The sequence below is a fragment of the Streptomyces sp. Q2 genome (genome assembly GCF_056820935.1).
The window spans coordinates 3,771-45,261 of sequence record NZ_JBXEJE010000067.1 but is presented as its reverse complement, the minus strand read 5'-3'; the positions used below and the strand labels follow the sequence as shown (position 1 = coordinate 45,261).

General features: G+C 70.0%; 34 protein-coding genes, 1 other RNA gene and 1 pseudogene. 8 read left to right on the top strand and 28 right to left on the bottom strand.

What is annotated here, in order from left to right; all coding sequences use genetic code 11:
* The 8 genes and pseudogenes from ACWBNA_RS44305 to ACWBNA_RS44270 all read right to left on the bottom strand — a co-directional run.
* Nucleotides 1–564 (bottom strand): annotated as a pseudogene (locus ACWBNA_RS44305) ((2Fe-2S)-binding protein); the annotation flags it as partial.
* Nucleotides 561–1,454 carry an FAD binding domain-containing protein gene (locus ACWBNA_RS44300; RefSeq protein ID WP_482710287.1) on the bottom strand — a complete coding sequence of 298 codons (894 nt, stop codon included), beginning with the start codon at nt 1,452–1,454 and terminating at the stop codon, nt 561–563. The gene ACWBNA_RS44300 and the pseudogene ACWBNA_RS44305, both read right to left, overlap by 4 nt.
* Before the next feature lie 225 nt (nt 1,455–1,679).
* The gene (locus ACWBNA_RS44295; protein WP_482710286.1) at nt 1,680–3,308 is read right to left on the bottom strand and encodes a beta-N-acetylhexosaminidase; all 1,629 of its coding nucleotides are present in this window, start codon (nt 3,306–3,308) and stop codon (nt 1,680–1,682) included.
* A 4-nt stretch (nt 3,309–3,312) separates the two neighbouring features.
* Complete coding sequence (locus ACWBNA_RS44290; protein ID WP_482710285.1) at nt 3,313–4,158, bottom strand: carbohydrate ABC transporter permease; 846 nt, start codon at nt 4,156–4,158, stop codon at nt 3,313–3,315.
* Nucleotides 4,155–5,099, bottom strand: a complete 945-nt coding sequence (locus tag ACWBNA_RS44285) for a carbohydrate ABC transporter permease (protein ID WP_482710284.1) — start codon at nt 5,097–5,099, stop codon at nt 4,155–4,157. The genes ACWBNA_RS44290 and ACWBNA_RS44285 overlap by 4 nt, the downstream gene beginning before the upstream one ends.
* Nucleotides 5,100–5,137: 38 nt before the next feature.
* Complete coding sequence (locus ACWBNA_RS44280) at nt 5,138–6,433, bottom strand: extracellular solute-binding protein (RefSeq protein WP_482710283.1); 1,296 nt, start codon at nt 6,431–6,433, stop codon at nt 5,138–5,140.
* A 218-nt stretch (nt 6,434–6,651) separates the two neighbouring features.
* Nucleotides 6,652–6,951, bottom strand: coding sequence for a DUF3039 domain-containing protein (locus ACWBNA_RS44275; protein ID WP_482710282.1), 300 nt, complete (start codon nt 6,949–6,951; stop codon nt 6,652–6,654).
* A 30-nt stretch (nt 6,952–6,981) separates the two neighbouring features.
* Complete coding sequence (locus ACWBNA_RS44270; protein WP_482710281.1) at nt 6,982–7,554, bottom strand: YqgE/AlgH family protein; 573 nt, start codon at nt 7,552–7,554, stop codon at nt 6,982–6,984.
* A gap of 252 nt (nt 7,555–7,806) precedes the next feature.
* Here ACWBNA_RS44270 and murA point away from each other — a divergent pair, with 252 nt between their 5' ends.
* Entirely contained in the window at nt 7,807–9,153 is a 1,347-nt protein-coding gene (murA, locus tag ACWBNA_RS44265; protein ID WP_053749314.1) for a UDP-N-acetylglucosamine 1-carboxyvinyltransferase, read from the top strand.
* Between the two features lie 334 nt (nt 9,154–9,487).
* Here the strand turns inward: murA and ACWBNA_RS44260 are convergent, their stop codons facing one another.
* From ACWBNA_RS44260 to ACWBNA_RS44205, 12 genes are all read right to left on the bottom strand, one after another.
* Nucleotides 9,488–9,769 (bottom strand): HU family DNA-binding protein, encoded by a 282-nt coding sequence (locus tag ACWBNA_RS44260; protein WP_007382399.1) that lies wholly within the window; start codon nt 9,767–9,769, stop codon nt 9,488–9,490.
* Nucleotides 9,770–10,115: 346 nt separating this feature from the next.
* A complete protein-coding gene (locus ACWBNA_RS44255; protein ID WP_482710280.1) occupies nt 10,116–11,531 on the bottom strand; it encodes an NAD-dependent malic enzyme in 1,416 nt (471 codons plus the stop codon).
* A 321-nt stretch (nt 11,532–11,852) separates the two neighbouring features.
* A complete protein-coding gene (locus ACWBNA_RS44250) occupies nt 11,853–14,243 on the bottom strand; it encodes a HelD family protein (protein ID WP_482710279.1) in 2,391 nt (796 codons plus the stop codon).
* 80 nt (nt 14,244–14,323) lie between these two features.
* Entirely contained in the window at nt 14,324–15,157 is an 834-nt protein-coding gene (locus ACWBNA_RS44245) for an anti-sigma factor family protein (protein WP_482710278.1), read from the bottom strand.
* Nucleotides 15,157–15,678: a sigma-70 family RNA polymerase sigma factor gene (locus ACWBNA_RS44240; protein ID WP_010039908.1), complete on the bottom strand. Its 522-nt coding sequence runs from the start codon at nt 15,676–15,678 to the stop codon at nt 15,157–15,159. The genes ACWBNA_RS44245 and ACWBNA_RS44240 overlap by 1 nt, the downstream gene beginning before the upstream one ends.
* 319 nt (nt 15,679–15,997) lie before the next feature.
* Entirely contained in the window at nt 15,998–16,591 is a 594-nt protein-coding gene (locus ACWBNA_RS44235) for a CGNR zinc finger domain-containing protein (RefSeq protein ID WP_482710277.1), read from the bottom strand.
* 155 nt (nt 16,592–16,746) lie between these two features.
* The gene (locus tag ACWBNA_RS44230) at nt 16,747–17,898 is read right to left on the bottom strand and encodes a uroporphyrinogen-III synthase (RefSeq protein ID WP_482710276.1); all 1,152 of its coding nucleotides are present in this window, start codon (nt 17,896–17,898) and stop codon (nt 16,747–16,749) included.
* 121 nt (nt 17,899–18,019) lie between these two features.
* Nucleotides 18,020–19,405: a nitrate/nitrite transporter gene (locus tag ACWBNA_RS44225; RefSeq protein ID WP_482710275.1), complete on the bottom strand. Its 1,386-nt coding sequence runs from the start codon at nt 19,403–19,405 to the stop codon at nt 18,020–18,022.
* A gap of 203 nt (nt 19,406–19,608) precedes the next feature.
* The gene (locus tag ACWBNA_RS44220) at nt 19,609–20,808 is read right to left on the bottom strand and encodes an acyltransferase family protein (protein WP_482710274.1); all 1,200 of its coding nucleotides are present in this window, start codon (nt 20,806–20,808) and stop codon (nt 19,609–19,611) included.
* 38 nt (nt 20,809–20,846) lie between these two features.
* A complete protein-coding gene (locus ACWBNA_RS44215; RefSeq protein WP_482710273.1) occupies nt 20,847–23,039 on the bottom strand; it encodes a bifunctional polysaccharide deacetylase/glycosyltransferase family 2 protein in 2,193 nt (730 codons plus the stop codon).
* 149 nt (nt 23,040–23,188) lie between these two features.
* Nucleotides 23,189–23,938 (bottom strand): hypothetical protein, encoded by a 750-nt coding sequence (locus tag ACWBNA_RS44210; protein WP_482710272.1) that lies wholly within the window; start codon nt 23,936–23,938, stop codon nt 23,189–23,191.
* 542 nt (nt 23,939–24,480) lie between these two features.
* Nucleotides 24,481–25,455, bottom strand: a complete 975-nt coding sequence (locus ACWBNA_RS44205; protein WP_482710271.1) for a LysR family transcriptional regulator — start codon at nt 25,453–25,455, stop codon at nt 24,481–24,483.
* Nucleotides 25,456–25,673: 218 nt separating this feature from the next.
* Between ACWBNA_RS44205 and ACWBNA_RS44200 the strand changes: the two genes are divergently transcribed.
* From ACWBNA_RS44200 to ACWBNA_RS44175, 6 genes are all read left to right on the top strand, one after another.
* On the top strand, nt 25,674–26,978 hold the full coding sequence (locus tag ACWBNA_RS44200; RefSeq protein WP_482710270.1) for an MFS transporter: 1,305 nt from the start codon (nt 25,674–25,676) through the stop codon (nt 26,976–26,978).
* A gap of 118 nt (nt 26,979–27,096) precedes the next feature.
* Nucleotides 27,097–28,392, top strand: a complete 1,296-nt coding sequence (locus ACWBNA_RS44195; RefSeq protein WP_482710269.1) for an ABC transporter substrate-binding protein — start codon at nt 27,097–27,099, stop codon at nt 28,390–28,392.
* Nucleotides 28,389–29,357, top strand: a complete 969-nt coding sequence (locus ACWBNA_RS44190; protein ID WP_482710268.1) for a carbohydrate ABC transporter permease — start codon at nt 28,389–28,391, stop codon at nt 29,355–29,357. The genes ACWBNA_RS44195 and ACWBNA_RS44190 overlap by 4 nt, the downstream gene beginning before the upstream one ends.
* On the top strand, nt 29,354–30,178 hold the full coding sequence (locus tag ACWBNA_RS44185) for a carbohydrate ABC transporter permease (protein WP_482710267.1): 825 nt from the start codon (nt 29,354–29,356) through the stop codon (nt 30,176–30,178). The genes ACWBNA_RS44190 and ACWBNA_RS44185 overlap by 4 nt, the downstream gene beginning before the upstream one ends.
* Nucleotides 30,179–30,189: 11 nt before the next feature.
* On the top strand, nt 30,190–32,436 hold the full coding sequence (gene yicI / locus ACWBNA_RS44180; RefSeq protein WP_482710266.1) for an alpha-xylosidase: 2,247 nt from the start codon (nt 30,190–30,192) through the stop codon (nt 32,434–32,436).
* Entirely contained in the window at nt 32,436–33,446 is a 1,011-nt protein-coding gene (locus tag ACWBNA_RS44175) for a LacI family DNA-binding transcriptional regulator (RefSeq protein ID WP_482710265.1), read from the top strand. The genes yicI and ACWBNA_RS44175 overlap by 1 nt, the downstream gene beginning before the upstream one ends.
* 21 nt (nt 33,447–33,467) lie before the next feature.
* Here ACWBNA_RS44175 and ACWBNA_RS44170 read toward each other — a convergent pair whose 3' ends face one another.
* The 6 genes from ACWBNA_RS44170 to ftsE form a co-directional block, all read right to left on the bottom strand.
* A complete protein-coding gene (locus ACWBNA_RS44170; protein ID WP_482710264.1) occupies nt 33,468–34,460 on the bottom strand; it encodes an extracellular catalytic domain type 1 short-chain-length polyhydroxyalkanoate depolymerase in 993 nt (330 codons plus the stop codon).
* Nucleotides 34,461–34,634: 174 nt separating this feature from the next.
* Nucleotides 34,635–35,021: a transfer-messenger RNA gene (gene ssrA, locus ACWBNA_RS44165) on the bottom strand.
* Between the two features lie 115 nt (nt 35,022–35,136).
* Nucleotides 35,137–35,679: an SsrA-binding protein SmpB gene (gene smpB, locus ACWBNA_RS44160; protein WP_482710263.1), complete on the bottom strand. Its 543-nt coding sequence runs from the start codon at nt 35,677–35,679 to the stop codon at nt 35,137–35,139.
* Between the two features lie 66 nt (nt 35,680–35,745).
* Entirely contained in the window at nt 35,746–36,918 is a 1,173-nt protein-coding gene (locus ACWBNA_RS44155; RefSeq protein WP_482710262.1) for a S41 family peptidase, read from the bottom strand.
* A 67-nt stretch (nt 36,919–36,985) separates the two neighbouring features.
* Nucleotides 36,986–37,906, bottom strand: a complete 921-nt coding sequence (gene ftsX, locus ACWBNA_RS44150) for a permease-like cell division protein FtsX (protein ID WP_482710261.1) — start codon at nt 37,904–37,906, stop codon at nt 36,986–36,988.
* A 44-nt stretch (nt 37,907–37,950) separates the two neighbouring features.
* Nucleotides 37,951–38,640, bottom strand: a complete 690-nt coding sequence (ftsE, locus tag ACWBNA_RS44145; RefSeq protein WP_217238635.1) for a cell division ATP-binding protein FtsE — start codon at nt 38,638–38,640, stop codon at nt 37,951–37,953.
* 223 nt (nt 38,641–38,863) lie between these two features.
* Here ftsE and ACWBNA_RS44140 point away from each other — a divergent pair, with 223 nt between their 5' ends.
* Nucleotides 38,864–39,055 (top strand): hypothetical protein, encoded by a 192-nt coding sequence (locus tag ACWBNA_RS44140; protein ID WP_482710260.1) that lies wholly within the window; start codon nt 38,864–38,866, stop codon nt 39,053–39,055.
* 97 nt (nt 39,056–39,152) lie between these two features.
* Here the strand turns inward: ACWBNA_RS44140 and ACWBNA_RS44135 are convergent, their stop codons facing one another.
* Nucleotides 39,153–39,803, bottom strand: coding sequence for an LPXTG cell wall anchor domain-containing protein (locus tag ACWBNA_RS44135; protein WP_482710259.1), 651 nt, complete (start codon nt 39,801–39,803; stop codon nt 39,153–39,155).
* Between the two features lie 303 nt (nt 39,804–40,106).
* A complete protein-coding gene (gene prfB / locus ACWBNA_RS44130; protein WP_217238632.1) occupies nt 40,107–41,213 on the bottom strand; it encodes a peptide chain release factor 2 in 1,107 nt (368 codons plus the stop codon).
* Nucleotides 41,214–41,491 lie beyond the last annotated feature (278 nt).

Here is a 41,491-nt window from a genome sequence, read left to right as displayed (position 1 = left end):
GGGCGGCTGCTGGTCCCAGGGCTGCCCCGCGGCCTCGGTCGCCCAGGGCGCGGCCGCGCCGCCCGGCAGGGTGGCCGGCGGTGTACCGCCGCCCCACTGCTCGACCAGGGACGACGTGGTGAACTCGCCCGATTCGTCCGGGATATCCCCACCGGCGACGGGGATCGACCACTGCCCGGTCACGTCGTGACCGGGCGCCGGAGCGGCCGTCTCGTCGAAGTTCCACTGCCCCGTGGTGCCCGGCTCGTACGTGAACCGGTCGTTCCCGGCGTCCTGGGGCACCGCGTTCGGGTCCGGCCAGCGAACACCCTCGGCGGGCATCGCCCACGAGCCCGTCGACGCCGGGTCGGTGCCCGCGGTGGTGGCCGGCTGGACCGTTATCTGCGGCGGCACGAAGCCGTGACCGGGTGCGGCGAGCGGGTCGGCGGAGGCCAGCATGGCGTCGACGCCGCCTTCGGGCAGTTTCACGAAGGCGGTGGCGCTGTCGTCGTACTCACCCTGGGGCAGCGGGTCCCAGCGGCCCGCGCCCCGGGGCATGCCCTCCTGGTGCTGGTCGTCGGTCACGACAGTGCCCTCCCCAGTGCTCGTCGGGCCAGCGCGGCGACGGTGCGCCGCAGGTGCTGTACCGCGGGCGGAAGCTGTTGTGCGGAGCCGTCCTCGGCGGGACCCGGTTCGGGGATGCAGGCCGCGGCGACGTACTCGCCGAAGGCGCTGAGCGCCTCCGGGACGATCGCGCGGCTGTTGTCCCAGTCGATCAGCCGGGCGACCCACTGCTCGGCGTCCAGGGGCCTGAGCGGCATCGGCGCTATGGCGCCCACCGCGCACCTGACGCCGCGCCGGGCGGGGTCGAGGACCAGGGCGACGGACGCGAGGGCCCGGCCCGGGCCGGTGCGGCCGGTCGCCTTCAGGAAGACCTGCGGGGCGTGCAGCAGGGGGACGCGCACGTAGCCGATGAGTTCGCCGGCGCGCAGCATCTCCATGCCCGCCAGCAGGTGCGACACCGGCATCTCACGGCGGGCTCCGCCCGGGCCCGCAATAATGAGCGTCGCCTCCAGGGCGGCCAGTACCGGAAGGGCGTCCCCCGTGGGGGCCGCCGAGGCGATGTTGCCGCCCAGGGTGCCCGCGTTGCGGATCTGCGGCGGACCCGCGGCGCGGGCGGCTGCCGCGAGCGCCGGGATCAGGGCGGCGAAGTCGGGGCGGCCCATGCGGGCGTGCGTGAGGCCGGCGCCGAGCAGGGCGTGGCCGTCCTGGTACTGCCAGCCTCGGATCTCGCTGATCCGGCCGAGGCCCACCAGTGCGGCGGGCCTGAGCTGCCCGGAGTTGACGGCGGCCATCAGATCGGTGCCGCCCGCCACGGGCACGGCGGCGGGCATGGCGGCCAGGGCCGCCACGGCCTCGTCCAGCGTCGTGGGCAGCGTCACGGCCTGCGCCGCCTGCGGTGCGTGCGTGGTCAAAACCGGCTGCCCCTTCCCGCTGCCCCACCTGGTCCCACCTGTGTTGCCGTACGGTACGTGCTGACAGGGCGGACGTGGCAACTCTGGCACATCTTCGCAGGACCCGAACGCGGGGGTCCGCTAGGAGGCATTCGCCCACCTCACCAGGGAGATGGTCCGTTTTCATACGACATCACCGGTGCGTGCCGATTGACACTCTTCGGTGACTCTTGCGGGTTTCCTCCCTTACCTGTTCGGGGGCGGCCCCTCGATGGGCCGGCCGAGCACCCCGGGACGCCGCTGCCACGGCAGGGGCCCCGTCGGCGGCCGGTAAGCGACTCCCAGGGCGTCCAGGCGCCGGTAGTGGACGGCCATCCGACGCTCGAAGTCGGCGAAGTCCCGTTCCGCCGGGGCGGGCAGGGAGCTCCAGGCCACCTCGGCGAAGGCCGCGAGGCGGGGGAACGTCTGGTAGTCCACGCGCGCCTGGTCCTCCATCACCTCGGTCCACACGTTGGCCTGCGCGCCGAGCACGTGTCCGGCCTCCTCGGGCGTCAACTCCGGTGGAACGGGCTCGAACCGATAGACGTCCTCCAGGGTGCGGACGTAGGCGATGGGGACCGGCTCGTCCGGGCCCGCGTCCTGCCGGTAGTCCAGGTACACCTGCTGCTCGGGGCACATGACGACGTCGTGGCCCGCGCGGGCCGCCGCGATGCCGCCCTGGTAGCCGCGCCAGGACGAGACCGCCGCGCCCTCGGCCAGTCCGCCCTCCAGGATCTCGTCCCAGCCAATGAGCCTGCGCCCGCGTGCGGAGAGCCACGTGTCGAAGTGTCCGATGAACCAGGACTGCAGCCCGTCCTCGTCCGCGAGGCCGAGTTCCCCGATACGGGCCTGTGCGACGGGTGAGCGCCGCCACTGGTCCTTGAGGCATTCGTCGCCGCCGACGTGGACGAACTCGGACGGGAAGAGCTCGAGGAGTTCCTCGAACACCCCCTCGTAGAAGCGCAGGGTGTTGTCAGTGGGGGCGAGTACGTTCTCGGAGATGCCCCAGCTGTCCCAGACCGTGAGGGAGGTCGTGTCGATGACGTCGGTGTTGCCGAGTTCCGGGTACGCGGCGATGGCTGCCTGCGAGTGGCCAGGTACGTCGATTTCGGGGACGACGCGGATATGCCGCTCGGCGGCGTAGGCGACGATCTCCCGGATGTCGTCCTGGGTGTAGTAGCCACCGTGCGGCTTGTCCTCCCACAGCGGTGAGGCCCGGTGACCGAATTTCGTGCGCGCCCGCCAGGATCCGGTCTCGGTCAGCTTCGGGTACCGCTTGATCTCGACGCGCCATCCCTGGTCGTCCGTCAAGTGGAAGTGGAAGACGTTGAGTTTGTGCGCCGCCATCAGATCGAGGTAGCGCAGGACACCGTCCTTGGGCATGAAGTGCCGGGCCACGTCGAGCATGAGGCCGCGCCAACGGAAACGGGGGGCGTCCTCGATCACCACCGCCGGCACGAGCCACTCCCGGCGTGCCGGGTCGACCGGGGCCCGCCGGTGGGCGTCGGGGCCCATCAGCTGGCGGAAGGTCTGCGCGCCCCAGAAGACGCCGGCCGCGCTTCCGCCGTCGATGCGGATCGCGTATCCGTCGACGACGAGGCGGTACGCCTCCGGCGCCATCCGCGCATCCACGCGCAGCACGATGCCGTTGTCGCCCCGGCCCCCGGCGAACGGCAGGCCGGTGGCGGCACCCAGTGTGCCGCGCAGCCAGCGCGCGACCTGCTCGGTGCCGGGCTCCGCGTGCAGCACGGTCTCCTCGTCCAGGGGGAACGCCCCCTGCGTCGGCGGCACCCACCAGCCCTTGGCGGGAGCCGGAATCAGATCCTCGAAGCCCATGTCGTCAGTCCTTAACCGCTCCGCCCAGCCCGGAGACCAGTCGTCGCTGTACGAGTACGAAGAAGATCAGTACCGGAATGGTCATCACCGTGGAGGCGGCCATCACACCACCCCAGTCGGGGTCGTCCGGCTTGTAGAAGACGAGCAACGCCATCGGCAGCGTCGACTGCGAGGTGTCGCTGATGATGAAGGACTTGGCGAACAGGAAGTCGTTCCAGGCGGAGATGAAGGAAAACACGCTCGTGGCCACGAGACCGGGGAAGACCAGCGGGAAAAGGATCTGCCACAGAAACCGCGCGCGGCTCGCCCCGTCGATGTACGCGGCCTCCTCCAGCGCCTCCGGTACGGCTTTCACGAAACCACGCAGCATCCAGATCGCGAAGGGCAGCGAGAAGGCGATGTGCGGCAGGATCAGCGAACCCAGCGTGTTCAGCTGCCCGAAGTCCCGCATGAGGAAGAACAAGGGGATCGTCAGGGCCTCCACGGGCACCATCTGGGCCACCAGAAACATGATCAGCAAGGTGGTCCGGAAGCGGAACCGGAATCGCGTCACGGCGGTCGCCGCGAGAAACGCGATCAGCGCCGAGATGATCACGACACTGCACGCCACGATCAGACTGTTGAGGAAGTAACGGCCGAATTCCTGCTGTTCGAAGACGCGCCGGAAGGAGTCGAGGGAGGGCGCGAGCGTCCAGGGCCTGGGCTCGGTCGACTCGATCTCCCCGGCCGGTTTGAAGGCGCTGAGCACCATCCAGTAGAGGGGGAAGGCGACGACGACCGCGATCAGCAACGCCGACGCCTCGGCGGCCAGCCGCCACGGGCGCCGCACCCGAAGACGAAGAAGACTCACAGTTCCTCCCCCTGCCGGCGCAGCAGCCGCAGGTACACGAGCGTGACGGCGAGCAGGATGAGCAGCATCACCACGCCGATCGCGGAGCCCAGGCTGTACTGCGAGGACGCGAAGGCCTGTTGGTAGGCGTAGACGTTCAGGACGAGGTTCTGGCCGGCGATGCCGCCGCCGTTGGTCATGACGTAGATCTGGGTGAAGACCTTGAAGTCCCAGATGACCGACTGGATGGTGACGACGGTCAGGATGGGCCGGAGCATCGGGGCGAGGACGGACCGCCAGATGCGCCACTGCGAGGCGCCGTCCAGGGCGGCGGCCTCCAGCACCTCGCCCGGGACGGCGCGGATGCCGGCGTACACCGTGACCATCACGAACGGGAAGGAGCACCACACCACTTCGAGCAGGACGAGGAGGAAGGCGCTGTAGCGGCCGTACGTCCACGAGTGGTCGCCGAGCCCCAGGACCCGGTTCACGGGCCCGAAGTCCGGGTCGAACAGGAGCAGCCACACGGTGGAGCCGGTGACGGCCGGGGTCGCCCAGGCGCCCAGCGCGGCCATCATCAGGACGAGCCGGGGCAGGGCGCGTACGCGCGTGAGGAGGACGGCGAGCGCGCAGCCGACCGCCAGCGTCGACACCACGCAGGCCGCCGCGAAGAGGACGGTCGCCAGCAGCACCTGCCAGAACTCGTCGTCGCCGAAGAGTTCGGCGTAGTTGCCCAGCCCCTCGAAGGTGGTCGGTTCGCCGCCGCTGACCTGGCTCTGGGTGTAGTGGAAGAACGAGATCAACCCGAGCTGGTAGATGGGGTAGACGAGCAACCCGCCGAGGACGACGAGGGCGGGGGCGAGGTACAGCCAAGGGGTGGTGATACGCCCCCAGGGGCGCGGGGCTGTGTTGAATTTGCGGCTACCGCCGCGTGGGCGCGACCGGCCACGAACGGCCCGCATCCGCCAGTGCTCCGCGCCCCCCGAGCCAGTGGGCGCCGTCACCCGGCGGAGCCGAACGCGTCGTTCATCTTCGCCGCCGCGTCCTCGGAGGCCGCCGCCACGTCCTTCTTGCCGCTGATGACCTCCTGGAACATGGTCGGCAGGACCAGCGACGAGTCGATCCGGGACCAGGCCGGCGATGCGGGCACGAACTTGGTGCCGGCGGAGAGGGTCTGCACGAACGGCTTCACGAACGGCTGCTTCGCCGCGACCTGCTGCCGTACGTCCCCGAAGGTCGGCAGGAAGCCCATCGCGTCGAAGAGTTCGCTCTGCGTCTTCTTCGAGGCGAGCTGTTTCATCAGGTCGACGGCGAGGGTGCGGTGCGAGGTGCTCTTCAGTACGCCGATGTTGTTGCCGCCGGCGAACGCCGGGGCGATCGAGCCCGGGGTGACGCCGGGCAGCGGCACCACCGCGTACTTGCCCTTCACCTTCCCGGCCTCGACCGCGGTGTGGCTGAAGTCGCCGCCGATCGCCATGGCCGCCTTGCCCGCGGCGAACGCGGTGATCGTGTCGTTGCCGCCCATGCCGGCGCACTTGGCGGCGGGACAGTTGTCGTCGCCGAAGAGGGACGTGTACGCCTTGATGCCCTTCTGCGCGGCGGCGCTGTCGATGGCGGAGGCGTACGACCCTCCCTTGCCGGTGGCGAGTTCGCCGCCGTTGGCCCACACGAAGGGCATCGCACCGTACATGTAGGCGCCGCCGACGACGAGGCCGTACAGCTCGGGTCTGGCCGCGCGGATCTCGCGGGCCGTGGAGGACAGTTCGGCCATGGTCTTCGGGAGCTTCAGTCCCAGGTCCTGGAAGACGTCGGTGCGGTAGTACAGGGCGCGGACGCCGACGTAGAAGGGCGCGCCGTAGATCTTGCCGTCCACGGTGACCGACTGCTTCGCGGTGGGGTCGGTGTCCTTGGCCTCGCTCCAGTCGCCGAACTCCTTGGTGACGTCGAGGAGTCCGCCGTCCTTCACGTAGCCGGCCGTGTCGGTGTTGCCGTACTCCATGACGTCAGGAGCGGACTTCGGGTCGTTGAAGGCGGCCTTGACGCGCTGGGCGCGGGTGTCGACGGGGATGTACTCGACGTCGACCTCGGTGCCCTTGTGGGCCTTCTCGAAGGCCGTGACGACGGAGTCGACGGCCTTTTCCTTCGGCTTGTTGCCGACCTCCTGGAAGAGCCAGACACGCAGGGTGCCCGTGTCCTCGTCCTTGTCGGAGGAGGCGTTGTCGGACGTCTGGGGGGCGCAGGCCGCGAGGACGAGAGCGGCGAGGAGGAGAGCGGGGAGTCGGGGGGCGAGCTTCATGGAGTAATCCTCCGAGCGTTGCAGCATATGCAATGACGGTTTCGCTCTGCACAACACCACGGAGGCTAGGTACTACATGAACACGCCGACAAGAGGTCTCAACCACTCTGTGACCAGGCGACGCACCCCTTGCAACGCCAAAAGACGCCAAAGGCCCTCAAGGCGCGCGAAACGCGCCCCGAGGGCCTCGTGAACCTCAGACGGGAAGGACCGGACTCCTACTTGTCGCCGCCGCCCTTGCCCTTGTCGTCGCCGCCGGCGCCCATGGACTCGTAGATCTCCTTGCACATGGGGCACACCGGGTACTTCTTCGGGTCGCGGCCCGGTACCCAGACCTTGCCGCACAGCGCCACGACGGGAGTGCCGTCGAGGGCGCTCGCCATGATCTTGTCCTTCTGGACGTAGTGGGCGAAGCGCTCGTGGTCACCGTCGCCGTGGGACACCTGCGGCGTCGGCTCTACGAGGGTCCCCGTACCAGTCCCGCGCTGCGGCTGGGTCTCAGGCTCAAGAGTGCTCATAACAGCCAAGGGTACTGAAGCTCACACCCATCAGTTGAGCGAAGGGTCGTCCGGATAGGTGGCCACCATCGCGAGCTCGTTGCGCTGGCGGCGCAGGACCTCGCGCCAGAGTCTTTCCGGGGACGGCGAGGACACGTCTCCGGGTTCCGACTCGACGACGTACCAGGCGCCCTCCCCCAGCTCGTCCTCCAGCTGACCCGGCCCCCATCCGGCGTAACCGGCGAAGATCCGCAGGCTGCCCAGGGCCGAGGCGAGCAGCTCAGGCGGGGCCTCCAGGTCGACCAGGCCGATCGCGCCGTGCACCCGGCGCCAGCCCAGCGGGGTCCCGTTCAGGGTCGCGCCGCCCGGGATGACGGCGATCCCGAGAGCCGAGTCCAGGGAGACCGGGCCGCCCTGGAAGACGACACCGGGTTCACCCGCGAGGTCCGCCCACCCCTCCAGGATGTCGCCCACGTCCACCGGGGTCGGACGGTTGAGGACGACACCGAGGGAGCCCTCCTCGTCGTGGTCGAGGAGAAGCACCACCGCACGGTCGAAGTTCGGGTCCGCCAGGGCGGGCGTTGCCACGAGCAGCCGCCCTGTGAGCGAGGACACCTCGGTCATGCCAGACATGATCCCGCATCTTCCCCCCGAGCGGGGAGCCAATGCGCCTACGACAGTGAATGCAGCTCAGGGCGCAACGGTGCGCCCCACGCGCACGCCTGCGCCGGTGACCCCATGTGGCCGACGGGGAACCGTTCGTGTTGTGACACAGCTATGACGGACCTGGGCGGTCCTTGGGCTTACAGAAGGGGGGTAGGCGGCGATTACCCTTTCCCTTCTGGTCCCTGCCCCACTCATCGGAACGCGAGATACATGACCGTCAACGGCAATGACGACGTACTGCTTGTCCACGGCGGAACCCCGCTGGAGGGCGAGATCCGTGTCCGTGGTGCGAAGAACCTCGTACCGAAGGCCATGGTCGCCGCCCTGTTGGGCAGCGAGCCGAGTCGACTGCGCAACGTTCCGGACATCCGTGACGTGCGCGTCGTACGCGGCCTGCTGCAACTGCACGGCGTGACGGTCCGTCCGGGTGAGGAACCGGGCGAGTTGGTGATGGACCCGACCCACGTGGAGAGCGCGAACGTCGCCGACATCGATGCCCACGCGGGTTCGAGCCGTATCCCGATCCTCCTGTGCGGTCCGCTGCTGCACCGCCTGGGGCACGCCTTCATCCCCGGCCTCGGCGGCTGCGACATCGGCGGCCGGCCCATCGACTTCCACTTCGAGGTCCTGCGGCAGTTCGGCGCGACGATCGAGAAGCGGGCGGACGGGCAGTTCCTGGAGGCGCCGCGACGGCTTCGGGGCACGAAGATCACGCTGCCGTACCCGTCCGTCGGCGCGACCGAGCAGGTACTGCTCACCGCGGTCCTCGCCGAGGGCGTCACCGAGCTCTCGAACGCGGCCGTGGAGCCGGAGATCGAGGACCTCATCTGCGTCCTGCAGAAAATGGGCGCCATCATCGCGATGGACACCGACCGCACCATCCGCGTCACCGGTGTGGACCAGCTCGGCGGCTACAACCACCGCGCCCTCCCGGACCGCCTGGAGGCCGCCTCGTGGGCGTCCGCGGCGCTCGCGACCGAGGGCAACATCTACGTCCACGGCGCCCAGCAGCGCTCGATGATGACGTTCCTGAACACCTACCGGAAGGTGGGCGGCGCCTTCCAGATCGACGACGAGGGCATCCGCTTCTGGCACCCGGGCGGCCAGTTGAAGTCCATCGCCCTCGAAACGGACGTGCACCCCGGATTCCAGACGGACTGGCAGCAGCCGCTGGTGGTGGCCCTGACGCAGGCCACGGGCCTGTCCATCATCCACGAGACGGTCTACGAGTCCCGCCTCGGCTTCACCTCCGCGCTGAACCAGATGGGCGCGCACATCCAGCTCTACCGCGAGTGCCTGGGCGGCTCCAACTGCCGCTTCGGCCAGCGCAACTTCCTCCACTCGGCGGTCGTCTCCGGCCCCACCAGGCTCCAGGGCGCCGACCTGGTCATCCCCGACCTCCGCGGCGGCTTCTCCTACCTCATCGCCGCCCTGGCCGCCCAGGGCACGTCCCGCGTCCACGGCATCGACCTGATCAACCGGGGCTACGAGAACTTCATGGAGAAGCTCGTGGCGCTGGGAGCGAAGGTGGAACTGCCGGGCAAGGCGCTCGGCTGACCACACCGCACCCTCACCACTCCGGCCCGGGGCAACCGCGGCCTCGGCCGGGGGTCCGCGGGCTGNTCATGGAGAAGCTCGTGGCGCTGGGAGCGAAGGTGGAACTGCCGGGCAAGGCGCTCGGCTGACCACACCGCACCCTCACCACTCCGGCCCGGGGCAACCGCGGCCTCGGCCGGGGGTCCGCGGGCTGCCGGGCAAGGCGCTCGGCTGACCGGCGCTCATCCCGCCCGCACACGCGCTGGTACGACGATGGGGCGGCCACCCTCACCAGGTGGCCGCCCCATTCGCGTTACTGAGCCTCGTACGCAGGTTCCGTCGCGTACGCGAAGGCTTACTTGCCCTTGGCGGCTTCCTTGAGCTTGCTGCCAGCGGAGACCTTCACGCTGTAGCCGGCCGGGATCTGGATCGGGTCGCCGGTCTGCGGGTTGCGCGCGGTGCGAGCGGCACGGTGGGTGCGCTCGAAGGTCAGGAAGCCGGGGATGGTGACCTTCTCGTCGCCCTTGGCGACGATCTCGCCGACGGTCTCGGCGAACGCGGCCAGAACGGCGTCGGCGTCCTTGCGGGTGACCTCGGCGCGGTCGGCCAGCGCGGCCACCAGCTCACTGCGGTTCATGTTGTTACTCCCGTGTTCTTCTTGCTGTTGAGGCGTGCCACGCGGCGGAGCCGCATATTGGGCACAGCGAAGTCGATGCTGCCAGGGCCCTCGGACAGTCCCAGGACCCGGGTCCGTCGCCGGACCCTCGCGCCCAGAGACGCATCCTGCCCCTACCTGCGGCGGGAAAGCCAATCCGGCACCCCTAGGAGTCGTGAGAACACCCTTGGGAGTCACACGAAAAGAGGGCTAGCCTGGCCGACACGATAAACGTCGGCCAGGAGGGCCGGGTTCCACGACGCGCCGGTGTCAGGCCTGCCGTGGCAATCCTCACAGCCGCCCCCCGCCCGCGCGAGCTCCCGGGCGGCTACGAAGCCGTGGCCGCCGCCTTCGCGGCCTCGCGCACCGCCCCGGCGACCGCGCCCGCGACCTTGTCGTTGAAGACGCTCGGGACGATGTAGTTCGGGTTCAGCTCGTCCTCGGTCACCACGTCCGCGAGGGCCTTCGCCGCCGCGATCATCATGTCGGTGTTCACCGTGCGGGACTGGGCGTCGAGCAGACCGCGGAAGACACCCGGGAAGACCAGCACGTTGTTGATCTGGTTCGGGAAGTCGGAGCGGCCGGTGGCGACGACGGCGGCCGTCTGGCGGGCGATGGCCGGGTCGACCTCGGGGTCGGGGTTCGCCAGCGCGAACACGATCGCACCCTCGGCCATGGCGGCCACGTCGGTGCCGTCGAGCACGTTGGGCGCCGACACCCCGATGAAGACGTCCGCGCCGCGCACGGCTTCCTTCAGCGTGCCCGTCAGGCCCTCGGGGTTGGTGTTGTCGGCGATCCAGCGCAACGCCGAGTCCGGGGCGGCGTCGACGAGGTCCTCGCGGCCCGCGTGCACCACGCCGTGGATGTCGGCGACGACGGCGTTCTTGAGGCCCGCGGCGATCAGCAGCTTGAGGATGGCCGTACCGGCCGCGCCGGCGCCGGACATGACGACCCGGATGTTCTCGATGGCCTTGCTGGTCACGCGCAGTGCGTTCGTCAGGGCCGCCAGCACCACGATCGCCGTGCCGTGCTGGTCGTCGTGGAAGACGGGGATGTCGAGGGCCTCACGCAGCCGGGCCTCGATCTCGAAGCAGCGCGGCGCCGAGATGTCCTCGAGGTTGATGCCGGCGAAGCCCGGGGCGATCGCCTTGACGATCGCGACGATCTCGTCGGTGTCCTGGGTGTCCAGGCACAGCGGCCAGGCGTCGATGTCGGCGAAGCGCTTGAAGAGGGCCGCCTTGCCCTCCATGACCGGCATGGCGGCCATCGGGCCGATGTTGCCGAGGCCCAGGACCGCCGAGCCGTCCGTCACGACCGCAACGGTGTTGCGCTTGATGGTGAGGCGGCGGGCGTCCTCGGGGTTCTCGGCGATGGCCATGCAGACGCGGGCGACACCCGGCGTGTAGATCATCGAGAGGTCGTCACGGTTGCGGATCGGATGCTTGGACTGCATCTCGATCTTGCCGCCGAGGTGCATGAGGAACGTACGGTCGGAGACCTTGCCGAGTGTCACGCCCTCGATGCCGCGCAGCTGCTCGACGATCTCCTCGGCGTGCGCGGTGGAGGTGGCCGCGATGGTGACGTCGATCCGGAGCTTCTCGTGCCCGGAGGCAGTGACGTCGAGGCCGGTGACCGAGCCTCCGTGGGACTCGACGGCTCCGGTGAGCAGGGAGACCGCGGTTCCGCTCGCGGGCACCTCCAGCCGGACCGTCATCGAGTAGGAGACGCTGGGCGCCGTTGCCATGGCCGACTTCCTCTGCTTTCACCTGTGCCGCTGGATCCGTCCGATCGTCGCACCTACCGCCGAGTAGGCGGTAGCCGGGTGGGATTGCGATCGTTGTGTTCGCAGCGGAAGGGCAGCGAACGGGCAGCGAAAGAGGTCCACGTCACAATCGACGTGGACCTCTTCGACGTTCAGTGGCACCGACCCGCCATGCTCGCCTCGCGGCAAGTGGTCGCTCGTAGCGACGAAGGTTGGGCCCGGGGGCTTGGATCGGGCCGGTGCCACACCCAGGCTAACAAAAGGATCCCGGAAGGCCATTCCCGTACCGGGACTTCCTCCGGATCAATCTCTGAGCAGGTCCGGAACCCCGTCGGCGTCCGGCGCGTCCCGCTCCGCCGACACCACCGTGAGCTGCTGCGTCGCCCGGGTCAGCGCCACGTACAGCACCCGCAGACCGGCCGGTGACTCGTCCGCGATCTCCGCCGGGGAGACGACGACCGTGGCGTCGTACTCCAGGCCCTTGGCCTCCAGGCTGCCGAGCGCCACGACGCGGTCGCCGAGCCCGGCGAGCCAGCGCCGGGCCTCCTCGCGGCGGTTCATGGCCACCACGACGCCGATGGTGCCGTCGACGAGGTCCAGGAGCCGGGCGGCCTCGGCCCGGGCGGCCTGGCCGAGGGATTCGCGTACGACGGCGAACCGCGGCTGTACGCCGGTGGAGCGCACCGCCGACGGGGACTCGGCACCCGGCATCGCCAGCGCCAGCACCTTCGCGGCCAGCTCGGCGATCTCGGCCGGGTTGCGGTAGTTCACGGTCAGCTGGAAGCGGCGGCGCGGGCGGCTGCCGAGGGCCTCGTCACGAGCCTGGGCCGCCTCGTCGGGGTCGGACCAGGAGGACTGGGCCGGGTCGCCGACGACCGTCCAGGTGGCGTGCCGGCCCCGGCGGCCGACCATGCGCCACTGCATCGGCGTGAGGTCCTGGGCCTCGTCGACGATGACGTGGGCGTACTCGACGCGCTCCTGGGCGAGCCGCTCGGCCCGCTCGCGCTGTGTCTCCTCGCGGACCGGCATCAGCTCCTCCAGGCCGGTGAGCTGGTCGAGCGGGTCGGCCTCGCGCCGGCGGCGGGGGCGGGCCGGGGTGCCGAGGATGGACTGGAGTTCGTCGAGCATCGCGATGTCGTGGACGGAGAGGCCGTCGCGTCTGAGGGAGCGGGCGACCCTGCGCACCTCGCCGGGGTTGAGGATCCGCCGGGCCCAGCGGCCCAGGCGCCGCTCGTCGGTCATGGCGTCGAGCACGGCCTTGGGGGTCAGCTCCGGCCACCAGGCGTCGAGGAACTCGATGAAGCTGTCCTCGGAGCTGACGTCCTCGTCGAAGCCGGAGCGCAGCTCGGCGGCCAGCTCCGGGTCGGTGTGCCGGCCGGCCGCGCCGGAGCGCGACCACAGGGCGTCCAGGAGCAGCTTGCGGGCCCTGGGGCGCAGCATGTTCACGGGGGCGGTGCCGCTGAGCGCGTTGTTGCGGACGCGCTCCAGGTCGGCGGCCTCCAGCTCCAGGCGGCGCCCGAAGGCGACCACGCGGAGCCGGGTGGGCGGGCCGGCGGGAGCCTGCGGCTGCGGGTCCGTGTCGTCGAGGGTGAGCTGTCCGGCTCGGGCACCGGTGCGCGCGGCGGCGCCGGAGCCGGCCTCCAGCGCGCCCCGTGCCGCCTTCCGCAGGACCTTGAGCATGCGGTAGGAGCCCTTCGCCCGCGCCACCGCCGGCGAGTCGTACAGCGTGGCCTCGGCCCCGTCGACGAGCGAGCCGATCGCCCGGATGGCGACCTGGCCCTCCTCGCCGAGGGAGGGGAGGACGCCTTCGGTGTAGGCCACGAGCAGCGGGGTCGGGGAGACGATGAGGATGCCGCCCGCGTACCGCCGCCGGTCCTGGTACAGCAGGTAGGCCGCCCGGTGCAGGGCGACGGCCGTCTTGCCGGTGCCCGGGCCGCCCTCGACGTACGTCACGGAGGCGGCGGGGGCGCGGATCACCATGTCCTGCTCGGCCTGGATGGACGCCACGATGTCCCGCATGGTGTGGGTACGGGCCTGTCCGAGCGCGGCCATCAGGGCGCCGTCGCCGATCACGGCCAGTTCCCGGCCGCCGAGGGATGCCTTCAGCTCGGGGCGCATCAGGTCGTCCTCGACCCCGAGCACCCTGCGCCCCTTGGAGCGGATGACGCGGCGACGGACGACGCGCCCCGGGTCGACCGGGGTGGAGCGGTAGAACGGGGCGGCGGCGGGGGCCCGCCAGTCGATGACGAGCGGGGCGTAGTCCTGGTCGAGGACGCCGATGCGGCCGATGTGCAGGGTCTCGGCGATGTCGGCGGTGTTGTCCGGGCCCACCACGCCCTCCGCCGGTTCCACGGCGGTGTAGGCGCCGTCGGGCCCCTTCTTGCCGTCCTTGCCGAGGAGCAGGTCGATCCGGCCGAAGAGGAAGTCCTCGAACTCGTTGTTCAACCGGTTCAGGTGGATGCCTGCCCGGAAGACCTGGGCGTCGCGCTCGGCGAGCGCGCCGGGGGTACCGACCTGGCCGCGCTTGGCCGCGTCGTTCATGAGGAACTCGGCCTCGTGGATCTTCTCCTCGAGGCGCTGGTACACCCGGTCGAGGTGTTCCTGTTCGACGCTGATCTCTCGGTCACGCACGGAATCGTGCGCGGAATCCTGAACCGAGTCGACCGCGAAGTCCTGCTGAGCCTGAGCGGCCACCGGGCCCCCTTCTGACGTGCTGGGCAGCCGTCAACCGTACGCGAAGGGGGCCCCGAGAAGCTATGTGCGCGCCCAGTCGATCACACGTTGCCCTTGGCGATCACGTCGCCGTCGAGGGTCATGACCTCGAAGCCCTTCATCTGGTCCGGGGTGAAGGACGCGCCGCCGACGACGTAGAGCGGGTTCTTGGCCTTTTCGGTCTTGCCGTCCGGAAGGCCGTACCCCCAGGCCGGGACGGACCAGTTGGCCGCCGTCACCCGCTCGCCGTTCTCGCCGATGAAGATCAGGGAGCACTTCAGGGGGCCCTTGACGCCCTTGAGCTCCAGGACCGACTCGGTGCCCCAGTCCTTCTTCGCCAGGGCCACGGTGGCGCTCACGCCGGTCGACGGGTCCGTCGCCGTGACCTTGTCGTCGATGGTGTCGAACAGGTCCTTGGCCGGGGTCGCCGAGAGGGTCACGCCGTCCTTGACGCCGCCACCGCTCGAGTCGTCGCCGGTCGCCCCCATCGCGACGATCGGGCCGCCGATGATCAGCGCGGCCGCGGCCGCCACCATGTAGAAACCGCGGCGGCGCTTCCGGGCGCGGCGCTCGGCGACCTCGTCGACGAGCCTGTTCACCACTCGTGGGCTGGGCTTGGCGGACAGTGACTCGCCGATGGCCGGCGTGCCGGAGCCCGGCAGGTCCGCGAGGGCGGCCAGCATCGGCTCCATGCCGGCGAGCTCGTCGAGCTGCTGGGCGCACCATTCGCAGGTGGCGAGATGGGCCTCGAAAGCGGTTGCTTCGGCGTCGTCGAGGATGCCGAGGGCGTAGGCGCCGACGGTCTCGTGCTCGTTCGGACCCGGAGATCCCATCATGGGGCCAGACATACCCGCACCACCCGTACCGAATCCCTGGTTTCCCCCGTACACACTCATCACGCCGTCACCCCCCGCTCCTCCAGTGCCAGCTTCATCGACCGCAGTGCGTAGAAAACTCTCGAGCGCACGGTGCCACTGGGTATGCCAAGGGTCTCGGCCGCCTCGTTGACGGTACGCCCCTTGAAGTACGTCTCGACGAGCACCTCCCGGTGAGCCGGGGTCAGGTCGTCGAGCGCGTCGGACAACGTCATCAGCCACAGCGCCTTGTCGATCTCGTCCTCCGCGGGGATGACCTCCAGCGGCGACGGATCGACCTCCTGCGGCCGGGCCTGCCGGCTGCGGTGGCCGTCGATGACGATGCGCCGGGCGACCGTCACCAGCCAGGGGCGTACCGATCCGGTCGCTCGATTGAGCTGGCCGGCGTTCTTCCAGGCACGGATGAGCGTCTCCTGCACGACGTCCTCGGCACGTTGCCGGTCTCCCGCGACAAGGCGGAGCACATAGGCGAGCAGGGGTCCGGCGTGTTCTCTGTAGAGCGCACGCATGAGCTCCTCATCAGGTTCCGAGGGCTGGGACATGCGATGTCGGGCCCTCGATCCACGTTCATTGGCCACGACAGAATCCTTGCGCACGCCCACCTCCGATGTCCGGGGGTTCCCCCAGTCGGTCGCTCGTCCACGGGTACGGACGCGGAGAGTTGGATGTTCAAAGAGGGACGACAGTTTTCTTGTGAGTGACGTGACGAGGCCGGACATGGGCGCACATACCCACCGCGCGATCTTTACATTTCCGCCACATTGGCAAGATCACGTTTGCTGCCCTCGGGCCGCCGAAGGTAAACGGCATGTAATCGAAATCACTTCAACAGTCGCTCCACAGAAGCAACATAACGGGCACTCAGGTGCGCGGAAGTGCCGCCCGACGCCGGTGCCGGGCCACCCTTTCGCGGTTCCCGCACACCTCACTGGAGCACCAACGCCTCCTGCGCCCCCGCGATGTGTCGAGATAGACGATCGGGCAGTTGTCCCCTTCGCACTGCCGCAGCCCCGCCCGCGCGACCGGATCCGTGAGCAGTTCCACGACGTCCCGCGCGACCGCGCCGAGCAGCGCCGCGCACTCCGGAGGCCCGTCCAACTCCCGGACGAGGGTGCCGTCTTCGCAGGTCACGGCACGCGGGGCGGGAGGAGCCGCGCGGGCGATCTCGTTGACGTGGGTGAGCGCGAGCTCGTACGGACGTCCCTCGGGGGCGAGCCCTCCGGGCACCAACTGCCCTATACGGTCGCGCAGTTCGCGGAAGACGACGAGCCAGGACGCGTCGGCGTGCGCCAGGTCGGTGCCCGCCGGGACGAGTCCCGACCCGGCGATCCAGGCGCGCAGCACCCCTACGGAGCCGAGGCGTTCGCCGGGGTGGGTGGTCGCGAGGAGATCCAGACAGATCCGCCCGGCATCGAACCGCAGCTCGTACGCGGCCGTGGCCGTACCCAGTGCCATGTGCCTGTCACCGCCTAGCAGTCACACCGGTGAGGAACCGTTCCCTCTTACAGTGCCTGCCCGCTCGTGCGGCCGGAACCCCTCGTACCGGCGGTAAGCGGTGAGGGGCGTGCCTCCGTGACAGCGCGCGGGGCGATCACCCCGCGCGCGCCGGGTCACGCGTCGGCGTACTTCGTGTCCGCCGCCGGGTCCAGTGCCAGCCGGTAGCCGCGCTTCACCACGGTCTGGATCAGCTTCGGCGCCCCCAGAGCCGTACGCAGCCGGGCCATGGCGGTCTCCACCGCGTGCTCGTCACGTCCGGCACCCGGCAGCGCCCGCAGCAGCTCCGAGCGGGCCACCACCCAGCCCGGGCGGCGGGACAGGGCCCGCATCAGGGACATGCCGGCCGGCGGTACGGGCTTGAGGTCGCCGTCGACCAGGACCGCGTGGCCGCGGATCTCCACCCGGTGCCCGGCGATCGGCAGGGAGCGCGCCCGGCCGGGCAGTTCCTGGCACAGGAGCTGGACGAGGGGGCCGAGCCGGAAGCGCTCCGGCTGGACCGTGTCGATGCCCTGGGCCTGCAGCGGCAGCGCGGTGACCGGGCCGACGCAGGCGGGAAGGACGTCGTGGTTGAGGGCGGCGAGCAGTTCGGGCAGCAGGCGGCGGTCCTCGGCGCGGGACAGCAGGGAGGCGGCGGCCGGGGCGCTGGTGAAGGTGAGCGCGTCCAGGCCGCGCGAGACCGCCGCGTCCAGCAGACGGTCCACCGGCGCGATGTCCTCCGGCGGCATCCACCGGTAGACGGGGATGCCCAGGACCTCGGCTCCCCCGGCCCGCAGCGACTCCACGAACCCGGGCAGGGGTTCGCCGTGCAGCTGAATGGCGATACGGCGGCCCTCGACGCCCTCCTCCAGGAGCCGGTCGAGCACCTCGGCCATGGACTCGGACGACGGCGACCATTCCTCCGTGAGGCCGGCCGCACGGATCGCGCCCTTGACCTTCGGGCCGCGCGCGAGGATCTCCACCCCGCCCAGCCCGTCGAGCAGGGTCTCACCGAGGCCCCAGCCGTCGGCGGCCTCGATCCAGCCCCGGAAGCCGATCGCGGTCGTGGCGATCACGATGTCCGGGCTCTGGTCGATGATCTCCTTGGTCGCCGCCAGCAGTTCGCTGTCGTCCGCGAGCGGCACGATCCGCAGGGCAGGGGCGTGCAGAACGGCGGCTCCGCGCCGCTGCAGAAGCGCGCCCAGCTCGTCGGCCCGGCGCGCGGCCGTCACTCCCACGGTGAACCCGGCGAGGGGTCCATGGTCAGGTCGCTGCTGTACCTCGTACATAACTCTCGTTCCCGCACTCGAGTTCGTTGCATCTACCACCAGGTGATGGCACCCGCATGCCGACCGAGCCTGTCAACGGCTCGTGACAGGCTCGGTTCGGGTTCATGTCGCTGGTGTTACGTCACACCTTCGCGTAGCTGAGCTCGGGCTTGGCCTCCGAGGTGGCCGTCGCGGCCTGTGTGCGGGCCGCCGAGCGGCGAAGGTATACGGCCCAGGTGACCGCGAAGCAGGCGGCGTAGAAGGCCAGGAAGGCGACGAAGGCGCCGGTGCCGGAGCCGTAGGAGAGGAAGGACTGCCGGAAGGCGAGGTTGATGCCGACGCCGCCGAGTGCGCCGACCGCGCCGATCAGGCCCATGGAGGCACCGGAGAGACGACGCCCGTAGGCGGCGGCCGCTTCACCCTCGAGTCCCTTGGCCAGCGCCTTCGCCTGGAAGATGCCGGGGATCATCTTGAACGTCGAGCCGTTGCCGAGGCCGGTGAGGACGAACAGCACCACGAACGCGACGGTGAACAGGGCCAGCGACTTCTCCATGCTGGCGGCGATGAGGACAGCGGTCGCCACGCCCATGCCGACGTAGTTGTACAGCGTGATCTTCGCGCCGCCGTACTTGTCGGCCAGCCACCCGCCCAGGGGACGGATCAGGGAGCCGAGCAGCGGGCCGATGAAGGTGACGTACGCCGCCTCCAGCGGGGTCCGGCCGAACTGGTTGGTCAGCACCTGCCCGAAGGCGAAGCTGTATCCGATGAAGGAACCGAAGGTGCCGATGTAGAGGAAGGACATGATCCAGGTGTGCGGGTCCCTCACGGCGTCCTTGGCGGCGCCGGTGTCGTTCTTCACGGACGCGATGTTGTCCATGAAGAGCGCGGCGAGGACTGCGGCGATGACGATCAGCGGGATGTAGATCCCCAGCAGGACCCGGGGGCCGCCGCTCGCACCGATGATCGCGAGCGCCACCAGCTGGATGACCGGCACTCCGATGTTGCCGCCGCCCGCGTTCAGGCCGAGCGCCCAGCCCTTCTTACGAAGGGGGAAGAAGGCGTTGATGTTGGTCATCGAGGAGGCGAAGTTGCCGCCACCGATACCCGCCAGCAGGCCGATCAGCAGGAGGGTGTTGAACGAGGTCCCCGGTTCCATCACCGTGAACGCGGCGACGGTCGGGATGAGCAGGAGTGCGGCGGAGACGATGGTCCAGTTCCGGCCGCCGAAGATCGCGATGGCGAAGGTGTAGGGGACCCGGACGACGGCTCCGACCAGGGTCACCACCGAGGTGAGCAGGAACTTGTCCGCCGGGGTGAGCCCGTACTCGGGGCCCATGAAGAGCACCAGCACGGACCACATGGTCCAGATCGAGAACCCGATGTGCTCGGAGAGGACGGAGAAGAAGAGGTTGCGCTTGGCGACCTTCTCTCCGGTCTCCTTCCAGAAGGTCTCGTCCTCCGGATCCCACTGCTGGATCCAGCGACCGCCCCTGCTGGGGGGTGCGGGGGCTGTGCTCGGGGCTGTCATGACGCCTCCACGGTGTACCGGGGCTCGGGTGGTTCGAGGGAGTGGCTGAGTCCCGACGGTAGGGAGGGCGCGTTTCCGGTCTGTGGCACTGGGTGACCGGAAGGGAACTTTGCTCTCACCAAGAGTGGAGGGGTGATGAGAGGTTTCGGAACCTCATGTGACTCGGTTCATATGTGAGCGAACACGGGCAGGCCGGAAGCCGGTCAGCGGTGCTTGGCGCTACGGCCGCGCTGCGCCCCGTCCGGCCACAGTTGCGGCCGGCGCTTCGCCGCCACGTCCTCCACCCAGCCGAAGGCGAGCACGCAGCCGGCGACGAGGAGCCAGACGAAGACGAGGACCGGCCAGGGGCTCTCCAGAAGCCCCGAGTAGTGCGTCGAGAGGGTGTCGATGCTCCACAGGTGGTCCCAGAGGGTCGCGGCGATGAGGATGCACAGGTTGTGCCAGAGGTAGATCGTCACCGCGCGGGAGTTGAGGAGGGTGATCGGCCGTGCCCAGCGACGCAGTCTGTCCGGCCACTCGGACCAGGACGGGCTGATGTGCAGGAGCAGCAACACCGTGGCGAAGGAGTACAGGGACTGGGCGAAGGGGATGTCGTCGAGGTCGTTGCCCTCCTTGAAGCCGTGCGAGAAGGCGTACCAGAGGCCCGCGCAGATGATGGCCGGCGCGACGGAGGGGACGATGTAGCGGGGGATCCGGCTCAGGATGCCTTCCTGGTGGGCCATGCCCAGGATCCAGCAGGCGCCGAAGGTGCTGAAGTCGGTCAGCGCCGACGGGAACCGCTCGCCGGGGAGTGTGAGGTAGCCGAACTCGAAGGCCGCCGCCAGGACGATCGGCGAGAGGATCGTCGCCAGGGGCACTGCGCGCAGGGCCTTCAGGATGAACGGGGACAGCAGCACGAACCACAGGTAGGCGCGGATGTACCAGAGGGGTCCGGCCAGTTCCGCCCCCCAGTCCTCGCCCAGGATGCCGTGCACCCCGGACAGTCCCTCGGCGTACGGCGGGTCGCTCAGCGGCACGATCCAGTAGGTGAGGTGGAGCCACCACCAGCCGGGGTGCCCCTCGTCACCGGGCCCCCAGCCCTGCACCAGCATGCCCGTCACGCCGATCGCCGCGAGCAGCCACAGCGGGGGCAGCAGGCGGCGCATCCGGCCGCGGATGACCTGCAGGGGCGGACGGCTCCCCAGGGAACGGGCCATGAGGTTGCCGGCGAGCGCGAACATCACGCCCATCGACGGGAACAGGATCGGGAGCCAGGCCCAGCCCATGAGGTGGTAGAAGACGACCCGGAAGAGCGCGAGGGCGCGCAGGAGGTCGAAGTAGCGGTCCCGGCCGGGGGCCTTGGTACGGGTCCGCTGCTCGGGCAGGCCCGGCTGTGCCTCGTCCTGCGTGGTCGTGATGCTCATGTCTCCGATTTCCGTGCTCGTCTCACCCGATGCGGTGCTCACCCGACCGGCCTTCCTTCCGCGACCTGCCTGCCCTGCGCGGGCACGTTCGGCGGGGCCGACACCCCGCCCTTTCGCCGCAGCTTCTGCCAGCGCAGCCGGCCGCCGGTGAGGGCGGTGATCCAGGACTGGAGCAGGACGACGTACATCAGCTGGCGGTAGAGGATCTGCTGCAACGGCAGCGAGATCAGCGGGGTCAGTCGCTCGCGGTCGAGGACGAAGGCGTAGGTCGCGCAGGCCGCCTGGATGGCGAGGACGCCGAACCAGGCCAGGATCGTCTTCTCGGTGGGGCCGAAGACCAGGCCGTAGATGAGGAACACGTCGATCAGCGGGGCCAGCAGCGGGGCCAGGACCATGAACAGGGACACGAGCGGCAGTCCGACCCGGCCGAAGCGGCCCGAGGGGCCCCGGTCGAAGACGGCACGGCGGTGCTTCCAGATCGCCTGCATGGTGCCGTACGACCACCGGTAGCGCTGGGACCACAGCTGCTGCACGGACTCCGGGGCCTCGGTCCAGGCGCGGGCGTTCTCGGCGTAGACCACGTGCCAGCCGTCGCGGTGGATGGCCATGGTGATGTCGGTGTCCTCGGCGAGCGTGTCGTCGCTCATGCCGCCGACGCGTTCCAGGGCGGTGCGGCGGAAGGCTCCGACCGCGCCCGGGATGGTGGGCATGCACCGCAGGACGTCGTACATACGGCGGTCGAGGTTGAAGCCCATCACGTACTCGATGTGCTGCCAGGCGCCGATCAGGGTGTCCTTGTTGCCGACCTTCGCGTTGCCGGCGACCGCGCCGACCCGGGGGTCGCCGAAGGGCTGCACCAGTTCGCGGACGGTGGACGGTTCGAAGACGGTGTCGCCGTCCATCATCACGACGAGGTCGTGCCGGGCGTTGGCCACACCCCGGTTGAGGGCGGCGGGCTTGCCCGCGTTGAGCTGCCGGACCACGCGGACGCCCGGCAGGTTCAGGTCCTCCACGATGCGTGCCGTGCCGTCGCTGGAGCCGTCGTCGATGACGATGACCTCGATGGGGTGGTCGCTCTCCATCAGGGAGCGGACGGTGTTCTCGATGCACTTGGCCTCGTTGTACGCCGGGACCAGCACCGACACCGGTTCGGTGATCGGCGGCCCCCACCGGAAGTCGCGGCGGCGCACGCGGCGGGCGTGCAGGACGGAGAGCAGCATCATCAGGCCGAAGCGGGCGATGACCAGGAAGCCGATGATGGCGAGGGCCACCACCAGGACGGCCGTGATGTTGTCCGAGGCCTGCACCAGGAAGACCCAGGCCTTGCCCTTCCACAGCTCGACGCCGACGGCCTCGGTGTGCGCGCTGGGGGCGTCGAGTGCCTCGGTGAGGTTGTCGAACGTGTAGCCCGCGGCCTTCATCTGCGGCAGGAACCGGTCCAGCGCCTCGACCGTCTGGTGGCGGTCGCCGCCGGAGTCGTGCATCAGGACGACCGCGCCCTTGCCGCCCTTGGGCGTGACGTTGCGGATGATCCGATCGGCGCCCGGCTTGCGCCAGTCCTCGCTGTCGACGCTGGTGACGACGGTGATGTAGCCGCGGGTGCCGATGTACTCGGTCACCGGCCAGGACCTGTTGTCCATGGACGCGGCGTACGAGGAGTAGGGCGGCCGGAAGAGCGAGGTGCGGATGCCGGCGGCGCCGGTGATCGCGAGCTGGTTCTGGGACAGCTCCCAGTCGATGCGCTTCTTCGACTGGAGGGAGAGGTCGGGGTGGTTGAACGTGTGCAGACCGACCTCGTGGCCCTCGGCGACGATCCGCCTGACCAGCTCCGGGTAGCGCGAGGTCATGGTGCCGGTGACGAAGAAGACGGCGTGTGCGTCGTGCTTCTTGAGCACGTCGAGGACCTTGGGGGTCCAGATCGGGTCCGGGCCGTCGTCGAAGGTGAGGACCATGTGGTGGTCGGGCACCTTGAGGCTGGCGGTGCGGCGACTGCGGGTGTCGATGACCGGGCCGCCGTCGACGATCTCCTCGGGCACCTTGTCGGCGGAGGCCTCCGCCTGGATGCGGTGGTCCGCGAGGATCTCGCTGTGCACGTAGCCGCGCAGCATCAGCATCGCCATCAGCGCGGCGAGGAAGAGTACGGGCAGCAGCAGGCGCATGGGCAGGCGGCGACGCCGGGAGCCGACGGCGGCTCCGGTCGCGGCCCCGGGACGGCGGGTGCGGGTTGCCATCAGAGGTTGTGCTCCGGGGACGGGGATGCCATCGGTGGATGTGCATCACGAGGAGGTGCATCAGGAGGAGGCGCACACGAGCGGGGTGTGCACCGGGAGACGGGGCGCGCCGGGAGGCCCTCGCGAAGAGGACCGCCCGGCGCCGCCCCTCAGACGACCTGCGCCGACGGAGAGGGTGCGGGTACGGGTTCGGGCCCGGTGTCGCTCGGCTCGGTGGCGATCGGGGTGGGATCGCTGGGTCCGTCGGCCACCGTGCCGGTGCCGGGTCCGCCGGTGTCGCCGGCGCCCGTGGTCTCGGTCGGGGTGGCCGTGGGGCCGGGGTCCGTCGGTGTCGGCTCGGGCGGCGGGGTGGTGACCGGCGCGTCCGTCGTCGGCGTCGGGTTGGGCTGGGCCGACCCGGCGCCCGGGCCCGGGACGGTGGCCTTCGGGCTCGGCGAGGCGTCGGCGGAGGCGCCGGGCTTGCCGGGGCTGGTGCTGGCGCCGGGTGCGGTGGCACTGGCGCCCGGGGCCGGGGCCGTGCCGTTGCCGGCCGTCGGAACGGGACCCGGCGAGACGCCGCCCGTACCGGAGGGCGGCGCCGACTCGGCGGGCAGCGGCGAGGTGTCGACCTTGCCGGCCGGCTGGCCCTCCTGCTGGCCCGGCACGGGCAGCCAGGGCGCGTTGGAGTTGCCGGACAGCAGCGTGGCGACGATGACGACGGCGTAGACCGCGCAGGCCGTGCCGGCGGCGATGCCGATGCGGCGGTACCGGCGGCTGCGGCGGCCCGACTCGTCGACGAAGACCGGCCCGTCGGAGCCGTCCTGGCCGGCGGCCGGTGCCGGACCGGCCTCGCCGCCCTTCGCCTGCCGTACCAGCAGGTCCTCCAACTGCTGCCCGATGCCGTCGAGTTGGACCGTCACCTCGTGCGGATCGTTGGCCGGCTCGCTGCCGTCGCCCGGCTCTTGGCCGGAACCCGACGCGCCGGTCTCCTCCCACGGATCACGGACGGCGGTGGTCCGAGCGGCAGTCTCCGGACGGCTCCAGGTCCCGGTCGTCGACGGCGAGGCGTCGGCTCCGTCGGTCAGGAGGGCGTCCGCGAGCGGCCTTTTGGCTCTGCCGGGTTTCGCGGTCGCCTCAACTCCGAGCGGAGCGCGGTCGGCTCCGCCCGGGATTCCACTTCGTCTCGGGAATCCGGTTCCGATGGTCTCCGGGAACGCCTGAGCGCCTTCCCCCTCAACCGATGACTCTTCGGCCGATGTGACCTCGGGCCATTCCGGTTGGGCGTCTTCCCGCCACTTCTTCACGTGCACGCACATCCCCCCACGGGACAGTTCCGGGTGCGCGTACGACCCGAGCACCCGTCGTCGGACCCGAGCCCCCACCCGGACCGAGCGCCCCCTTTATCACACTGTGCTCAGGGCAAGAATGTAGCGCACAAGGAGGTTTCGTGCTTGCCAGGTGGTCAATTGTTGATGCTCATCAGGTGCATGTCAGTGGCTGGAATCCATCCCCCCGCAGGTCGCCGCAGCCATCCCTGCTCGACAGAGAGTTCGACCACAGCCCGGCGGAGTGCGGTGAATCCCGGGTGGACCAGCCCCTTTCGCCACACCAGCGACACGGGCGACAAAGGAACGGGATCGACCAAGGGGCGCAAAACAGTCACCGGCATGACCGGAAAATCCACCACAACGAGGATCGGGTTCCGCGTCTTCGCCATGATCCGCTGGAACTCCTCGTCCCCCACCGCGAGCGGCGCGGGCGGCGCGACCTCGATGCCGCGCCCCGCGAACAGCCGGCGCGCGAGGTCCGTCCACTCCGGCGTACGCGGGTTGCCGGCGCCCGCGTACACGCACTCCCCGGCGAGCGCGTCGAGCGGCACCGCCTCCAGCGCCGCCAGCGGGTGATCCTCGGGCAGGAGGACCGCCATGGGCTCGTAGCGCACCGGCTGGTGGTCCAGGCCCGACCGCAGCGCCGGGTCGAGGCCGGCGAACCGCCCGAAGGAGGCGTCCAGCCGCCCCGCGAGCAGCTCGCCCGCGGCATGGGTCAGGCCGCTCTCGTAGCGGGCCATCAGCTCCAGCTCGGGGGCGAGTTCCCGGGCCCGGTGCAGGACCCGGCGGCCGGTGGCCAGGCCCGGCGAGTTCAGGTCCACGAGCAGGGGCCGGGCCTGCCCGAACGCGGCGAGCAGCTCGTCCTGCGCCTGGAGCGCCCGGCGGGCGTACGGCACCAGCCGCTCGCCGTCGGCCGTCAGGGTCACCTGCCGGGTGGTCCGGACGAACAGCTCGGCCCCGAGGTCCCGCTCCAGGCGCCGTACGTCCCGGCTGAGCGCCTGCTGGGCGACGTAGAGCCGGGCCGCGGCGCGTGTGAAGTGCAGCTCCTCGGCGACGGTGAGGAAGGCGCGGAGGAGACGGGGGTCGAGGTGGTGGCCGGTGGCGGGCATTGCGGGAACTTACAACGCGGGCGCGTCAATCGGTACGGGCCTCCTCACAACGCTGGCGCGTCAATCGGTACGGCCGTTCACCACAGGGCCGCGTCAATCGGTACGGCCCGTTCCAACAGGGCCGCGTCAATCGGTACGGCCCATTCACAACAGGGGTGCGTCAATGGGTGCGGAGTAGGTGTTGGACCCCTTGATCGGCCGCGGGCGACGGTGGACCCATGCCGCAACCGACCCCGAGGAACACCCCGCTCTTCACCGTCACCGCCGACACCCTCGTCGCCGTCGACTTCAGCCCCCGTAACACCAAGGACCCCGGCCCCTACCGCCGTCTGTTCACCGTCCCCGGCACCCGCGCCTTCACCGCCGGGAACCTGCTGGCCCGCGTCCCGATGGGCATGTTCGGCGTGAGCGCGGTCCTCATGATCGCCGGTGCGCGGGGCTCGTACGCCCTCGCCGGAGCGGTCGTCGCGACCGGCCTCGCGGCGACCGCGGTGGTCTCCCCGTGGACCGCGCGGCTCGTCGACCGGTACGGGCAGGCGCGGATCGCCGTACCCGCCACCCTGCTCGCCGCCCTGGGCTCGCTCTCCCTGCTGCTGTGCGTACGGTACGAGGCCCCCGCCTGGACCCTCTTCGCCTCCTACGCCGCCACCGCCACGACCCCCAACCTCGGCGGCATGTCCCGCGCCCGCTGGGCCCATCTGCTGCAGGGCGACAACGCGGCGCTGCACACCGCGAACTCCTTCGAACAGGCCGTGGACGAGCTGTGCTTCATGCTCGGCCCGGTGCTCGCGGCCTTCCTGTGCGGGTCGTTCTTCCCGGAGGCGGGCACGCTGGCGGGCGTGGCGCTGCTGGTGACGGGCATGCTGCTGTTCGCCGCACAGCGCGCCACGGAGCCGCCGGTGACGCGGCGGGCGCCGACGAGGGCCACGGCCCTGTTCCGCGCGCCCGGCATGCCCCAGCTGCTGTCCGTGTGTCTCGCGATGGGTGTGGTGTTCGGGGCGATGGAGGTCGTCACCATCGCCTACGCGGACGCACAGGGTCACCGCTCGGCGGCCGGCGCGATGCTGGCCCTCCAGGCGGCCGGGTCGTGCGCGGCGGGCCTGCTCTACGGGGCGGTGAAGCCGGCCGGGCCCGCGGCGAACCGCTACCCGTGGTGCGTCGCCGCCATGACCGTGCTGCTCACGCTGCCGCTGCTCGCCGCCGCCCTGACCGGCTCGCTCCTCGCCCTGGCGGGCGCGCTGCTGGTCGCCGGGATGGCGACGGCCCCGACGATGGTCACCGGCATGACCCTGGTCCAGGAACGCACCCCGCAGGGCCGTACCAACGAGGGCATGACCCTCGCGGTGACCGGCCTGCTCGGCGGGATCGCCGCCGGCAGCGCCCTCGGCGGCCGGCTGGCGGAACACGCCTCGACCCCGGCGGGGTTCGGGGTGCCGGTCACGGCTGCGGCGGTGGCGCTGATGATCACGCTCTTCTCGGCCGATCCGTCGAAACGCTTCCGCCGATCCCGCGCAACCCATTGACGCTCTCGTGGTCGCCACATACCTTCGCCCGTCGAAGCGCTTCGACGTCACGCATCGAATCGATTCGATGAACGCAGCGTGACGCCGGATACCCAGCCGACTCCCCGGGAGGCACTGGATGTTGACGGCACGAAGGCGGGTGACGGCCCTGGCCGCGGCGGCCCTGAGCGGAGCCCTGCTCCTGACCTCCTGCGGAGGCTCGGACAGCGGCTCCTCCGACGGAAAGACGCTCAGGCTCTGGCACTACGAGGCCCCGAACAGCGCGATGGGCCAGGCCTGGGCGGAGGCGGTCAAGGAGTTCGAGGCCAAGCACCCGGGCGTGAAGGTGGAGTACGAGGAGAAGAGCTTCGCCCAGATGCAGAAGACCGCGCAGATGGTCCTCAACTCCTCGGACGCGCCCGACCTCATGGAGTACAACAAGGGCAACGCGACGGCGGGCCTGCTCTCCCGGCAGGGCCTCCTCACGGACCTCACCGCCGAGGCGACGAAACGCGGCTGGGACAAGAAGCTCGGCGCGGGCGTCCGTACCACCAGCCTGTACGACACGAACGGCGTGATGGGCTCCGGCAAGTGGTACGGCGTGCCCAACTACGCCGAGTACACGATGGTGTTCTACAACAAGGACCTGTTCGCCAAGTACAAGATCCCCGAGCCGAAGACGTTCGACGAACTGACCGCCGCCCTGGACAAGTTCGCCGCCGCCGGCATCACCCCCCTGGCCAACGGCGGCGCCGAGTACCCGGCCCACCAGTACCTCTACCAACTGGCGCTGTCCAAGGCGGACCGCGCCTGGGTGGACGCGTTCGAGCTGTACAAGGGCAAGGTCGACTTCCACGACGCCGCCTGGACGTACGCCGCCGAGACCTTCGCCGACTGGGTGAAGAAGGGCTATCTCAGCAAGTCGTCCACCGGCGCGAACGCCGAGCAGACCGGCGTCTCCTTCCTGCAGGGCAAGTCGCCGATCCTGTTCTCCGGCAGCTGGTGGTACGGCCGCTTCCAGGACGAGGCCACATTCGACTGGGGCACCTTCCTGTGGCCCGGCTCGAACCTCACCCTCGGCTCCGGCGGCAACCTCTGGGTCGTCCCCAAGGGCGCCGAGAACAAGGACCTCGCCTACGACTTCATCGACATCACCATGTCGAAGAAGATCCAGAACCTGCTCGGCAACAAGGGCGGCGTCCCGGTCGCGGCGGACGCGAGCGCCATCACCGACCCCGAGTCCAAGACCCTCATCGGCAACTTCAACACCCTCTCCCAGCGCGACGGCCTCGCCTTCTACCCCGACTGGCCGGTCGCCGGCTTCTACGACGTGCTCGTCTCCGAGACGCAGAAGCTGATGACGGGCAGCGCGACACCGGACGACTACCTGGACGCGTTGCAGAAGGCGTACGACAAAGACGCGCCGAAGCAATGACGGTCACCGTCGAACGCGGCGAGCGGGTGACCGGCAAGCAGGACCGCACCGGCCACCCCCGCCGCCGCCCCCGCGACTCCTACGCCCTGTTCCTGCTCCCCGGGGTCCTCGCCTTCCTCGCCGTGATCGTCGTCCCGTTCCTGATGAACACGTACGTCAGCTTCACCGACTGGGAAGGCGTGGGCTCCCCCGACTGGACCGGGCTCGCCAACTACCGCGAACTGCTGGACGACTCCGAGTTCTGGGCGTCCTTCCGGCACAGCCTGTTCATGGTCGTCGCGATGGCGGCCGCCCCGACGGCGATCGGCCTGGTCCTGGCCGCCGCCCTGTTCGACCACGTCGGCAAGCACTTCGGCAGCACGATCACGGCGGTCCTCCGCGCCTGCTTCTACCTCCCCCAGGTGCTGCCGATCGCGGTCGCCGGCATCGTCTGGAGCTGGATCCTCGCGCCGGACAACGGCACGCTCAACGAACTCCTCGCGTCCGTGGGCCTGTCGTCCTGGCAGCAGGACTGGCTCGGCGACCCGGACCTCGCCCTCTACAGCGTCATGGGCGTGATGGTCTGGGTCCAGCTCGGCTTCCCGCTGGTCGTCTTCATGGCGGGCCTCGGGCGCGTCGACCCCCAGCTGTACGAGGCGGCCGAGCTGGACGGCGCCGGCTGGTGGCGCCGCTTCCGGCACATCACGCTGCCGCAGATCCGCCCGGAGATCTACGTCGTCCTCACCTGGTGCTCGATCGCCGCGCTCAAGGTCTTCGGCGCGGTGTACGTCCTGACGAAGGGCGGCCCGGGTGGTGCGACGAACGTGCCCTCCTACTTCTCCTTCACCACGTTCTTCGAGAAGACGCAGGTCGGCTACGGCGCCGCGATCTCCACGGTGCTGACCGTGATCATCCTGCTGCTGTCCCTGATCGGCCTGAAGCTCCAGACCCGCGCCGAGGACGAAGAGGAAGGGATCCGCGCATGACGACCGCGCTCCGCCGTTACCCGGTGCTCGTGGCCCTGTGCATCGCGGCCCTGTTCATGGTGGTCCCGTTCGCCATCGTCGCGATCAACGCGTTCAAGTCCCCCACGGAGTACGCCCAGAACGGCCCCCTCAGCCTTCCCGAGGGCCTCTACCTCGACGGCGTCAAGGACTTCTGGCAGCGGGTCGACTTCGGCCAGAAGCTCGTCAACTCGGTGCTGATCAGCGGCGCGGTGGCGGTCCTGGCGGTCGTCTTGTCCGTCCTCAACGCGTACGCGATCGGCGTCGGCCGCGTCAAGGGCCGCACCTGGGTCCTCGCCTTCTTCGTCCTCGCGAACATGCTGCCGCAGGAGGCGCTGGTCTACCCGATCTACTACCTCAGCAAGGAGGCCGGCCTCTACGACACCAGGCTGAGCGTGATCATCGTGTTCACGGTGATCCAGGCGGCCTTCGGCACGTATCTGCTCTCCTCTGTCCTCGGCCAGTTCCCCCGCGAGATCATCGAGGCCGCCCGCATCGACGGCGCGAACAAGTGGCAGGTGCTGTGGCGGATCGTCGTCCCCGTCAGCCGTCCCACCATCGGCGTGCTCCTGGTCTTCTTCTTCATCTGGACCTGGAACGAGTTCCTGCTCCCCCTGGTCATGCTGATCTCCAACGACAACCAGACCGTGTCGGTGGCCCTCGGCGTCCTCCAGGGCCAGCGCCTGATGGACGCCACCATGACCAACGCGGCCGCCCTCCTCGGCGTCCTGCCGGCCCTCGTCTTCTTCCTCGTCTTCCAGCGAACCCTCACCCGCGGCATCGCCGTCGGTGCCGTGAAGTAAGGACCCCCCACATGAAGTTCACCGACGGCTACTGGCTGCTGCGCGAGGGCGTCACCGCGGCCTATCCGGTCGAGGTGCTCGACGTCACCGCGCAGGACGGCGCGCTGGAGATCCACGCACCCACCCAGCCCATCCGCCACCGCGGCGACCTGCTGAAGGGACCGGTCGTGACGATCAGCGCCCACGCCCCGATGCCGGACGTCATCGGCGTCACCTTCACCCACTTCGACGGCGAGCAGGCACGCGGACCGGAGTTCGAGGTGGGGCGGGAGGACGTCCCCCCGCAGGTGGCGTACGACGACGAGCACGCGACCCTGACCTCCGGCGCGCTGTCGGTCCGGGTGGCCCGCACCGGCTCCTGGCACGTCGACTTCCTCGCCCACGGCCGCACCCTCACCTCCAGCTCCACCAAGGGCATGGGCATCATGCGGGACGCCTCGGGGCACTACCTGCGCGAGCAGCTCAACCTCCGTGTGGGGACCTCGGTCTACGGCCTCGGTGAACGCTTCGGCCCCCTGGTGAAGAACGGCCAGGTCGTCGACATCTGGAACGCCGACGGCGGCACGGCGACCGAGCAGGCGTACAAGAACGTGCCCTTCTACCTGACGGACGCGGGCTACGGCGTCTTCGTCGACCACCCGGGCAAGGTGGCCTTCGAGGTCGGCTCGGAGGTCGTCTCCCGGGTGCAGTTCAGCGCCGAGACCCAGCAGTTGACGTACTACGTCATCTACGGACCGACGCCGAAGGACATCCTGCGCAAGTACACCGCCCTCACCGGCCGCCCGGCCCTCCCGCCGCCCTGGTCCTTCGGCCTGTGGCTGTCGACCTCGTTCACCACGTCGTACGACGAGGAGACCGTCACCTCCTTCATCGAGGGCATGCGCGAGCGCGAACTGCCGCTGTCCGTCTTTCACTTCGACTGCTTCTGGATGCGCGAGTTCAACTGGTGCGACTTCCAGTGGGACCCGCGGGTGTTCCCCGACCCGGAGGGGATGCTGGCGCGGCTGCACGCGCGGGGCCTGCGGGTGTCCGCGTGGATCAACCCGTACATCGCCCAGCGCTCCCCGCTGTTCGCGGAGGGCAAGGCACTGGGGCACCTGCTGAAGCGGCCGGACGGCAGCGTCTGGCAGTGGGACCTGTGGCAGCCCGGCATGGCACTGGTCGACTTCACCAGCCCGGCGGCCCGCGAGTGGTACGCGTCCAAGCTGGAGGCGCTGCTCGCCCAGGGAGTCGACTGCTTCAAGACCGACTTCGGCGAGCGGGTGCCCCTCGACGTGGCCTGGTCCGACGGCTCCGACCCGGAGCGGATGCACAACTACTACACGTACCTCTACAACCGCACGGTCTTCGAGGTGCTGCGCAAGCACCGGGGCGAGGAGGAGGCGGTCGTCTTCGCACGGTCGGCGACCACCGGCAGCCAGAAGTTCCCGGTCCACTGGGGCGGCGACTGCGAGGCGACGTACGAGTCGATGGCGGAGTCCCTGCGCGGCGGCCTCTCGCTGGGGCTGTCCGGCTTCGGCTTCTGGAGCCACGACATCGGCGGCTTCGAGGGCACGCCGACCCCGGCGCTCTTCAAACGCTGGGTGGCCTTCGGGCTGCTGTCCTCCCACAGCCGCCTGCACGGCAGCTCCTCCTACCGGGTGCCGTGGCTGTTCGACGAGGAGTCGGTGGACGTGCTGCGGCACTTCACCCGGCTGAAGCTACGGCTCATGCCGTACCTGTACGAGGCCGCGCGCGTCGCCCACACCGAGGGCGTGCCGGTGATGCGGGCGATGGTCCTGGAGTTCCCGGACGACCCGGGGTGCGCGCACCTGGAACGGCAGTACATGCTCGGCTCCGACCTGTTGGTCGCGCCGGTGTTCAGCGACGACGGCGACGTCTCGTACTACGTCCCGGAGGGCACCTGGACCCACTTCGTGACCGGCGAGACGGTGACGGGACCGCGCTGGGTGCGCGAGAACCACGGCTTCTCGAGCGTGCCGCTGCTCGTACGCCCCGGAGCCGTCATCCCGGTGGGCGCGGTGGCCGACCGGCCGGACTACGACCACGCCGACGGCGTCACCCTGCGGGCGTACGGCCTGGAGCGGGGCGACCAGGTGACGGTACGGGTCGGGGACGTGACCTTCACCGTCGTACGCGAGGGGGACCTGCTGCGGGCGTCGTGCAGTGACCCTGCCGCGCCCTGGGGGCTGGCCGTGGGCGAGCGCGAGGTACGGGCGCGGGCCGGGACCGGGTTCCTCACGGTGGAGTGGGCCTGATGGTGAAGATCACGGACGTGGCGCGGCACGCCGGGGTCTCCCCCAGCACGGTCTCCTACGCCCTCAGCGGCAAGCGGCCCATCTCCGACGAGACCAAGCGCCGGGTGGAGGAGGCGATCCGCGAGCTGGGCTACCGCCCGCACGCGGGTGCCCGGGCCCTGGCCAGCAGCAAGTCGAACGTGCTGGCGCTGGTGGTGCCGCTGCGGGCCGGCATCCACGTCCCGGTGGTCATGCGGTTCGCGGTGTCGGTCGTGACCACGGCCCGCCGCTACGACCACGACGTCCTGCTGCTCACCCAGGAGGAGGGCGAGGACGGCCTTCACCGGGTCGCCGACACGGCGTTGGTGGACGCGCTGATCCTCATGGACGTCCAGCTGCACGACCCCCGGCTGCCCCTGCTGCGGACCCTGGAACGGCCGTCGGTGATGATCGGCTTCCCCGCCTCCTCGGAGGGCCTGACCTGCATCGACCTCGACTTCAGGGCCGCCGGGGAGGCGTGCGTGGAGCACCTGGCCGGGCTGGGACATCGGGTGGTGGCCCTGGTCGGCTCGCCGCCGGAGGTCTACGTCCGGCAGACCGCGTTCGCCCAGCGCGTGGTCCAGGGCTTCACGGCCGCCGCCGACCGGCACGGGCTCGCCTCCTCCGTCCACCCCTGCGAGGCCGCGTCCGGAGCCGCCCGTACGGTCGCCGAGCGACTCCTGCGCGAACAGCCCGCGTTGACAGGTGTCGTCGTCCACAACGAGCCCTTGCTGGAACCGCTGATCGACGCGTTCGAGCAACTCGGCCTGCGCGTCCCCGGCGACCTCTCCGTCACCGCCATCTGTCCCGACGAGCTCGCCGAGTCCGCCCGCGTGCCCGTCACCTCGGTCGCACTGCCGTCGGAGGAGGTGGGCACGCGGGCGGTGGAGCTGCTGATGCGGAAGCTGGGCGGCGACCCGGACGTACCGGAGGCCACGCTGCTGCCGCCGCGGCTGACGGAGCGGGCGAGCACGGGACGGCGTTCGGCGTGACCTGCGGGAGGGCCCTGCGGGTCAGCCGAGACCCCAGGCCCGCCCGAGCCGGTACGCGGCACACAGGTTCACGTCGAGGGCGTACGCCCCGGCGGTCCCGCACTGCTCACTCCCGCTGCCGGGATCGACGGGCTGCCCGTGCCCCATGCCCGTGACGCTGTAGGTCTCCACGACGGGCTTTCCGGCCGCGTCCCGGAAGACCCGGTGCGGGTACCCGGCGACCGTGTCACTCACGTCGGCCGTCTGGTCGGCCCCGTGCACCTCGGTCCACTGCTCGACCAGGTCCGTCATGTTGACGGGCTTCACGGTGTAGTCGGCCGTGCCCTGGAAGGCGATCAGCGTGGGCCAGGGCCCGGTGTACCCGGGCCGCGCGGCGCGCACCCGGCCACCCCACTGGCGCGGGGTCTGGGTGGCGCCGACGTACATGCAGACGTACGGCGACCCGGCGGCCTGCGCGCACCCGTACGGCAGCCCGGCGACGATCCCGCCGCCGGCGAACTTCTCCGGGTACGCCGCCGTCATCACGGCCGTCATGCCGCCCCCGGCGGACAGCCCGGTGACGTAGACGCGCGAGGCGTCGCCGGTGACGTCGGCGAGCTGCCGGTCGACCATCTGCGCGATCGACGCGGCCTCGCCCTGCCCGCGCTGCATGTCCCCGCTCTGGAACCAGTCGAAGCAGGATGAGGCGTTGTTGGCGGTCTGCTGCTGCGGCAGCACGACGGAGAAGCCCCAGCGGTCGGCGAGCTGGATCCAGCCGCTGCCGGTGCCGTAGCCGGAGGCGTTCTGGGTGCACCCGTGCAGTGCGACGACGACGGGCCGGCCGGCGGGCAGCCCGTCGGGGACGTACCGGAACATGCGCAACGCACCGGGGTTGGCGCCGAACCCGGTCACCTCCTGGAGGGAGGCGGCCTCGGCCCGCCCCGGGGTGAGGAAGGCGGCGAGGAGGGCGACCAGGAGGGTCGCGAGGAGGAGAGGGCGGCCTGCGGCTCTGGTGTGTGTCCTGGTGGATGTCATGGAGAGGGACCGTAGAAGCGTGAACAGCCCCTCGATATGGGGCGGCACACCACAACGGGCGCGGCATGCATGTGACGACCCGTCGGCCTCGCCGCCGTCCGGGCATGGCACAGGCCCCGCCGCTCGGAAGCGACGGGGCCTGTGCCCACATGGGGTACCCGCTCAGGCGCGGGCGAGTGGAGATGGCGGGAATCGAACCCGCGTCCAACGGTGCAGAATCAGGGCTTCTCCGTGTGCAGTTCGCTGCGATTTTCTCGGCCCCGGCGATCACGCGAACAAGTCGCCGACGGGCCCAGTCACTGTTTGATTTCCCATCGAACCCCGTGACCGGGCTCGATGGTTTAGTTCCCTAAATTATGCCAGGGTCCGGGTCGGGAACATCCCCGGTCTGACACCCGTAAGGGCCTTCACTCACTGCTTATTAGGCAGCGAGGGCGAAGGCGCGGGAATCGCTCTTGGAATTGGCGATTATTGGTTGCGACATATGGTTAACGAGATCATTGCCGCTTCCTCGACACGCTTCCCCTGCTTCGACAGCCGCTGTCGAAACCGATCATCCCCATGTTGTTTTTTCAATCCCCTCCGGAGACCGGAGCGGTGCGCACCCGCTGTGGGGTGCAGTGCCATCGTACGTGACCAACGCACGACGATGCCACCGTATTCCCCGCGGCTCGCCCTACTGGGCCCGCTGCTTGCGCTTCGCCGCCGCGATCGCGCGGTCCGACTCCCGCCGGTCCTGCTTCTCCCGCAGGGTCTGACGCTTGTCGTACTCCTTCTTGCCTCGCGCGAGGGCGATCTCGGCCTTCGCCCGACCGTCCTTGAAGTACAGGGCGAGGGGGACGATCGTGTGACCCGTCTCCTGGGTCTTGGCCTCCAGCTTGTCGATCTCCTCGCGGTGCAGGAGCAGCTTGCGCTTGCGGCGCACGGAGTGGTTGGTCCAGGTGCCCTGGCTGTACTCGGGGATGTGGGCGTTGTGCAGCCACGCCTCGTTCCCGTCGATCTGGACGAAGCCGTCGGTCAGCGAGGCGCGTCCCTGGCGCAGCGACTTCACCTCGGTGCCGCTGAGCACCAGCCCGGCCTCGTAGACGTCGATGATCGCGTAGTCGTGCCGCGCCTTCTTGTTCTGGGCGACGATCTTGCGCTTGCCGTCCTTGACCTTCGCGGGCCCTGAGGCCTGCTTGGGCTGGGATTCCTTCGGTACGTACATTCCCTTGCTCATAGTGCCGTCCATTTTCGCACTACGGACGGGGTCCGCGGGAAGCGGATTACCGAGCGCCGCCGACCGCTACCGGCCCAGGCCGCTGAGCACGGTCTCCGCCCGCTCCAGCACCTGCCGGTCCGCCTCCAGGTCCGGCGTGATGCCGTGCCCGTCGACCCCGCGGCCGGAGGGGGTGCGGTAGTGGCCGACGGTCAGCTCGGCGACGGAGCCGTCGGGCAGCCGGCTCGGCATCTGGACCGAGCCCTTGCCGAAGGTGCGGGACCCCACGACGACCGCGCGGCCGCGGTCCTGCAGGGCGCCGGTGAGGAGCTCGGCCGCGCTCATGGTGCCGCCGTCGACGAGTGCGACCAGGGGCCGGGTGGTGTCGCCACCGGAGTCGGCGTGCAGGGCGCGCTGCTCGCCCTCGACGTCGTACGTGGCGACGAGGCCGCCGTCGAGGAAGGCGGAGGCGGCGGTGACGGCCTCGGTGACCAGGCCGCCGGAGTTGCCCCGCAGGTCGAGGACGATCCCGGCGGCGGCCGGGGTCTGCCGTACGGCGGTGCGGACCTTGTCGCCGGCACCCTTGGTGAAGGCGGCGACCTTGATGACGGTGATGCCGTCCGCCGGTGTGTGGACGGTCACGTCGTCCGTGGACAGTCGGGCCCGGCGCAGCGTCTCGCTCCACGCGCGCGTGCCGCGCTCCAGGCCCAGGCGGACGGTCGTACCGGCGGCGGCGTCCGTGGCGTCGCCGCGCAGTAACGAGACGACCTCGGTGACGGGCCGCCCGTCGACCTTCCTGCCGTCGACGCTGCGCAGCCGGTCGCCCTTGTGGATGCCGGCGGCGGCCGCGGGCGACCCGGACCGCACCTTGGTCACCTCGATACGGCCGTCCCGCTCGCGGCGGGCCCACAGGCCGACGCCGGTGTACCGGCCGTCGAGGGCCTCCTCGAACTCCTCGTACTCGCCCTGGGAGTAGACGGCGCCCCAGCGGTCCCCGCTGCGGCTGACCGCGCGTTCGGCGGCCTCCATGGGGGACTTGCCGTCGGCCATGGCCTCTTCGGCGGCCTTCTCCACGTCCTCGTGGCGGCCCGCCGCGGCGGCCGCGATGGTCGGGTCGGAGGGGGATTTCCGGTCGCGGCCGTCGGCTTGGGGAAAGGAGCCGGTCGCGGCGCCGGCGACGAGGACGCTCGTGAAGACCAATGTCAGGGCGGCCCCGCGGCGGATGCGACGGGGCTGACAGAACAGGTCTCGGCCTGACATGCGGGTGAGTCTAGGACAACGCGAAGGGCCGCACGGTCGCTTGACCGTACGGCCCTCTTGGCATGCGTCACACCTTCAGGTACTTGCGCAACGCGAAGAACGCGGCCAGCGCGGGCATCAGCAGACTTGTCGCGAGGATGAGCGGCAGCTTCGTCAGTACGGCGTCCCAGCCGATGAAGTTGATCAGGTTCAGCTTCTCGGACAGGGCGAGGCCGTGGTCGATGAGGAAGTACCGGGCGACCACCAGGAAGCCGCACGCGACCGTGCCGCCGATGAGTCCGGCGACCGCGGCCTCCATGATGAACGGCGCCTGGATGTAGAAGCCCGAGGCGCCGACCAGGCGCATGATGCCGGTCTCGCGCCGCCGGCTGAACGCCGAGACGCGCACGGTGTTGACGATCAGCATCAGCGCGACGACCAGCATGAGGGCCATCACCGCGCGCGCGGCCCAGTTCATGCCGTTCAGCAGCCCGAAGAGGTTGTCGAGGATCCCCTTCTGGTCCTGCACCGACTGCACGCCGTCACGGCCGTCGAAGGCGGTCGCGATGACCTGGTACTTCTCCGGGTCCTTCAGCTTGATGCGGTACGACTCCTGCATCTGGTCCGGCGTGAGGGAGCTGGCCAGCGGGGAGTCGCCGAACTGCTCCTTGTAGTGCTTGTACGCCTGGTCCTGCGACTCGTACGTCACCTTCTGCACGACCGACGTCATCTTGTCGAGGTCGGAGAGGATGGCCTTCTTCTGGTCCTCGGTGACCGCGCCCTTGGCGCAGTTCGGATCGGACTCGGCGTCACTCTTGTTGCAGAGGAAGACCGAGACGTTGACCTTGTCGTACCAGTAGCCCTTCATGGTGTTGACCTGGTCGCTCATCAGGAGCGACCCGCCGAACAGGGCGAGCGACAGGGCGACGGAGACGACGACCGCGAAGGTCATCGTCAGGTTGCGGCGGAGACCGACACCGATCTCCGACAGAACGAACTGGGCGCGCATGGCGTGTTCTTCAGGCCTTTCCGTGGACGTTCGTCAGACAGCGGTCAGTGCTGGTAGCCGTAGACGCCGCGGGCCTGGTCGCGGACGAGGCGGCCCTTCTCCAGCTCGATGACGCGCTTGCGCATCTGGTCCACGATGTTCTGGTCGTGCGTCGCCATCAGCACGGTCGTCCCGGTCCGGTTGATCCGGTCGAGCAGCTTCATGATGCCGACGGAGGTCTGCGGGTCGAGGTTGCCGGTGGGCTCGTCGGCGATGAGCAGCTTGGGGCGGTTGACGAAGGCTCTCGCGATGGCCACACGCTGCTGTTCACCACCGGACAGCTCGCCGGGCATCCGGTCCTCCTTGCCGCCGAGCCCGACGAGGTCGAGCACCTGCGGCACGGACTTGCGGATCTCGCCCTTCGACTTGCCGATGACCTCCTGCGCGAAGGCCACGTTCTCCGCGACCGTCTTGTTCGGCAGGAGCCGGAAGTCCTGGAACACCGTCCCCAACTGTCGCCGCATCTGCGGCACCTTCCAGTTGGTGAGGCGCGCGAGGTCCTTGCCCAGGACGTGCACCTGACCGTGGCTGGCCCGCTCCTCGCGGAGGACCAGCCGCAGGAAGGTGGACTTTCCGGAGCCGGAGGACCCCACCAGGAACACGAACTCGCCCTTCTCCACTTCCAGGGAGACATCCCTGAGTGCGGGGCGGGTCTGCTTGGGGTAGACCTTGGATACGTTGTCGAATCGGATCACGGATGCACCACGGGTAGCCGGGGGTAGATGAGCGTGACCATACGCGAACCCGGTGCGCGAGCGCAGGCGCCGGTTGGGGTTGCGTGACAGATGTGCGTTTTGTGCCTGCCCCGGCCCCACGGGACCCCGCGCTGAATCGCGGGGAACCTGGCACAGTGGAGGGGGAACGTTCGGCTTCCCGCAGGCGTTGTGTACGTGGAACCGGTGCAAGGAGGGCGAGCGCATGACGTACGACCGGCTGGTGTGCGCGAACTGCGCGGCGCCCGTGAGCGAGGGCCGGTGCCATGTGTGCCGCGCGAACCGCGAGCGGCTGCAGCAGGACAACCTTTTCGCGGGCCTGAACCCCATGGCACTCATCACATTGCTGGCGGTACTGATCGCGGCGGTCGCGCTGCTGGCGCACCAGACCGCGTAGGACGCGGCCCCAGGACATACGAAGGGCCCGGAGCGATTGACCGCTCCGGGCCCTTCACCGTGCGGCGTGCGCACGGTCCGTGACTGGACGGCTACCGTCAGGCGGCCGCGCCGCCCCGGCCGGTCATGAGGCGCGGCAGGATGCGGAAGCCGACACCGCCGGCGATCATCGTGGCGGCGCCGATCACCAGGAAGGTGGTCTGCGCGGCACCGGTCTCGGCGAGCTGCTCACCGCTGCCCTGGGCCGACGTGTCGGACGAGGTGTCCGTGCCGGTGTCGGTGAGGGACGAGGAGCCCTCCTCCTGGGCGGAGTCGCCGGAACCGCCGTCGGGGTCGGTGTTGCTGTTGCCCCCGCCGTTGCCGTTCCCGTTTCCGTTGCCGTTCCCGTTTCCGTTCCCATTGCCGTTGCCCGGGTCGGTCGGGTCCTCGGTGGGCTCGGTGGGCTCGTCGGTGGGCTCGGTCGGCCCGGTGGGCTCCGTCGCCGTCGGCGCCGGGTCGGTCGGGATGCCCGGGTCGGTCGGGATGCCCGGGTCCGTCGGGTTGGGCTCCGTCGGGATGCCCGGGTCCGTCGGGGCCGGAGGCGTGTCGTCGCCGAGGCCGGGGTCGACGTTCACGCCGACACCGCTCTCGTCCACGGTCACGCCGATCTCCAGCGCGGAAGCAGCGCCGGCGGCGGTCAGCGAGGCACCGGCCGCGATCACGGCACCAGCGGCTATCCGCGCGATCCGGATCCGCGTCTTCTTGGTCATCTGGTTGCTACCCCCAGTAGCTCATCGTCAGTAGGGCGGCGCTCGGGGGCCGTGATCGACGAGGGAAGTAGCTGCACTCAAGACCCCCGGTTCACATGCGCCCCAGAGATACGCATGCCACGCTTTACCCTTCCCATTTTTCAAAGCAACGTCAAGGCCATTGCGCGCGCATTGTCCAACTAAGCGATCTATGCCGGACATTGAAGTGTGTGAGTGTGATGTAAAACCTAGACATCGGGAACACAACCGGGCACGCAAAAGGCAACTGCCGCCGGAGGGGCGGCAGTTGCCTTGTCGACAAACTTACTTCTCCTGCTGCTTGCGCCAGCGAATTCCGGCTTCCAGGAACCCGTCGATCTCGCCGTTGAACACGGCCTCGGGGTTTCCGACCTCGAACTCGGTCCGCAGATCCTTGACCATCTGGTACGGGTGCAGCACGTACGAACGCATCTGGTTGCCCCAGGAGTTGCCGCCGTCGCCCTTGAGGGCGTTCATCTTGGCCTGCTCCTCCTGGCGGCGCCGCTCGAGGAGCTTGGCCTGGAGCACGTTCATCGCGGTCGCCTTGTTCTGGATCTGAGACCGCTCGTTCTGACAGGAGACGACGATGCCGGTGGGGAGGTGGGTGAGGCGCACCGCGGAGTCGGTGGTGTTCACGCCCTGGCCGCCCGGCCCGGACGACCGGTACACGTCCACCCGCAGCTCGGACTCGTCGATCTCGATGTGGTCGGTCTGCTCGACCACGGGAAGGATCTCGACGCCCGCGAAGGAGGTCTGGCGCCGCCCCTGGTTGTCGAAGGGCGAGATGCGCACGAGCCGGTGGGTGCCCTGCTCGACGGAGAGGGTGCCGTAGGCGTACGGGATCTGCACGGCGAAGGTGGTCGACTTGATGCCGGCCTCCTCGGCGTACGACGTCTCGTAGATCTCGGTCTTGTAGCCGTGCTGCTCGGCCCAGCGCAGGTACATCCGCTGGAGCTTCTCGGCGAAGTCGGCGGCGTCGACGCCACCGGCCTCCGCGCGGATGTTCACGAGCGCCTCGCGGGCGTCGTACTCACCGCTGAGCAGCGTGCGGACCTCCATCTCGTCCAGTGCCTTCTTGACGGCGACGAGTTCGGACTCGGCCTCGGCCTTGGTGTCCGGGTCGTCCTCCTCCTCGGCCATCTCGAACAGCACGGAGAGATCGTCGATCCGTCCGCGCAGCGTCTCCGCCTTCCTGACCTCGGCCTGGAGGTGGGAGAGCTTGCTGGTGACCTTCTGCGCCTCGTCCGGGTTGTCCCACAGGGACGGCGCGGCCGCCTGCTCCTCGAGCACGGCGATGTCTGCCCTCAGCTTGTCGAGGTCCAGAACGGCCTCGATCGACTCCATGGTCGAGGAGAGGGACTTGAGCTCTTCGGATACATCGACGACTGCCACGCCTCCAGCCTAACGGCTCCGCCAAGCGGGGGGCGCCGGTGCGGCCGTCGACTGGCGGCTCCGCCCTCGGACCCTGCTCTTGGGCGACTTCTCGTCCCACCGGGACGGGTGGTGGGTTGGCATGGGCCGGGGGTCCAGGGGGCGGAGCCCCCTGGTGGGGCTGAAGGGGCGGAGCCCCTGGCGTTCACGGTGTCGCCGGTGAGGAATTCTTCGTGTCCTGGGGCGTGCCGGGGTCGTCGCCCGAGGTGGCCGCCCAGGTGCCGACGCCGGCCGCGGCG

Excerpts from the sequence above, each read along its gene's own strand:
- ACWBNA_RS44295 (WP_482710286.1), bottom strand. The coding sequence starts at position 3,308 with ATGGGCTTCGAGGATCTGATTCCGGCTCCCGCCAAGGGCTGGTGGGTG.
- ACWBNA_RS44285 (WP_482710284.1), bottom strand. The coding sequence starts at position 5,099 with ATGCGGGCCGTTCGTGGCCGGTCGCGCCCACGCGGCGGTAGCCGCAAA.
- ACWBNA_RS44280 (WP_482710283.1), bottom strand. The coding sequence starts at position 6,433 with ATGAAGCTCGCCCCCCGACTCCCCGCTCTCCTCCTCGCCGCTCTCGTC.
- ACWBNA_RS44275 (WP_482710282.1), bottom strand. The coding sequence starts at position 6,951 with ATGAGCACTCTTGAGCCTGAGACCCAGCCGCAGCGCGGGACTGGTACG.
- ACWBNA_RS44270 (WP_482710281.1), bottom strand. The coding sequence starts at position 7,554 with ATGACCGAGGTGTCCTCGCTCACAGGGCGGCTGCTCGTGGCAACGCCC.
- murA (WP_053749314.1), top strand. The coding sequence starts at position 7,807 with ATGACCGTCAACGGCAATGACGACGTACTGCTTGTCCACGGCGGAACC.
- ACWBNA_RS44260 (WP_007382399.1), bottom strand. The coding sequence starts at position 9,769 with ATGAACCGCAGTGAGCTGGTGGCCGCGCTGGCCGACCGCGCCGAGGTC.
- ACWBNA_RS44255 (WP_482710280.1), bottom strand. The coding sequence starts at position 11,531 with ATGGCAACGGCGCCCAGCGTCTCCTACTCGATGACGGTCCGGCTGGAG.
- ACWBNA_RS44245 (WP_482710278.1), bottom strand. The coding sequence starts at position 15,157 with ATGAGTGTGTACGGGGGAAACCAGGGATTCGGTACGGGTGGTGCGGGT.
- ACWBNA_RS44240 (WP_010039908.1), bottom strand. The coding sequence starts at position 15,678 with ATGTCCCAGCCCTCGGAACCTGATGAGGAGCTCATGCGTGCGCTCTAC.
- ACWBNA_RS44235 (WP_482710277.1), bottom strand. The coding sequence starts at position 16,591 with ATGGCACTGGGTACGGCCACGGCCGCGTACGAGCTGCGGTTCGATGCC.
- ACWBNA_RS44230 (WP_482710276.1), bottom strand. The coding sequence starts at position 17,898 with ATGTACGAGGTACAGCAGCGACCTGACCATGGACCCCTCGCCGGGTTC.
- ACWBNA_RS44225 (WP_482710275.1), bottom strand. The coding sequence starts at position 19,405 with ATGACAGCCCCGAGCACAGCCCCCGCACCCCCCAGCAGGGGCGGTCGC.
- ACWBNA_RS44220 (WP_482710274.1), bottom strand. The coding sequence starts at position 20,808 with ATGAGCATCACGACCACGCAGGACGAGGCACAGCCGGGCCTGCCCGAG.
- ACWBNA_RS44215 (WP_482710273.1), bottom strand. The coding sequence starts at position 23,039 with ATGGCAACCCGCACCCGCCGTCCCGGGGCCGCGACCGGAGCCGCCGTC.
- ACWBNA_RS44205 (WP_482710271.1), bottom strand. The coding sequence starts at position 25,455 with ATGCCCGCCACCGGCCACCACCTCGACCCCCGTCTCCTCCGCGCCTTC.
- ACWBNA_RS44200 (WP_482710270.1), top strand. The coding sequence starts at position 25,674 with ATGCCGCAACCGACCCCGAGGAACACCCCGCTCTTCACCGTCACCGCC.
- ACWBNA_RS44195 (WP_482710269.1), top strand. The coding sequence starts at position 27,097 with ATGTTGACGGCACGAAGGCGGGTGACGGCCCTGGCCGCGGCGGCCCTG.
- ACWBNA_RS44190 (WP_482710268.1), top strand. The coding sequence starts at position 28,389 with ATGACGGTCACCGTCGAACGCGGCGAGCGGGTGACCGGCAAGCAGGAC.
- ACWBNA_RS44185 (WP_482710267.1), top strand. The coding sequence starts at position 29,354 with ATGACGACCGCGCTCCGCCGTTACCCGGTGCTCGTGGCCCTGTGCATC.
- yicI (WP_482710266.1), top strand. The coding sequence starts at position 30,190 with ATGAAGTTCACCGACGGCTACTGGCTGCTGCGCGAGGGCGTCACCGCG.
- ACWBNA_RS44175 (WP_482710265.1), top strand. The coding sequence starts at position 32,436 with ATGGTGAAGATCACGGACGTGGCGCGGCACGCCGGGGTCTCCCCCAGC.
- ACWBNA_RS44170 (WP_482710264.1), bottom strand. The coding sequence starts at position 34,460 with ATGACATCCACCAGGACACACACCAGAGCCGCAGGCCGCCCTCTCCTC.
- smpB (WP_482710263.1), bottom strand. The coding sequence starts at position 35,679 with ATGAGCAAGGGAATGTACGTACCGAAGGAATCCCAGCCCAAGCAGGCC.
- ACWBNA_RS44155 (WP_482710262.1), bottom strand. The coding sequence starts at position 36,918 with ATGTCAGGCCGAGACCTGTTCTGTCAGCCCCGTCGCATCCGCCGCGGG.
- ftsX (WP_482710261.1), bottom strand. The coding sequence starts at position 37,906 with ATGCGCGCCCAGTTCGTTCTGTCGGAGATCGGTGTCGGTCTCCGCCGC.
- ACWBNA_RS44140 (WP_482710260.1), top strand. The coding sequence starts at position 38,864 with ATGACGTACGACCGGCTGGTGTGCGCGAACTGCGCGGCGCCCGTGAGC.
- ACWBNA_RS44135 (WP_482710259.1), bottom strand. The coding sequence starts at position 39,803 with ATGACCAAGAAGACGCGGATCCGGATCGCGCGGATAGCCGCTGGTGCC.